The organism is Thermoanaerobaculia bacterium (assembly GCA_018057705.1).
Lineage (GTDB): Bacteria > Acidobacteriota > Thermoanaerobaculia > Multivoradales > JAGPDF01 > JAGPDF01.
The window spans coordinates 1-56,287 of the sequence record JAGPDF010000011.1; the positions used below are offsets into that span (position 1 = coordinate 1).

Sequence of the window (56,287 nt, forward strand, 5' to 3'; positions counted from 1 at the left end):
CGGGCAAGAACGTCGTGGCGCGCTACATCCACTCGGCCTCGCCGCGACGCTCGCGGCCGTTCATCGAGGTCTCCTGCGCGACGATTCCGGAGAACCTTCTCGAGAGCGAGCTCTTCGGTCACGAGAAAGGCGCGTTCACCGACGCCAAGAGCACCAAGCGCGGCGTCTTCGAGCTCGCCGAAGGCGGCACGGTGGTGCTGGACGAGATCGGCGAGCTCCGCCTCGACCTGCAGGCGAAGCTCCTGCATTTCCTCGAAGAGCGCCGCTTCCGGCGGGTGGGCGGGACGCGTGAGATCACCGCCGACGTGCGGGTCATCGCGCTCACCAACCGCGACCTGCAGGGGATGGTGCGCGACAAGAGCTTCCGCAACGACCTGTTCTACCGTCTGAACGTCTTCCCGATCTATGTCGTGGCGCTCGCCGAGCGCCCCGAGGACATCCTGCCGCTCGCCCGGCACTTCCTCGCCACCCTGCAACCCAAGCTCGGCCGGCGCTTCGACGGCTTCGACCGCGAGTCGGAGAACCTCCTGCTCGCCTACCGCTGGCCGGGCAACGTGCGCGAGCTCCGAAACGTCGTCGAGCGCGCCATGGTGCTCGAGCGCGGTGCGCAGATCTCCCGCCGCTCGCTGATCCTCGACTGGGGGCCGAACGGCGGCGCCGAGGCGGCTGCGGGCAGCGCAGCGACCCCTGCGCCGGGATCGGGCGCCCCGGGGATGCCCGAGGGGATCGTGCCGCTCGAGGAGATGGAGCGCGAGATGGTGGCGCGCGCCATGCGCGCCGCCGGCGACAACCAGACTCGCGCCGCGGAGCTCCTGGGCGTGACCCGCGACCAGCTGCGCCACCGCCTGAAGAAGTTCGGCGAGCCGGTCGGCGGGTAGTCCGCCCGGCGCTTCGCGACACCGGGCGGCCGGCCCGCGATCGTACGGTGCCAGCGTCGACGCCGCGATTTCGTGGAACAGCCCTTGCACAGTGTCTCTCCCCGAGGGGTGAACCTGTGCGTCTGTTGGTGCTCGATCAGAGTCTGATTCTGCAGTGGCTGGTCCGTCACGAGTTCCCCGACGGACTGGAGGTCTTGTCCGCCCAGGACCTGCACGAGGCCGAGCAGATTCTGGCCAGCGAACCGCTCGATGCCGCCGTCGTCAGTCTCCCTCCGGCGCAGCTGCCGTGGGGCGAGTTCCAGCATCGTTGCGCCACGCACGCGCCGCCGATTCCGGTGCTCTACGAGACCTGCCTCGATGTCGATGCTCGCGCCATCGGGCTCGATGCCGCCGATGGCTACGCGGCCTTCCTGCACAAGCCGGCGGCGAGGAGCGAGCTGCACGCGGCGCTCGAGGCGCTCCTGGCCGAGGCGTGCTGCCGGAAGAGTGGTATCGGGAGTGCGAAGAGCGAGGCGGCGCTCAGCTGCCCGCTGCGGGAGCCGCTGCAGCGCGAGTCGTGAAGGTCCAGCGCACCGGCGTCGCGATCTCGCCGAGGGTGTCCTTGAAGTACGAGTACTGCGGCGAGTTGATCCACACCACGTAGGTCTTTCCCGGCTCGAGGCGTACCGGCGCCGAGTTGGTGCGCACCTCGCCGTCCCAGGTCGATTCGCCGATGTCGGGCGCGGTCGCCTTGTCCTCGATCACCCAGGCCCAGCCCTCGCGGTCCATCACGCGATCGAAGGTCACCGAGAGCGTGGTGCGCGCCGGATCGACGTTGGTCGCGCCGAGCGGCGGATCGAACGCGATCACGTGCGGTGGACCGGTGTGGAGGCCCGGAGTATTCGCGGCCTGCGGTGTCGTCGTCACCGAGAGTTTCGGCGTCGACGACTCGCCGCCGCAACCGGCGGCAACGACCGAAAAAAGCGCCAGCAGAACGGCGCAGGAAGGTCGCCGGAAACGGGTCTTTGACGTGAGCACAGCGGGATTCTACTTCGGCTCCCCAGCGCCTCTCCTACACGATGGAGTGGGTGGGTGAATTTCCCCAGTGCTGGGGAATTTCCCACAGTCGGCCAGCGAGAGCGGCGACCCTCACGCGCGCCGCTTCGGACCCCGCGTCGCCACCCTCCCCACCCCGAATCCAGAAGCCCCACCGAGCCCTTCGACGGGCGCCGACTGCGCTCCTGTCGCCCTCGCCGGGGTCCGGTCTCGCGAACCGCAAGAGCCGCGAGCTCGCCGCGCGCGAACGCCGGGTAGGAGGCTCGCCATCCAATCGGGTGGGGCGCGCACCCCCACTCCGGATTGCCCGAATGCGCTCCGCGAATGCCCACTTCATGAGGCACGGCCCTTGCTCTTAGGGAAGTCGTGAAGCAACGCACGAGTACCCACGAACTCGCAGGAGGAGCGAACGACATGAACCAATTTGCGAAAAGGATTCTCGAGAACACCGCACTCTGTACGGTGCTCGCTCTCACAGCTCTCATGCTCCTGGGAACCGGCATGGCCGGCGCCCAGGTCCGTTACCTCGACGACGGTGCGATTCCGAACACTGAAGGCGGCTGGGACCTTCCGGCGCAGGGCAGCTGTTCCGTCGACGCTGTCAACCAGCCGACGCGGCCCGACTGCGTCGCGCTGCGCATCGTCGCCGCCAACTCCACCGCCTGCACGACGGCGCTCGGCTCCTGGACGACGGGCGGCGTTTGCAACGACCTGATCAACACCAATCAGGCCGCCTGCGAAGCCGCCATCGATCGCAAGTGGAACGCCGGCACGGGCGTTTGCTCGGTCGTCATGATGGACGACGACCGCAACAACGTCGTCTGCGCCATGCATCAGGGCACCTGGGTCACGACCGGCACCTGCATCGGCAACTGGATCATGCCGGCGCGCACCGTCTATACGCCGAACCTTCTCACCGGCAACAGCGCCGGTGACCAGTGCCTGCGCTGCCACAACGGCCGCACGCAGTACAACGGCCCGCGCGTCCGCGACACGCAGGAGACCCTCTACCAGGGCCACAAGAACATGTCGCGCAAGGTGACGCCGCCGATGCCCTGGGGCGGCCCGCCGTTCGCCTGCACCGGCTTCCCGACCCAGACCACCGAAGAGGGCTGCTTCCTCGCCGGCGGCGTCTGGGATCCGACGATCTATCCCGGCACCGACAGCGGTCAGGACTTCAACTGGGCCAACGGCACGGTCGACATCGGCACGGTGACGCCGAACCCGCGCGGCCTCTACTGGATCTACGCCGACTGGCTCTCTGCCTATCCGCGCGCCGTGTACCACGACGTCGCTGACACCACCGCGACCCCGGACAAGCCGAAGGTCTCCTACTCCTGCGCGCGCTGCCACACCACCGGCTGGACGGCCGACACGGTGCTGCAGACCGGCAAGGAGCCTGAGGCTTCGTTCCCCGGTATCACCTGGGACGGTGTGGCCGACGCGATCGACGGTCAGGTGAACCTGGCCCCCGGCGCCCCCTACAACACCAAGATGGCCTCCTGGGATCTCTTCGGCATCACCTGCACCCGCTGCCACAACTCGGCCGTCGATCTCGGCAACCCGGTCGTACCAGCGGAGGTTCCGCCGCGCTACAACGCGCCGGCCGGAATGGCGACGCACCACAACAACCTGACGGTTCCGGACATCAGCGGCACCTGCACCGACCCGCGCTTCACGCGCGAGTTCGAATGCACGGCGAACGCCGGTCTCTGGCTGACCGCCTGTAGCGTGAACCCGACGCCGGCCATCTGCACGGTCACCGCCGGCACGACCCAGACGCTCTGCGAAGCGACACCCGGCAACGTCTGGACCGCCGCCCCCTTCTGCAGCAACGCACGCTTCAACGCCGACCAGACGGCCTGCACGACGAACGGTTTCTCGTGGACTCAGGGCTGGTGCACGTCGGGAACGCCTCCCGCCGGCGCGCCTCCGACGCAGACCTGCGGCTCGGGTCAGTCGCTTCGCCTGAACGGCTCGCAGGGCTCCTGCCAGGTGGCCGGAGGCAGCTGGACGTTCTCGAAGTGCAGCATCGAAGGCGTCTGCAACGATCCGACGAACGTCCTCACGCGGGCCGAATGCAACACCCTCGGTGGGCAGTTCGCCTACGCGACCGACGTCATCCGCTGCGAAGATGCCGGCGGCCACTGGACCGGCAACAACAGCAACCGCGGTCAGATCATCACCAACCTGTGCATGAACTGCCATCGCCAGGAGACCGGCGGTCTGCCATACGACGCCACCAACCCGGCCACGGCCCTCAAGGTCGGTCCGTACCACGGCACGGTGCCGTTCCTCTCGCATCCGCATGCCAACCAGTTCCTGAACAGCCCGCACGCCAAGTTCACGGGCACCTTCGCCCAGATCCCCACCGGCAAGTTCAACTACGCGATGACCGGTGAGTACAAGAGCTTCTACATGACCGAGGGCGAGGCCGCGGGCACCGGCAACGGCTGCACCGGCTGCCATGAGGTCCACACCAGCATCGTGACGGGCGACAGCCCGTTCCGCGAAGAGTGCACCGAGTGCCATGCCAAGGATCTGGGCACCATCATGCACCCCCTCGGTGAGGGCACGCCGATGGAGGACATGGCCCACGATCCGATGGAAGCCTGCGTCAGCTGCCATATGCCGGAAGGTGAGCATCTCTTCCGGATCAACGTCGACCCGGCTTACAAGACCCGGCCGACGGCTTCGATGACCGGAACCGCCAACGCCAACACCGCTCCTGACGGCGACTACGCTGCCGCCGTCTGGGTCGATCTCGACGCCGCCTGCGGCAAGTGCCACGGTGGCGGTATCGCGAACGTCGTCACCACCGGCAGCATCACCGCCGGCTCGAAGCTCCTCACCGTTCCGAACGGCGCGCTCTTCACGGGCGAGCAGCGGATCGAGATCAAGGGCGCCGGCTCGCCGTACTACGACGACGCTCCGGGTCACGCCAAGCTCAACGACGACTTCTCGACCTACGTCGTCTCGGTCGCTGGCAACGTCGTCACCCTGGCGGGCACTGCGACCAAGACGGTCACCAACGCAGTGGTCGAGCAGAACCCCGTAAAGAATGGTGGCGGCTACATGACCAAGGCGGAGCTGGCCGTCCTGGCGAAGGGGATCCACAACGACAAGCCCTACGCCACCTTCGGCTACACCCTGACGCCGGCCAACACCCTCGAGGTGAACGTCAACGCTTCGTTCTCCACCTGCAGCGGCGACATCGCGAACTGCGATGCCTTCGAGTGGAGCTGGGGCGATGCCACGCCGGACGGCTCCGGAGTCACGGCCTCGCACACCTACGCTGCCGCCGGGACCTACAGCGTCACGCTGACGGTCCACGAGTACGGCGTCAATGAGGGCTCGGTCAGCAAGAAGGTCCGCACCTTCGCGGTGGACGCTCCGCCGGTTGCCGGCGGCACGGACTGCGCCAGCATCATCAACCCGAACACCTGGGTCGGCACGCTGGTCGACGGTTCGACGGACGACAACGGCGTGACGCAGGTGACGGTGAACTGGGGCGACGGCGGCGCGCTTTCGAGAGGCACCGCCGGAGCCACCCTCACCCGCAGCTATCTGAACGCCTCCGCGGGCGTCACCATCAAGCACACGGCGTACGACACCACGGGCCAAGCTAATTTCCGGACCTGCGGGCCGATACCCCTCACCTACTTCACGATCAGTGGCAACGTCCGCCGGCTCAACAACGCGCCGGTCGCGAGCGCCACCGTGACCATCAAGAAGGGGGCGACGACGGTCCGCACCGTGTTCACCAACTCGTTGGGCAACTACACGGTGACCAACCTGAAGCCCGGCACCTACAACGTGACGGTGGTGAAGACCGGCCTGACGTTCCCTGGTCAGTTCTACAACTGGACGGTCGGCCCGAGCGGTTCCGGACTGAACTTCCAGTCAGCCCAATAGACGAACCGAGGGCGGCAGGCGGCTCCGGCCGCCTGCCCTCCTCTTCCACGATCAGAAAAGCAACGTGAACACCATGCGAACCAACGAAGTCACTGGAGGCATCATGAGAAAGATCGCAACCGTATCGCTCGCTCTCGTCCTCGGGCTCTGTCTCGCCACTTCCGTGAGCGCTTATGTCGGCACTCCCCCGGCGCCCGGCTCCGGCATCAACGGCACCGTGCACGATCTCGGAACCGTACACAACGGGATGAACTACACCGCGAACCCGATCGACATGGGCAGCTCCGCGACCCCCCTTAACCGGATCTGCATCTTCTGCCACGCACCCCACAACACTTATCGCCTCAGCCCCGCGAACCTCGGCGCTCCGGGCGGCAGCGGTCCGGTGGCTCCGGACGCCTTCGACTACCTGCCGTTGTGGAACCATGAGCTCACCGGAAACTTCGTCTACAACATGTACTGGAACGGTCCCGGCGCCCCGTTGACCGGCCCGAAGGCCTCCCAGGCGATCATGAACGGCGGCATGGAGATGGGCAGCGTCTCGCTCCTCTGCATGAGCTGCCATGACGGCAGCGTGGCGGTGAACGCCTACGGCAACACCTCCCAGCCGGTAACCTCGCGCAGCACTGGCAACAAGTTCATCGGCGCGGGCTACACGATCGGTCTCGACAACAACATGCAGAACCACCACCCGATCGGCTTCGACTACGACGCCGTCTACGCCGTCGACACCGAGATCCGCAATCCCGACACCGCGATGTTCACCACGACCTCCTCCGTGCGTGACCATCTCTACAACTCGCAGCTCGAGTGCGCCTCCTGTCACTCGGTGCACAACACCGGCAACACCGGTGAGAGCCTCCTCTGGCGGAGCGACGTCAACTCCGAGCTCTGCCTGACCTGCCACGCGAAGGGCACCTACACCGCGCCGCTGCCGTAACCTGAAGGCGTCGGATGCACTACTCGGGGCCCGGGAGACCGGGCCCCTTTTGTTTTCTTCCGCCGGCCTCTCGCGGCGGGTCGCGAGCGTCTGGTGCACCTCACCCGAACGCGACCCGGACCCATACCGGCGGGTGGCACCACCGGCGATGGCACTGCCATAGGATCGCTTCGTGCCGGACCCCGGAACACTCGACCCCGGCAACTGGAACGGATCGATGACGACACGCTCGCTGCTTTCTGCAACGACACGCTGCGCCGAGACAATCAAGCGGACCTTGGTACCGCTTCTCACACTGGCGGTCCTGATTCTCTCGGGCTGCGCTACGCAGCCGGTCAAGCGCGAGCCGGCAATCTACTTCCCCCCGGCGCCCGCGCTTCCTCGCCTCCAGTTCCTCACCTCCTTCAACGGTCTGAAGGACATCGAGGAGCAGAGCGGCTTCGACCGCTTCGTGGTCGGCGAGAAGCTGAACCTCGAGCTCGACAAGCCCTACGGCGTCGCCATGTACGACGGCAAGATCTACGTCTGTGACACCAACACGACGGTAATCGTCCTCGACCTCGAGAAGAAGCAGTTCTCGTCCATGGCCGGAGCGGTCGGGCCGGGCAAGCTCTCCCAGCCGGTCAACATCAGCATCGAGGCCGACGGCACCAAGTACATCTCCGACCCGGTGCGCGGCCAGGTGGTGGTCTTCGACAAAGACGACGGCTACTTGCGGGCGATCGGCGAACCCGGGTCCTGGAAGCCGGTCGATGCCGTGCCGTTCGGCGACTGGCTCTACGTCGCCGACAACGCCAACGGCCTGGTCAAGGTCTTCGACAAGCTCTCTGGCGAGCTGCTGAAGTCGATCGGCGACAAGGGCGAGCCGTCCGAGCGGCTCGACCGCCCAACCAACGTCGCTTTCGACTCGAAGGGCAACCTCTACGTCACCGACATCGGACGCTTTCAGGTGGTGAAGTTCGACCGCGACGGGCACTTCCAGTCGACGATCGGTAAGGCCGGCGACAGCCCGGGGCATTTTGCCAGGCCGAAAGGCACCGCGATCGACCGTGAGGGGCGTCTGTACGCCGTGGACGCGGCCTTCAACAATGTCCAGATCTTCAGTCCCGAAGGGCGCGTGCTCATGTTTTTCGGCGACGCCGGACTGGGCCCCGGCGGGCTCATGCTGCCGGCCAAGGTCGCCATCGACGAGCGGAACGTCGGCCTGTTTCGTTCCTATGCCGCGCCCGAGTTCGAGGTCGAGTATCTGGTCCTGGTCACCAGTCAGTTCGGCGAGCGCAAGCTGAGCATCTACGGCTTCGGGAGCGCGAAGGGGAGGCACTACCCGACCGAGGAAGAGCTGCGGCAGCAGATCGACGAGAAGCGCCGGAGAGAGCTCGAGAAGATGGAGCGCGAGAAGCCGAAGGACGAGACTCCCTCGAGCGAGGCTCCGGGGACGGACACGCCGCCGAGGGATGCGCCAGTCAGCGAAGCGAAGCTCCCTGAGAAGAGGGAGACCCTCTGATTCTTCGCCGACGAGGGCGCTCGGAATGAGGCAGAACTCGCAGGCCCGCTTCAGGGGGGCGAAGCTCGCCGCCCTGCGGCCGGCTGCCGCGGCTTTGGCCGGGATCGCCGCACTGGCGATCGCGGCACTGCTCCTTGCCGGCTGCAGCAACAGGAAGCACCATCGGGTCCTGAGTTTCTTCTTCGACGGCGTCCCAGACCCCGCCGTCGTCGTCTCGGCCTCTCCCGAAATCGAAGTCAATATCGGTCGGCAGCTCGTTCGCCCGGGCGAGCACGGGCCCTACGCCGCCAAGCTCTGCGACAGCTGCCATGATTCCAAGGCGACGAACGCCCTGGTGGCGCCCATCGATCAGCTGTGCATCGGGTGCCACGAGCTCGGAGAGACTCAGGCCTATGTCCATGGCCCGCTCGCTTCGGGAGGCTGCACGGTCTGCCATGATCCACATCGCTCGCCGAACCGCTTCCTCCTCGTTTCCGCTTCCGACGGCTTCTGCCTCGATTGCCATGACCGCGCCAGCCTCTCCGCCCTGCCGCCGGCCGGCGGCACGAGCGGCGACAGCCACGCCGGCGACGCCGAGGACTGCACCGACTGCCACGATGCCCATATGTCCGACCGCAAGTTCCTGCTACGAGACACGAAGTGATTCCCCGGGGCCCTTCAAGGCGAACTCGGCGGGCCGCAGCTTTCGCGGCTGGCGTTGTTGCTTTCGTCCAGGGGGGTCTGCTTTTCGCCGACTGGACCGATTTTCTGCCGCGGACACTCGACAATGGCGCCTATCTCGAGGTCCAGGGCCTTTTCGAAGAGGACGCGAACCTGCGCGCCGACCGGGCTTATCGCTGGACCGACACCTTCTTCAAAGAGAAGTTGACCCTCTTCTCAAACGGCTACGTCTATCATCCGCGCTTCTTGCTCTTTCGCGCTGCGGTCACGGGCCTGGTGTCGCAGGAGCGCTACGACACCTCACTCGCACCCTCGGACGAGTGGCGGCCGGATGACGGGTTCGAGTACGACTTCAGCCTTCACCTGCTGCCGGAGCACTCGTACAATCTGGACCTTTTCGCACGACGCTACGAACCGCTTTTCACCGAGCGCTTTCCCGCCCGTGAGAACAGCATCGCTACCAGCCAGGGGGCCGACTTCCGCTACCGCCGAAAGCCCTACTTCTTGCACGCGCGCTACAGCGACGAAACGCTGACCACGGGCGAGCTCCGTTCCGGCGTACAGCGTCTGGGAGTCAACGGCGAATACTTCAGGCACTACGACGGGGGTGACCACCTCTCGGTGACAGCGGCCTTCAACCCCTCGCGCTTCGACCGCAGCACCGGGCTCGAAGGCAGCACAACGGAAGCCGCGCTGGGGAACTTCATCGCCCTGGGGCGCTACCGGCTGAGCTCGAGCCTGAGCCAGACAGACTTCGAGCAGGAGGACCGCGTTTCGGGGCGCTACCAGAGTGCTCAGTTCCTCTGGCAGGAACGCTTCAATATCGAGCTGCCGGCCAGCTTTCGAGGCGAGCTCACGTGGCGCTACCAAGACAGCGACAGCCGCTACCCCGGCGCCGGTCCACTCCAGAGGGGTGAGCGCTCCAACCTCTCGCGAGACCTTTCGGCGCTGCTTTCGCACCAGCTCTACGAGAGTCTCACCAGTAGCTACATCTTCACCCGCAGCGAACAGGAGTCGTTCGGCGGCACCAGTCGATCGACCGCACATCAACTCGCCTTCTCCTACGACAAGGCCGTACCACGGGGCCGGCTCCTCCTCGGCGCGAACGTGGGCCGAAGCGACACCGAGAGCTCTGGCCGCACCGACGTCGTAGGCGAACCTCACCCCGCCGTCGCCGTCCCAGGCTCGCTCGCGCTCTTGCAGGAGAACGTCGATCCAGCTTCGATCGTCCTCTTTGTCCGCTCCCCGGTCTCACCCTTCGAGAGCATTCAGCTTGCCGAGGGGCTGCACTATCTCGTCTCCACCCGGGTCAACGCACTCGAGATCGATATCCTGTCCCTGCCCTCGCAGTTCCCGCTCCCGGGAAGCTACGATTTCTCGGTTACTTACTCGCTCGAAGAAGGCGGCTTCGGCATCGGGTCGGAGTACCGCAGTGTGAGCGGCAGCCTGTCGCTGTTCGACGATCGGCTGACCCCCTACGCGAGCTATTCGACCGTAAGCTCCGAAGTACAATCCGGCACCTACCCCGGCGCCATCCCCGATTCCAGGACCACGACGGCTGGCCTTCAGTTCCAGTCCGGCGGCTTGCGGGCCCGCGGCGAGTACCGCGACGTCGAATGGGATACCAGTCCTTACACCTTGTGGCTGGGGGAGCTGCGCTACACGGGCGCGCTCTCCCGGTCGACTCGCCTCAATGCCAGCGTTTCGCATCGCCGCTGGGACTACCCGGAAGGACGCTCGAGCGCGCCAGAGCTGGTCGGCTTGGCCGCTGTTCAGACGACCGACCTCGCGGCGCTCGACATTCAGCAAAAGCTCTTCCGGCGAAAACTCCTGTTTACCGTCGGCGGCTCCTACTCCGAAACCCACAGCCTCTACGACTCGCGCTCCGAGTCCTTCCACGCCACCCTTTCCTGGAAGGTCGGGCGCACCGACTTCTCCGCCGGTGCCTCGATCTTCTCCTCCCAAGCGGAGGGCGGCGGCATCGCGATCAGCGACCGCACCCGCACGCTCTACTACCTGCGGTTGCGCCGCGACCTGTTCTAGGCTGGCCGCGATGAAACGCCTCCGCGCAGCTTTCTCCGTTGGCTCGAGAGTCTTTCTCGTACTCGCCCTGGCGGGCGCGGGCGCCCTGCTCGCGCTCCTCGCCGGCTGCGGCAGCACGAGCTTCGCGCCGCGCGTCGAGCCGTCGCAGGTGACGTTGCAGTGGCCGGTCCCCCCCAACCCGGCGAAGGTCACCTTCCTGCGCTCGCTCACCGGCTTCACTCCCCGGGGGAGCGCCGGCCGGTCGCTGCGCGCCCTGGTGGTCGGAAAAGAGAGTGCCGACCTCCACGCCTTCGTCCTGCCGGTCGCGGTCGCGGTGGCACCCGATGGCCGGATCGCGGTCGCCGATATGGGGCGGCGCTGTGTGCATCTCTACCTGCCGGAGGGGGGCAAGGCCAGGGGGACAGCCGGAGGTTCGACCGGCAAGCGCCCGGAAGAGTCCGGGCCGTCGTCTCGAAAGCGTCCGGAAGAATCCGGGATGTCGTCTCGAAAGCGTCCGGAAGAATCCGGACGCTATGTCCAGCTCACCGGGAGCGCCGCGGAGCCGATCGTCTCGCCGATCGGGCTGGCGTTCGACGACCGCTCGCAGCTCTTTCTCACCGACTCTTCGGGCAAGGTCTTCGGCTTCGACGCCGAGGGCGGGCTCCTCTGGGTCAGCCGGAGTTCCGGCGAGACTCCGTGGCAGCGACCCACCGGCCTCGCCTTCAGCCCGGAGAGGCGCCTGCTCTACGTCGTCGATACCCTCGCGCACCGCGTCGTCGGGCTGCGCACCGACGGTAGTTTCGAGCTCGCTTTCGGCGGACGCGGTGAGGGCGTCGAGAGCTTCAACTTTCCGACCCACATCTTTCGTGCGAGCTCCCCGGAGGGTGGCGTCCTCTACGTCACCGACACGCTCAACTTCCGGATCAGCGCCTTCGACGAAAGCGGCAAACCGCTCGGCGTCTTCGGCCGGCACGGCGATGGCTCGGGCGATCTCGCGATGCCCAAGGGTCTGGCCGCGGACCGCGACGGCGTGCTCTACGTCGCCGACGGCATCTTCGACAACGTGCAGCTGTTCGACCGGGCGGGGGAGTTCCTCCTCACGCTCGGCCGCCGCGGGACCGGGCCGGGCGAGTTCTGGCTCCCTTCGGGAGTCTTCGTGAGCCCGGAGGGCGAGCTCTACGTCGCCGACACCTACAATCGGAGGGTGCAGGTCTTCCGCCTCCAGGAGGGTTATGTCGCCAGCGGCTCCTGAACGGCGTCCGCGCCGCGTCGCGCTGCTTCTGCTGGCCTGCGGCTTCGCGGGGCTCGCGGGGATGCAAGGCACACCTCCCCTCCCCGCCCAGACCGTCGGCGGGATGCAGGACACCAAGCACAATCTTTCGGTGACCGGCCCGGGTCCGATCACCGCCCAGGGCGAGACCCGCATCTGCATCTTCTGTCACACGCCGCACAACGCTGCGCCCGACTCTCCGCTGTGGAACCGCGAGATCGAACCGCAGGCTTACACGGTCTACGCCAGCCCGACACTCGGGGCCGGCGTCCTCCCGCAGCCCTCCGGTCCGACCAAGCTCTGTCTGACCTGCCACGACGGCACCGTCGCCATGGGGGCCGTGCTCAATCCGCCCGGCGGCATCGCGATGAGCGGCAGCGACAACCTGCCGCCGGGGAGCCTCTCGGATTTCGGCCTCGATCTCTCGGGGCACCATCCGGTCTCGTTCTCCTACAGCGCGTCGCTGCCCAACCTCGAGCTTCAGCCGCTGCCGCCGGACGAGCTCACCTTCGGCAACGGCGACGAGCTCCACTGCTCGACCTGCCACGACCCGCACAACGACGAGTTCGGCCGTTTCCTGGTCAAGGACAACCGCGGATCGGCGCTCTGCATCACCTGCCACCAGATGACCGACTGGGCGAGCTCGGCGCACGCGACCTCTTCCGAATCGGTGGGCAGCATCCTGCCGCGGCCGCCACGGAGCTGGCCGGACTACGACGAGCTCCGCGACTGGGGCTGCGAGTCCTGTCACACGCCGCACTTCGCGGCCACCGCCGAGCAGCTGCTGATCTTCTCGGACGCTCCACCGGCCCCGTTCAGCTGCACCAGCTGCCACAGCGCGGATCCGACCGACCCGCCGCATCTCGCCGGCGCGCCCGCCGGAGTCGCCGGTGCTGGACGCAGGGCGGGCATGGGAGGGATGGCCGTCGGGGCCGGGGCCGGACGAGCGGACATCGCCGGCCAGGTCGGGAAGTTCTCGGCCCACCCGGAATCGGCGCGGCTGCCCTCGGGGCTGCCGCGCGGCCGCGGCGTCGGGGCGCGCACCGACTTGACGAGTGTCGGCTGCGCCGACTGCCACAATCCGCACATGGCGAACGATCAGCAGGCGGAGCTGCCGTACGTCTCGGGCGCGACGCGCGGGGTACCGGGCGTCGACCGCAATGGCGCCGAGGTCGCGACCGCGACCTACGAATACGAGATCTGCTTCCGCTGCCACGGCGACAACACGCCGGACGCGGAGTACATCCCGCGCGTCGTCGGGAGCACGAACACACGGCTCGACTTCGACGCCGGCAACCCGTCGTTTCATCCGGTGGTCGAGATGGGTCGCGGCACCGACGTGCCGAGCATTCCGTCGGCGCTCGAGCCACGCCTCACGCCCTCCGACCAGATCGGCTGCACCTCCTGCCATGCCGACGACGAGGGCGGCTCGCGCGGGCCACACGGGTCGGACTTCGCGCCGATCCTGAAGGAGCGTTACGAGACGATCGACGGCACCGGCGAAAGCTACGAGAGCTACGCCCTCTGCTATCGCTGCCACGAGCGCACCAGCATCCTCGCCGACGAGAGCTTTAGGACCCGCGCCTTCCGCACCACGCCTTCGGGCGGCGGTCACAGCGGGCATCTGGCCGCCGGCGCCCCCTGCTCGGCCTGCCACGATCCGCACGGCGTCGCCGTGGGCGGCAACGAGGCCTTCAACCCCTCCGGCGACCACACCCACCTGATCAACTTCGACACCCAGATCGTCGCGCCGGTCGAAGGCGCCAACTTCCCCGCCTTCAAGGACACCGGCTCGCGGTCGGGCACCTGCACCCTGACCTGCCACGGCGTCAACCACCTGCAGACCGCCTATCCCTGACCCGGACCCGCTCCTGGGGACACATTGCGGCCGCTCCGTGGTCGCGACGACCAGCGTCCGTCGCAGCCGCTATGTGTCCCCTGTCGCGCGGCGTCTTCGCAGGCTCGCCGGCAGACGTCGCTCGTTGGGCACTCTGGCACTCGGGATCCAAAGCGGGCTCCTATTTGAGGCGTGGTCGCCCACTTTGGATCCCGAGCGCCGGAGCGCCCCCTGTCACCCGCCGTGAAGTCTGCTAGATTTTTCGCCTTCGACCGGAGGCTGCGCCCGCATGCTCACGGAACCCAAGGCCGCCGCCGCCTTTCTCGCGGCGCTGCTCGCGAAGGACTTCGCCGGACTCGCGGCGGCTCTCGACCCGGCGGTCCGCTTTCGGGCGCTGGCGCCGGGAGAGGCCGTGGCGGTCGAATCGGCCGCGGAAGCGGCCGGGGCCTTCGCGCGCTGGTTCGGCGACAAGGAGGCACTCGAGCTCGTCGCCTGCGAGGCCGGCGCGATCGGCGACCGGACGCAAGTGCGCTATCGCCTGCGGCTGCAGCGCAAGGGCGAGCCGCTGGTCGTCGAGCAGGTCCTCTGCGGAGACCTCGACGGGGAGCGCTTCGCAACACTCGATCTGCTCTGCTCCGGCTTCCGTCCCGCCGGCGCCGCACCCGCAGAGGGTGAGGTCCATCGCTTCGACGCCGGCGACCTCGGCTGCGGCACCGGCCTGCCGCGCGAGTTCCGCGCGCGGCTGGAACAGATTCCCCTCGGGCATCGGCTCGAGGTCGCGACCCGCGACCCGGCCGCGCGCGAGGACCTGCCCGCGCTGGCACGGATGCTCGGGCAGAAGGTGCTCGTCATCGACTCCCATGCCGGGGGCGAAGTGATCATTGTCGTGGAGCGAACGAAATGAGCCAGCGCATGCTCTTCAACTGTACTCATGGCGCCGAGAATCCGGAGCGCGCCACCCTGCCCTTCGTCGCCGCCAACGTCGCGGCCACTGCCGGAATCGAGGCGATCGTGGTCTGCACGGTGGAAGCGGTCCGGCTCGGCACGAGCGGCGGCGCCGCTGGCGTGGCCTCACCCGGCCTGCCGCAGCTCGCCGACCTGCTGCGCGAATTCCTCGGCAACGGCGGCCAGGTCTGGCTCTGCGGTGCCTGCACCAAGCCGCGCGGCATCGGTGAGGAACACCTCGCCGAGGGCGTGAAGATCGTCGGCGCGGCGAAGATCGTCGAGACGATCGCCGCCGGCGCCACCCCGATCGCCTTCGCCTGATCGGGGCCCAGGTCCGCCCGGCAGGCTCGGGGCCTTCTCTCAGGCTCGCCCGCAAGCGCCGGTGGTCGTGGGCGCGCGTGAACTTGGCGAAGTTGGGGAGAGTCCAGTTGTCCCGGATCGCGGTTGACAGCGGCTGGAAGGACGGTTAGCTTGGCCTCCCGAAACTTCTGTGGACGGGCCTCCGGGAGAGCCAATGCGCAAGCGATGCGGGGTCGTACTTTGTCTGGGGATCGCCCTTCCTGCACCGGGGTCCGCCGCCGACCCGCTGCCGGTGGGCGGACAGTTCCAGGTCAATTCCTACACCTCCAACAATCAGCGCTTTCCTGCCGTCGCGGTCGGCGCCAATGGAGAGTTCGTCGTCGTCTGGCAGAGCGACGGCGCGAGCGGCGATGTCGCCTCCTACAGCATCCAGGGCCAACGCTACGCGGCGGGAGGCACGGCGCTGGGAGGCCAGTTCCAGATCAACAGCTACACCACCGGTGCGCAGCGCAATCCCTCCCTCGCGGTCGATGCGGCGGGTAACTTCGTCGTCGTCTGGCAGAGCATCGGTTCGAGCGGCAACGACACGCTGGATCCGAGTATCCAGGGTCAGCGCTACTCCGCAGCCGGAGCGGAGCAGGGCGGGCAGTTCCAGGTCAACAGCTACACCACCAGCTTTCAGACCTTTCCGGCCGTGGCTTTCGACAGCGACGGGAACTTCGGCGTCGCCTGGCAGAGCGTGGGCTCGTTCGGGAGCGATACGGCAGTCGAATCGGCGCAGGTTCGCCGCTACGACGCGACGGGCGCGGCGCTCGGGCCGGAGTTCCAGGTCAACTCCTACACCACCGGCTCACAACGCTACCCCTCCGTGGTCCGCAACAGCGCCGGGGAGTTCGTGGTCGTCTGGCAGGGCGTCGGCTCGACCGGCAGCGACACCTCGGCCGCCGCTATCCAGGGTCAACGCCATGCCGCGGACGGCACCCCGCTGGGCGGGGAGTTCCAGGTCAACACCTATACCACCAGCTTTCAGTACGCGCCGGCCATCGCCTCGGATCCTTCCGGGAACTTCGTCGTCGTCTGGCAAAGCGATGGCTCGGGTGGAAGCGACAGTCTGAACTACAGCGTCCAGGGCCAGCGCTATTCCGCGACAGGCACCGCCGTGGGTGGCGAGTTCCAGGTGAACGCCTACACCACCGGCCGGCAGAAGGCGCCGGCTGTCGCGGCGGATGCCGACGGCGACTTCGTGGTGGTCTGGGAGAGCAACGGTTCGGGTGGCAGCGACGTATCGAGCTACAGCATTCAGGGCCGTCGATATTCCGCCGGCGGCGTACCCCTGGGAAGCGAGTTCCAGGTCAACACCTACACTTCGAGCTTTCAGCAGTCGCCTTCCGTGGCGCTCGACGCGGAGGGAGACTTCGTCGTGGTCTGGAACAGCAACGGCTCGAGTGCGAGCGATACTTCGCAGTGGAGCGTCCAGGGGCAGCGCTATCGCGTGACGGGAGATCTGCAGGGGAGAGTCTTCCACGATCAGGATGCGGACGGAATCCAGGACGCCGGCGAACCCGGGATCGCGGCCGTCACGGTCGAGCTCATCGACGCGACGCAGGTGCTGCGGCGGACGGCGCTCACCGGCGGTGACGGCACGTTCCTTCTGCGGCCGAAAGAGGGCAGCTGGCACCTGCGCTTCGTCGCCCCTTCCGGCTACAGTTTCACGGCGCAGGACGTCGGCGGCGACGACAGCCTCGACAGCGATGCCGACCCGGTGACCGGCGAGACGGACCCTTTCCCGGTGGAGATCGATGTCCTCGAGGCGACGATCGATGCCGGTCTGACGCGTCTCGTGTTCGCTGACGGCTTCGAGAGCGCGACAACGAACGCCTGGAGCGCCAGCGTTCCCTGAACGACCGGGCTGCGTCCGCGGACGCGCTGGCGGTTCCCTCCTCAGGGCTTCTTGCCCGGCGCCTTGCGGTCGTAGGTCGCGGGCCGGTGGCAGCCGGGGGCGCAGGAGCCGCCGTTTTCGGAAGGCACGAACTTGAGCGGCAGCTTCCAGCTGCCGAACGTCACGCTCTCGGCGATCAGGGCGTCGTTCGTGCCGCCGTGGAGGTTGTGGCAGAGCACGCAGCTCCTGCCCTTCTGCGCGTTGTTGACGTGCAGGAAGTGGAGGTTCCGCTCGCCGTCGCGGAAACCGGTGGCGAACGAGGTGTCCGGGTACTTGAGCAGGTCGCGCTCGTGGCAGGTGAAGCAGAGCGCGTAGGCGGTATCGGTGTACGGCACGTAGGCGGTCGCGGGGAACGACTCGACGAGGAGCTTCGTCTCCTGGCCGCCGTGCGGCTCGTGGCAGCCGGTGCAGGAGCCGTCGCGGATCGGACCGTGAAGCACCGTCATCGCCGCGGTCACGACCTCTTTGTGGCAGCCGAGACAGCCGTCCTTCTCGGTCTCAAGAAGAAGGCCCTTTTCGTCGGCCGCGTGCGGCGAGTGGCAGGAGGCGCAGCCCTTCGCGGCGGCGAGGGCGGCGTGCACGACCGGCGACTTCTGGACCTTCTCGGCAATGTCGTCATGGCACTGGAAGCAGAGCGCCTGCCCGGCCTCGGCGAGGAGCTTCGGATGCTCGCCGCCGTGCGCCTGGTGACAGGAGGTGCAGCCGTCGTCGAGCGCCGCATGCTTGACCTTCTTCGCCGCCACGAGGTCGCTCACGTCGGAATGACAGTCGACGCAGAGCGCGTCGCCGGTCCGGGCGAGGAGCGCCTTGTTGTCGGAGGCGTGAGGAGCGTGGCAGGCGGTGCAGTCGCCGGCCTCGACCGGTCCGTGCGGAAACTTCGCCGCCCCCGGCTCCGAGTGGCAGTCGACGCAGAGCTCCTTCTGCGGCTTGAGGAGCAGGCCGGCGGTGTTCGAGGCGTGCGGCGAGTGGCAGGTCGTGCAGCTGCCGTCGGCGAACGGCGCGTGGACGTGGGCCTTCCCGGCGAGCGCATCGTGACAGCCGGTGCAGAGCGCCGGCTCGGCGTCGGTGAGCTTGAAGGTCGCCGTTCCCTTCTGTGGGTGCGGCGTCGCCGTCGCCTCGTGACAGGTGTCGCAGCTCTCGGCCGCCTCGTGCACGGCGCTCCCCTGGACGAGGGTCGCGTGGCACTGCGCGCTCTGGCAGCTCTCCTGCGCCGATCCATCGCTGGGAAGAAGAAAGGGAAGGCTGCACAAGAGCAGCGGGATGGCACTTGCGAGAAGGCCCTGCCGGCGTCCGGACATGCTGGCATCATGGTATCAACCGGCCCGACTTTCGCCACCCCGACGGGCTGTGCGTGCCGGTGTCGGCGCGCCCCGACCCTTTGGGTGGCCGAGGGCGGGACCCACTGTTGCTATCGTCGCCGCGGGAAGGAGTACCTCGACATGGAATTCAAGAACGGAACTCTCGGAATGACCGTGCTGACTGCAGCGCTCCTGGCGGCTGCGGCCACCGCGACGATGGCCTGCAGCAAGGAGCCACAGCTCAACGTGCAGAACGCCCCGCAGGAGACGCCCGCTAGCGCTCCGGCCGCGGAGGCCACGCAGACGACCCCGGGCGCCCCGGCCGGCGAGCTGCCGGCGGGACATCCGTCGGTGGCGCTGCCCCCCGGGCATCCGCCGGCCGGCGGCATGGCTGGCGGGATGCCTGGCGGCATGCCTGGCGCGATGCCCGGCGGGATGGGTGGGATGGACGCCTCCGGCATCGCGCTGCCGCCGGTCGATCCGCAGGGCGGCCTCGGCGCCGCCGGTCTGGTCTGGGACGTCCCGGCGAGCTGGGTCACCGAGCCGCCCGCGAACCCGATGCGCCGGGCGCAGTACAAGGTGCCGGGCGCTGCGGGCGACGGCGAGCTGGTGGTCTTCTACTTCGGACCGAACCAGGGCGGCCCGCCGCTCGACAACGCGCAGCGCTGGGCGCTGCAGTTCACGCAGCCGGGCGGCGGCGACCCGCTCGCGGCGTTGAAGACGCGCAACGGCGACATCAAGGGCATTCCGGCGCTGTTCGTCGAGACCACCGGCACCTACAACTCGGGCACGATGAGCGGCGGACCGGCGGTGGCGAAGGAGAACTGGGCCCTCCTCGGAGCGGTCGCCCAGGGCGGCGACGCCAACTGGTTCTTCAAGTTCACCGGTCCCCGGGCGACGGTCGAGGCCGAGCGCGCCAACTTCGAGGCGATGCTCGGCTCTCTCCGGCGCGGCAGCTGACCCCGGGGCAGCCGCGGGATTCGGGCTAGACTCCAGACCTCCTCACGGTCGAGGCAGGAGGGAGAGACGCTCATGTTTCTGCGGATCATCCGGCTGCGAGTACGGGAAGCAGAAGAGGCCGCGTTCACCCGCTTCTACGAGGAGCGGGTGATCCCGGCGCTCGACGCCACCCCGGGCTGCATCTACGCCGGGCTGCTCGCGCCCTGGCGCGGCGAGGCCCACCAGTCGCTGACCATCTGGGACTCGCCAGCGAGCGCCCGCGCCTACGAAGAGAAGGGCCTCTATCACCGCCTGCTGGCCGAGGCGGCGCCGTTTCTCTCCGAGCGCACCGAGTGGCGCGTCCGCCTGGCCACCGACCCGCTCGCCACTTCGGATCCGTCGTTGCGCGAGATCGCCTCCTCCGGCTACAACGTCGAGGCGGAGAGCGGCAGCGAGACGCTGGACGGCGAGCGCCGCTCGGCCTTCGTGCGCATCGTCTCGCTGCGCGTCGCCGCCGATCACCCGGGCGACTTCGCCGCGATCTATCGCGAGAAGGTCATGCCGGCGTTGCGCGCCGTTCCCGGGTGCCGCAGCGTCTTTCTCGCGGAAAGCGACCACGACCCGAACGCCATCCTCTCGATCACCGTCTGGAACCGCGAAGAGGACGCCGTGCGCTACGAGATGAGTGGCCTCTCCGGGCAGATCACGGCCCACCTGCGCGGCACGATCTCGCCGGTCTACGACTGGCGGCTGACCGTCGACGGCGCGGAGTCGGGCGGCGGCAGCGGTCTCGAGGTTTCGAGCTACCGCCTCGTGCGCGGCCGGCGGCTCGACCCGGATGGCCCCACTCCCGCGCTCGGCAAGAAGGGGGATTAGGAGCACGTCGATGTCCCAGATCGTCCTCGCAGTGCGCGATCCCGTCTCCGCGACCACACGCACCTTCGACCAGAACGAGATTCTGGTCGGGCGCGCCGAAGAGAGCGACGTCGTGCTCGCCGACCGCGCCGCCTCGCGCCGGCACGCCCGGCTGGTACGCGACGGCGGCGCCTGGTGGATCGAGGACCTGGGGTCGCGCGCCGGCACCCGCCACAACTCGACGACGGTGACCGTCCGTGAACCGCTCGCTCCCGGCGACCAGATCGGCGTCGGAACGAGCCTCCTCGTGGTCGAGCGCATCGCCGACCGCGACGCGCCACGCCCCAGGCCGGTCTCGACCAGCTCCGCGCCCGCACCCGGCACCTCCGTCTTCATGCGTGCCGCGGACCTGCTCTCGAGCTCGCGCGGCGGCGACCTCGACACCGACGCCCTGCGCCGGCGCGCGGATCGCCTGGAGCTGCTCAACGAAGTCCACCGCGCTCTCGGGCGGTCGATGGCGCTGCCCGAGCTGCTCGAGCTCATTCTCGACAACGCCTGGAAGGCGCTGGCGCCCGAGGAGGGGGTCATCGTGCTGCGCGACGGCCCCGGCCGCTACCGCCGGGCCACGGCGCGGCGCGCCCCGGGCTCGCGCGCCGAGGCGCTGCTGTCGCGCACCCTGCACGAAGAGGTGATCGAGAAGCGCCAGGCGGCGCTGGTCTGCGACATCGCCGCCGACGAGCGCTTCGGTCATGCCGCGAGCCTCATGATGTCCGGCATTCGCAGCCTGATCGCGGCGCCGCTCTTCGACGACCAGGGTCCCCTCGGCATGATCGCGCTCGATTCGCGGGCCCATGTACGCAGCTTCACCGCCGACGACCTGGAGCTCCTCACATCGCTCGCCTCGGTCGCCGCGCTGCGCATCCGCAACATCGCCCTGGTCGAGGAGTCGGCCGAGCGCCGCCGGCTCGAGGAGGAGATCAAGCTCGCGCGGGCGATCCAGGTAGGGCTCCTGCCGCGCGAGCTGCCCGCGCTCCCGGGCTGGTCGCTGCACGGCGGCAGTGTTCCGTCGCGCGGCGTTTCGGGCGACTACTACCTGGCGACGCTGCGCCGCGACGACACCGAGCTCTTCGGCATGATCGTCGACGTCTCCGGCAAGGGCATGGGCGCGGCGCTCCTGACGGCCTCGCTCGAGGCGCTCGCCGCCAGCCCCGTCCAGAACGGCATGGCGCCGGGCGAGATCGCGCCGCTGGTCTCGAACCTGCTTTATCGCCGCACCCCGCTCGCCAAGTACGCGACCGCCCTCCTGGTCTCGGTCGACATCGCGGGTACCTCGAACGGTCGCCTCGGCTTCACCAACGCCGGCCACAATCCGGCGCTCCTCGTGCGTGCCGACGGCGCCGTCGAGCGGCTGGGCGCCACCGGTCCGCCGATCGGCCTGCTGGCACAGGCGAGCTTCACCGAGCAGGAGCGCTACCTCGCCCCCGGGGATCTGCTGGTCCTCTATACCGACGGTATCGTCGAAGCCTGCGATCCCGACGACGAGGAGTTCGGCCTCGAGCGCCTGGAAGCTTTCGTCGCCGCCCGGCGGGCCACACCGCTCGAGGAGATCTCGGAGGGCCTCGATCAGGCGCTCGAGGAGTTCGTCCGCGGCGTGCCCTACGCCGACGACCGGACGCTCGTCATCCTGCGCCGAGACGCCATCCCGGCCTGACCGCATCTTCCAACTGGCCGCGCCCGGCGTGTTAGCGTCCTCTCCAGCCATGGCGCCGCCCTCCGTCTCCGTCATCGTCAGGACACGCGACCGGCCGGCATTGCTGCGGGAGGCGCTCGCGAGCCTCCGCGCCCAGACGCTCCGCGACTTCGAGACCCTGGTGGTCGCCGATGGCGGCGAGGCACCGCCGCCGGAGATTCTGGCGCCGCCCGGAGAGGGAGGCCTCTCGCTCCTTCACCGCGTGCCCCCGCACGGCAGGGCGCGGGCGCTGAACGCCGGGCTCGACGCCGCACGCGGGCGCTTCGTCGCCTATCTCGACGACGACGACCTCTTCCTCCCCGACCACCTCGAGACCCTGTCGCGCTTCCTCGCCGGCAGCGACTCCTACCGCGTCGCCTACACCGACGTCGAGCAGGTCTCGCAGCTGCTGGGCGAGGACGGCCGCTACCATGAGGGGCCACGGCTGGTGGTCTACGGCCAGGCTTTCGATGCCGCTCGACTGCTGTCCTCGAACTACATCTCGCTCATCGGGCTGATGCACACCGCGACCGACCTGCGCTACGACGAGAGCTTCGACATCCTCGAGGACTGGGACTTCATGATCCGCCTCGCCGAGCGCGGGCGCTTCCATCGCATCGCGAAGATCACCGCCACCTATCGCGTGCGTGACGATCAATCGAACGCCACCACCACCTCGCCCTGGCACGGTGCCGAGGCCGAAGCGGCGCGCCGGAGGCTGTTCGAGAAGCACTGGCACCGCCAGAGCGCGACCTCGCAGATGGCGCTCGTCGACAGCTTCCAGAACGAGGCCTGGCTGCTGCGCAGTGAACAGGCGGCAAGCGCAGAGCAGCTCGACGCCGAGCGCGCGCGCACCGCAGGCCTCGCGGCCGAGCTCGAAGAGCTTTCGCGGCGGCTGGCGCGGGTCGAAGCGGAGCTCACCGCCTTTCGCGGCGACGCCTCGCGCCAGCTTCAGGCCGCCGGCGAGCGCGAGAGCGCGCTGCTCTCGACCCTGCAGCAGATCTACGGTTCGAGCTCCTGGCGGCTGCTCTCGCGGTGGTGGCGGCTCAAGGCGCGCCTGCTCGGCCGATGACCGTCAAGCTCGACCTCGTCATTCCGGTCCACAACGCGCTGCGGGCGACGCGCGACTGCCTGCGCACCGCCCGCGCCCACGCGCCGGCCTGGGCGAGGATCCTCGTGGTCAACGACGCCAGCGACGCCCGGACGACCGAGTGGCTGCGCGCCCAGGAGGGCATCACCCTGCTCGAGAATCCGGTCAACCTCGGTTTCGTGAAGTCGGCGAACCGCGGGCTCCTGTTCTCCGACGCGCCCTACGTCTGCCTGTTGAACAGCGACACCCTGCTCACTCCCGGGGCGCTCGAGCGCATGGTCGAACGGCTCGATCGCGAGCCCGGCATCGGCATGTGCTGCCCGCTGTCGAACAGTGCGGTGAACCTGTCGGTCGCGATCCCGCCGGGCGAGGACGTCTTCTCGTTCGCGCGCCAGGTCGCCCGCCGCAGCCCGGGCCTCTATCCCGACGTCACCACGGTGGTCGGCTTCTGCCTCCTGGTCAAGCGCGAGCTCATCCAGACCCTTGGCGTCTTCGACGAGGCCTTCGACCGCGGCTACTGCGAAGAGACCGACTTCCACTTCCGCGCCCGCGCCGCCGGCTGGCGCTGCGTGGTCGCCGACGACACCTTCGTCTACCATCGCCAGGGCGCGAGCTTTTCCGACACCGACGCGCGCTTCGCCAAGAACCGCGAGCTCCTGATGGCGCGCTGGCGGCACCTCTACGAGACCGAGGTGGCGGAGTTCAACCGCCGGGACGAGCTCGGCGTTCTGCGCGATGCCGGGACCTGCGCGTGGCGCGGGGAGCTTTCGACCGAGCCGTTCGACGTGCTCTTCGTGCTGCCGATGATGGGGGTCTTCGGCGGTGTGGCGGACGTCCTCGAGCTCACCAACGCGCTCATCCTCGAAGGCTTGCACGCCGGCGTCGTGCTGCTCGAGGAGGTCGCGAGCGAGATCGGCCTCGAGCTCTTCTTCACCCCCCTCCGCCTGCCGGCCGCCCGTTTCCCCGAGGGCCTCCCGGAGACTCGCGTGCTCGTCGCCACCGCCTATCAGACGGCGCCGCCGGTCGCCCTGGCCGCGGCGCGCCGGCCGGGCATGAAGACCGCCTACTTCCTGCAGGACTACGAGGGTTGGTTCGGCGGCGACCCGGTCGAGGTCGTCGCGCAGACCTACGACCTCGTACCGCGGATGACCGCGATCTCGACCTGGCTCGCCGATCTCGTCGCCGAGCGCCATGGGCACCGCCCGGCCGTCGTGCCGATGAGCGGCGACCCGGAGGTCTTCTACCCGCGCGGCGACCGGGCCGGGAGCGGCCCGATCCGCGTCGTGGCGATGCTGCGCTACGAGGAGCGCCGCGGCTTCCGCTTTCTCCTGCCGGCGCTCTCCGCCGTCGCCGCTCATCCCGGCGTCGAGATCGTCCTCTTCGGCGCCCACCGCTTCGAGGAGGAGAACTTCCCGCACTCTCACGCCGGCGTCCTCTCCCGCGACAGCGTGGCCCGGCTCCTGTCGACGGCCCACATCGTCGTCGACCCCTCGCTCTTCCAGGGATTCGGTCTGGTCGGGCTGGAGGCGATGGCCTCCGGCGCCGCCTGCGTGCTGACCGACTCGGGCGGCGTGATGGAGTACGCCCGGCACGACGACAACGCCCTGGTCGTGCCGCCCGGCGACGAACAGGCACTGGCGGCGGCGATCCTCCGCCTGGTCGAAGACCGGCCGCTGAGGCAGCGGCTGGCGGAGTCCGGCGTCGCGACCGCCCGCCGCTTCACCTGGCACAGGAGCGCCGAGGCCTTCATCGCCTTTCTCCGCGCGCTGCCGGTGCCGGCGCCGGTTCCGGCCCCCGAGCGCGCCGCGCTCGAGCTCTATTGGCAGCTGCGCAACCGCGACAGCTCCGAGATCGACGCCCTCGCGCGCAAAGTGGCAGAACAGGCCGCCACCCTCGACGCGATTCGCGAGTCGACCTTCTGGCGGGCGGCGGAGCCGTACTGGCGCCTGAAGGCCCGGCTCACGGAGCTCGGCGGGCGACGACGCTGACGAAGAGGTGGAAGCGGTCGTCGTTGCGGATCGCCCCGAACATCGTCGAGTAGGGCTCGATGCCGAATTCGCTGAACAGGAAGGCGCCGACGACCTCGGCGGAGAGGTCGCCACCAACAGCGCTCCAGGTCGCCGGCAGCTCGCGCTCGACGGTCCGGCCGCGAATCGTCAGGCGCAACCGGACGTTCCATCCGGCTGCGGGCTCCGCCGCGCGGCGCACGAGCCCGGCGACCTCGGCCCGGATCTCCGGGAACTTCGCGGCGTCGAGCTGGCTCGCGCCGAGCATCGCCGTCCGCACCTTCCGGCGGTCCGAGTCCCCGACCGGCGGCAGTTCGCCGGAGTGCATGCCGAGCTCGCGGAATCGCCCCTTCCAGGCCGCCCTTGCCGCCGGTGCGTCGATCTCGAGCCCTTCGGCCGCGACCGTGAAGCGGAAGCTCGTCGCCTCCGGCTGCGCGGGATCGAACCGGAGCTCGACCGTCGGCCGGGGGGCCACCACGAGGTGATCGTGCGCCAGCCCCGAGCCGATCCCCGCTTTGTGGGTGAGGACCGCGAACAGTGAGCGTTCGGCGTCGATCGCGTAGGCCTCTGCCGGCAGTGCCGCTGCGGGCGCCGGCCCGTGCATGGCGAGCGCGACCGAGAGGAGCGTCACCGACCAGCCGGCCCGCCAGGCAGAAGTGCTCTGTCTCATCGTGATGCTCCCGGGACCGCAGGGGAGAGAAGCTGCGATCACTATCCAGGAGGATAGACAGCCCGGGCGGCGCGCGGAACTGACCAAAGTGAGACGCCGCGCCCGGCAGCGGTCGGGGACCGGAGCCGAGCGCGGCGCAGGGAACGGCGACTCTTGTGGCCGGGAGGCCGTCAGTTCGATTCGTCGGATCCGTCCTCGTCCTCGATCTCGAGAACGATCGTCCGGGCGCCCGGCTCGCCGGTCACGAAGGTGCCCGCCTTCGGGGCCGTCTCGCGCAACGCCTCGAGGACCCTGGCGCGGGTCGCCTCGTCGAGCTCCTGGAACTTCGCCGAGGCCTGGAGGCGCGCGATCGTCGCCTCGACCGGGAGCGGCAGGGCCGGCAGCTCGCCGCCCTCGGTGGTGAAGGCGAAGGCGTGGGCGTCGCCGCCGCCGGCCGGAGTCCGCCGCATCACGACCACCCTCCCGCCGTCGCCGTCGGCGCTTTCTGTGATCACCGCGCCGTTCTCGTCCACCGCCACCTTGTTGCGCAGGATCATGACGTTCGCCCCGCCCTCCCCGGCGTCGGCGCCATCGGCGCCATCGTGAACGATGATCCGCTTGTGGAACTGCGTCGTGCCGTCGGCGCTCGTCCACGAGCCGCCTTCGGGCTCGCCGGAGAAGTGGTCCATGAGGCGGATCTTCTTGCCGTCGAGGTCGATCTCGAAGCCCTGCTCGTCGCGGGTGACGACGACCGGCGTGCCGCTCTCGGTGGCGAGCGACCGGCTCTCGCCGACCGCCATCTCGTGAAGATTGGCGAGCTCGAGGCGCTCGGCGCTGCCGTCGTGGTCGAGGACCAGATTGATCTGGCTGCGACGGACCTCGGCGGTCTCGTCCGAGGCCTCCGCGAGATCGACGCCCGCGGCTTCGGCCTCGCTCGCGGCCGCATAGGCGAGGCCGGCGGCCGTCGCCAGGAGAAGGGCGGTGAGGGAAGGGACCATCCAGCGATTTCGGTTGGGCATCGGTTTCACTCCTCTGAAAGTTGTGCGGCTCCCTGCCGCAGTCACTCTTCTCAAAGGCAAGGACGGTGCCAGATGAAATCGCCGGCAATCTCGCAATACGCCTCCCCATTTGGGGAAGGTGCTGCTCTCTTCGGGAGCCGGCTCAGCTCTCCGCCGGCTCGGGCTCCGCCAGGCCGTGCTTCTCGAGCCGGTAGAGGAACGCCTTGTACGGCAGGTCGAGCAGACGCGCCGCGCGGGCGCGATTGCCGCCGGCGAGCTCGAGCGCCTGACGCAGCGCTTCGCGCTCGTGCGCCTCCCAGGAGAGTCCCTGCGCCGGCAGCCGGAAGCCGCCCTCGCCCTGCGGCCGGCCGGAGAGCTCGGGCGGCAGATCCTCGAGCTTCACCTCGCCGGCGTCGGCGAGGAGCGTCAGGCGTTCGACGACGTTGGCGAGCTCGCGGACGTTGCCCGGCCAGGCGTACTCGATCAGCGCCTTGCGCACCGCAGCGGGGAAGCGCGCCTGCGTGAGACCGTGGCGTCGCGCCGCGCGCGCCGCGAAATGCTCGGCGAGGAGGGGGATGTCCTCACGGCGGTCGCGCAGCGGCGGCAGCGCCAGCGGCACCACGTTCAGACGGTAGAAGAGGTCCTGCCGGAAGCGCCCGGCGGCGATCTCGACGAGGAGATCGCGATTCGTCGCCGCGACCACCCGCACGTCCACCGCGATCTCACTGTTGCCGCCGACGCGGGTGATCCGGCCCTCCTGCAGGGCGCGCAGGAGCTTCGGCTGCAGGGCGATCGGCAGCTCTCCGATCTCGTCGAGGAAGAGCGTCCCGGAGTCGGCGGCCTCGAATCTGCCGGCGCGCGTGCGGTCGGCGCCGGTGAAGGCGCCGCGCTCGACGCCGAAGAACTCGGACTCGACCAGCCCCTCCGGAATCGCGGCGCAGTTGACTGCGACGAACGGCCGCGCGCGGCGCGGCGAGAGCTGGTGCAGCGCGCGCGCCGCGAGCTCCTTGCCGGTGCCACTCTCGCCGGTGAGGAGGATCGTCGCCTGGGTGCCGGCGAGGCGCTCGACGCGCGCGAAGAGGGTGTGCATCGCCGCCGAGCGCCCGATGAGGTCGACCAGTTGGTCGCGGTCGCCGATCTCCGCCGAGAGGCGGCGGTTCTCGCGCTCGAGCCGCCGCCGCGCGAGGGTGCGGTCGATCGCCAGCTTGAGCGCCTGCGCCTCGAACGGCTTCGCAAGGTAGTCGTCGGCGCCGCTGCGGATCGCCTCCACGGCGCGCGCGATCGTGCCGTACGCCGTGACCATGACGAAGCCGGCGTCGGGATGGTGGGCGCGCACCCGGGCGAGGAGCTCGCCGCCGTCGCCGTCCGGAAGGCGCCAGTCGGAGATCACGAGATCGACCGGGGCGCGCCCGAGCTCGCGGGTCGCCTCGGCGAGCGAGGCCGCGCAGGCGACGCTGTAGCCCTCCGCGGAGAGGAGCCCCGCAAGGAGGGTCCTCTGATCGGCCTCGTCCTCGACGACCAGCAGGCGGAAGTCGTTCATCGTTCTGTCCGCGTCCATGGCGAGGTTCCATTCGAACGGTCGCCGACACGGTCTCCGAGCTCGAGCGCGGCCCGGGTGCCGCGGGCGGTCCCTGCGGCGCGCGACTCGAGCCGCAGCTCGCCGGCGTACCGCCCGCTCACCAGACGGTGGGCGAGAAACAGGCCCATCCCGGAGCCGTGCGGCTTGGTGGTGACGTGGGGCTCGAAGAGACGGGCGCGGACCTCGTCGGGAAGACCGCCGCCCTCGTCGTCGACCGTGATGCACACGCCGCCGGACTCGCCCGGCGCCACCTGGATCGTGACCTGCCCGCCCGGCGGGCTCGCCTCGACGGCATTCACCACGAGCGCCTGGAGCACCGCCTTGAGCTCCGCCGGCACACCCGCAACCACGGCCGGGACGGCCCGACGGCTGGCACCGGGCGCGGCACCTGGTGCGGCTTGGGCAGAAGCCTGCACGTCGATCCGTACCCGGCCGCCACCGTCCTGGAGCGCTTCGAGTGCCACCTCGCGGGCCAGCTGGGCGACGTCCACCGGCTCGGCCTGAGCCGAACCGGCCGAGGCCAGGGCGAGGAAGGAGCGCAGGGCGCCGTCCATGCGCCGGATCTGTCGCCGCGAGCCCTCGACGACCTCCGTTGGCGCGCCGACCTGCTCGATCGCGAGACCGAGGGCGTTCAGCGGGTTGCGCAGCGAGTGCGCGAGCCCGCGCGCCACCTCGCCCAGCTCGGAGAGCTGCTCGGCGGAGGCCAGCCGGCGGTTCTCGCGGTCGAGGTCGGCGAGACGCTGCGACATCCGGTTGAACGAGGCGATCGTGCGGCCGATCTCGTCGTTGCGCGGGCCCGGCTGGACCTCGACGGCAGCCCCGAGCTCGCCGCTTCCCAGGCGCTCGGCCGCCGCCGAAAGGCTCGCGAGGGGCCGGGTGAGCCGGTGGGCGACGACCGCCGCCGCGAGCAGCCCCACCGCCAGCAGCGCCAGGTTCCCCAGCAGGAGCTGCGTACCGAAGCGGTCGAGCGTCGAGGCGACCTCGGCGTGCGGAATCGGAATCCTCCGCTTCATCTCCGGGCCGCGCACGAAGAGCACGTCGCGCTCCGCGTCGGTCTCGAGCACCATCTTGCGCAGCTGCATGTCGGGCGGCAAGACAGCGTCGCCCGGCGCGGCGTCGGAGCCCTCTTCGGCAGCGTTGGCCCCCACCGCGCCGCCGGCCGCTGCCGGCGCCGGCCGCTGCAAGTGGATCTCGCGGCGCATCACGAAGTGCTGCGGCTCGCCGCCGGGCGCCGCCTCCGTCGTCCATTCGACGCCGGAAGGCTCGCCGGGCAGATCGCCTCCCGGTAGCGCGCCGACAGTGCCCGGCCCATTCGTCGTCACCACGACGACATGCGTCGCCGTCCCGGGCCCGGGCTCGGCGGCTGCGCCCGCCGCGGTTCCCGCAGGGGCGGCAGGGCTCCGGCTCTCCGTGCGGTAGGAGAAGCCCGAGAGGATCTCCTCCCCGACCCGGAAGGCGACCGTGCGCACATCGTCGGTGACCGCCCGGGAAAGCGCGCGGAAGAGCAGCCACTGCCCGACGAGCAGCAGGCAGATCAGGCCACCGAGAAGCAGAAAGAGGCGTCGTCTGAGCGACATGGTCGCGGAGAATCTAGCAAGGGTCGTGCCTCTTTCGCCGCGGCCGGCAGCGGGCCGGCTTTCCGCCTGCGGCCCGCACCGCCACTTTTCGCCCGCGGACCGGATGTCCGCTTTCAAGACGAAGCGGTAGACTTCGTCCATGTCCCTGCGCTTCGGAGTGAACGGCCTCGGGCGGATCGGCCGCGCGCTCATCCGGATCGCGGCGACGCGGCCCGAGCTCGGCTTGGAGCTCGCCGCGGCCAACGATTCGGCAGACCCGAAGCAGCTCGCGCGCCTCCTTCGCCACGACACCGTGCATGGGGCCTTTCCGGTCGAGGTGGCTTCACGAGAGAGCTGCCTGCTTCTCGCCGGCCGGCCGGTGCCGCTCGGCCGGGCGCTCTCGCCGCTGGAGATCGACTGGCAGGAGCACGGCGTCGAGGTGGTGCTCGAGGCGACGGGGAAGTTCCGGCAACGCGACCTCGCCGCCGGGCATCTGCGCGATCCGGGGGGCTCCGTCCGGCAGGTCGTCGTCTCGGCGACGATGCCCGATCCGGATGTCTCCGTCTGCCTCGGCATCAACGACCGCGATCTCGACCCGTCGTGGCAGCGCGTGATCTCGAACGCCTCGTGCACGACGAACTGTCTGGCGCCGCTCCTGCTCGTGCTCGACCGGAGCTTCGGCGTCGAGCACGCGCTGATGAACACCGTCCACTGCGTCACCAACAGCCAGAACCTGGTCGACAACGCGCACCCCGATCCGCGCCGCGCGCGCTCGGCGCTCGCCAACATCATCCCGACCACCTCGGACGCGATTCCCTCCATCGTCCAGGTCATGCCGGAGATGCGCGGCAAGGTCGAGGGGCTCGCGATGCGCGTGCCGGTGGTCGCGGGCTCGCTGGTCGATCTCACGGTGCGCCTCGCCCGCCCGGCCGCGCGCGACGCCGTCGCCGACGCCTTTCGCGCCGCCGAGCAGGGAGCGCTCGCCGGTATCCTCGGCACCACCGACGAAGAGCTCGTCTCCTCCGACGTCATCGGCGACCGGCGCTCGGCGGTCGTCGATCTGCCTCTCCTTTCTCTCGCCGGCGACCGCCTGCTGCGCGTCGTCGCCTGGTACGACAACGAATGGGGCTACACCAACCGCTTAGCCGAGCTTCTCGCCCGGCTCGCGGCGCCACCCGCCCGATAGAATCCGCTCGGACGTTCTTGCGAAGGAGAGCACCGATGACCCAGCTGCTGACACTCGAAGATCTCGACCTTGCGCGCCTCGCCGGCACGGTCGTGCTGGTGCGGGTCGACTTCAACGTGCCGATGAAGGACGGGAAGGTCACCGACGACACGCGCATCGAGGAGGCGCTGCCGACGATCCGCGAGCTCACCGCGGCGGGGGCGCGACTCCTTCTGTGCTCGCACTGCGGGCGGCCGAAGGGCGAGAGGAACTTGAAGTACTCGCTGCGGCCGGTGGCCGAGCGTCTGGCGGCACTTCTGGGGCGGCCGGTGCTTTTCTCTGAGGATGCGATCGGCGAGCCGGCGGCAGCGGTCGCCGCGAAGCTCGCCGACGGCGACGTCGCGCTGCTCGAGAACCTGCGCTTCCATGCCGGCGAGGAGAAGAACGACCCGGTCTTCGCTCAGGCGCTCGCCGCCAACGCGACCGCCTATGTCGACGACGCCTTCGGCAGCGCCCATCGCGCCCACGCCTCGGTCACCGGCGTGCTGCCGTTCCTCGCCCGGCGCGCCGCCGGCCGGCTGATGGTGCGCGAGGTCGAGGCGCTCTCGAAGCTCCTGGGCGAGCCGCCGCGACCGTTCGCGGCGATTCTCGGCGGTGCCAAGATCGAGGGCAAGATCGACACCCTCGAGAACCTCCTGCCGCGGCTCGACATCCTCATGGTCGGCGGCGGCATGGCCAACACCTTCCTCGCCGCGCAGGGACTCGACCTCAAGGCTTCGCTCGTCGAGCGCGACCGGCTCGACCTGGCGCGGACGATCCTCGAGCGCGCGGCGGCGCAGGGCACGGAGGTCCTCCTGCCGACCGACCTCGTCACCACGGACAGTTTCGAGAATCCGCAGGTCGTGCAGACGGTGGCGGCGGCGGAGATTCCGGGTGATTTTCTGGCGGTCGACATCGGTCCGCGGACCCGAAAGGCCTTTGCCGCTGCGGTGGCCCGCGCCCACACCCTGTTCTGGAACGGCCCGCTGGGCGTCTTCGAGAAGCCGCCGTTCGACGAAGGGACGCGCGCCGTGGCTCTCGCCCTGGCGGCCTGCCCCGGCTTCACCCTCATCGGCGGCGGCGAGACGGTCGCGGCAGTGCACCAGGCCGGGGTAACCGACAAGATCGGCCACGTCTCGACCGGCGGCGGAGCCTCGCTCGAGTTCCTGGCCGGCAAAGAGCTGCCCGGCGTCGCGGCGCTCGCCCGGCCGGCCGCTGGCTTCAATGGATCGGGCGCCGCCGGATGACTCACGACCCGCACTTCGTCCCGGCCGCGCGCCGGCCCTTCGTGGCCGGCAACTGGAAGATGAACCTGGTGCGCTGGGAGGCCGACGCGCTCTGCAGGAAGCTCCTTGCGGCGCTCCCCCTCGCCTGCGAGGTCGCCGTCCTCCCCTCCTTCCCCCTCCTGCCCGGGGTGGTCGAAGCGCTCGCCGGAAGCGGCATCGGCGTCGGCGGCCAGGACCTCCACCCCGAGGGGAAGGGCGCCCACACCGGCGACGTCTCCGGGCTCCAGCTGGCCGACGTCGGCTGCTCCTGGGCGCTTTGCGGCCACAGCGAGCGCCGCCACGACCACGGGGAGGGCGACGAGCTCGCGGTGCAAAAAGCCCTCGCCGCGGTACGCTCGGGTTTGAAGCCTCTGCTCTGCGTCGGCGAGACCCGCGACGAACGCCTTCGGGGTGAGACCTTCGCCGTGCTCGACCGCCAGCTCGCCCCGCTCGCCGGCCTCTCCCACGCCGACCTGCCGGGGCTGGTCCTCGCCTACGAGCCGGTCTGGGCGATCGGCACCGGCGAAACCGCCACTCCTGAAATCGCCCAGGAGGCGCATTTCCACCTGCGCGGCCGTTTGGAAGGCCTCTGGGGGGGTGCCGGCTCGGCCGTCAGAATACTCTACGGCGGGTCCGTAACTCCTGATAATTCAACGGGTTTGGCCGCAATGCCGGACATCGATGGGGGTCTCGTCGGAGGGGCGAGCTTTGACGCCGGCAAATTCCTCGCTATCATCTCTTCTTTCGCCGCCTGAAGCGGTCCGAGGTTCTCCGTGATCTATCTGCTTTATACGCTGCACATCATCATCTGCATCTTCCTCATCCTGGTGGTCCTGCTCCAGCAGGGCAAGGGTGCGGATCTTTCGGTCTTCGGCGGCGGCACCACCATGGCCGCCTTCGGCGCCCGCAGCGCGACCAACCTCCTGCACCGGATGACGGTCGGCGGTTTCGTCGCTTTCATGCTGACGACGCTGGGCATCGCCTACATCAAGGGCAACGTCGAAGGTTCGTCGGTCATGAAGAGCGCCGCGCCGGCTCCGGTCTCCGCTCCGGCGACGCCGGCTCCAGCGCCCCCCGTTCCGGCTGCGGCCCCGACCGAAACGCCCACGGCATCTCCAGAGGCTGCGCCTGCGACGCCGCCCGACGCGCCTGCACCGCAGACGCCGAACCAGTAGAATCGATTCGCAGACAGGAAACTCCGGAAAAACTGATGTCTTTCGAGCAAGCCGAGCTGGCGGAATTGGTAGACGCGCACGTTTGAGGGGCGTGTGGGGTAACCCGTGCCGGTTCGAGTCCGGCGCTCGGCACCACTCTTTGCAGGATCTGCAGAACCCGCGGTAGGTAGAAGGTAGTAGCAGGGGCCGCACGGCAAGCGGCAGACAAGCGAAAGGCGGCGTGCGGAGAGATCCGCGAACGCCGCCTTTTCCCTTTCCGGCCCGCTTGGGCCGGTCCCGCGCCAGTGCCCCTTACGGCAGGAGCGTCGCCTTCTTGATCTCGACCGTCGTATTGGGCACATCGCCGTACGGTCCGCGATTGCCGCGCGGCACGTTGACGATCTTGTCGGCCACATCCATCCCCTCGACGACCTTCGCGAACACCGCATAGCCCCAGCCGCCCGCGGTCTTGCCGGTGTGATCGAGCGAGCGGTTGTCGTTCACGTTGATGAAGAACTGCGAGGTGGCGCTGCCCGGGTCGCTGGTGCGCGCCATCGAGAGCGTGCCGCGCTTGTTCTTGAGACCGTTGTCGGCCTCGTTGGGAATCGGCGGCTGCGTCGCCTTCTGCTTCATATCGGGGGTGAAGCCGCCACCCTGGATCATGAAGCCGGGGATGACGCGATGGAAGATGGTGCCATCGTAGTGGCCCGACTTCACGTAGGCGAGGAAGTTCGCGACCGTCTTCGGCGCCTTCTCCGGATCGAGCTCGAGGACGATCTTGCCGAGCGTGGTGTCGAGCTCGACGCGCGGGTTCGCGGCCTTGGCCGGAGCCGGGGTCGCGGGGGCCGCGGCGGGCTGCGGCGAGTCGGATCCCAGCAGGGCAGCGGCAAACAGCAAAATGGCGGGACTCATGGTTTCTCCTTGTCGTGGTTGGGTTTGCGCAAACCCGAATCGTAGCATCGCAGGCTTTTCGGGCCTCCCCGGCGGCCGTGCGGGCGGCGGTCTGGCCTTGAGTCGGAGCGGCCGGGTGCCTGGTATCGAGTTTGCTACCCTAGTCGGGCAGGCTCCGGAAGCACACACTCAACCCCGGAGGAACCTGGGAGGCTTTTCGATGCGCCGCATCTCTTCGTGGAAGTTCATCGCGCTGTTCACTCTGCTTCTCGCCCCGGCGGCCTTCGCCCAGGACGCCGACTACACCAACAGTCCGCACGTCCGCGGGCGTTTCGAGCTCACGCCGACCGTGTCGTACAACTTCGGCGGCACGCTCTCCGGAGAGGAGAGCGACTTCTTCGACTTCGAGCTCGAGGCCGACGACAGTGAGGCGTTCGGCGTCACCTTCGGCATCCCGCTCTCGCCCTGGGCGCAGATCGAGCTCCTCGCCAGCCGCCAGCAGACCGAGCTGGCGTATGACGACGGCCTGTTCGGCGGCAATATCGGGGTGGCCGATTTCGACGTCAGCTACTACCACGTCGGCGGCCTCTTCCAGTGGGGCAACGGCCAGGTGCATCCGTTCTTCGTCGCGAGCCTGGGCGTCGCGAATCTGAATCCGGACGTGCCCGGAGCGAGCGCCGAGAACAAGTTCTCCGGCTCGATCGGCGGCGGCGTCAAGATCTTCCTCACCGACAACATCGGGCTGCGCTTCGAAGGCCGCGGCTTCTGGACTCTGCTCGACGACGGTGAGGACTACTACTACGACGACTGTTACCACTGCGGCGACTACTACGACTACGGCTACTCCAACACCTTCGACCAGGCGCAGTTCTCCACCGGCCTGATCATCGCCTGGTAGCTCAACTCGATCCGAAGTCGGGCTCGGCCGCTTCCACCCGGTTGCGGCCGTTTCTTTTTGCCGTGTAGAGGGCCGCGTCGGCCGCCGAAAGCAGCGGACGGGCGCGGGTCTTGCCGTCGGCCCGCACTTCGGCGCGTCCGGCGACCCCCATCGACAGCGTCACCTTGAGCGGCTCGCCGGTTTCGATCGGAATCTCGAGCGCCTCGATGCGCTCGCGGATCTTCTCGGCGAGGCGGAGGGCGCCGTCGAGCTGCGTCTCGGGCAGCACGATGAGAAACTCCTCGCCGCCGAAGCGACCGATGAAGTCGGTCTCCCGGAGCTGCGCCCGGAGCTCCGCCGCGACGCGCTGCAGCACCAGGTCGCCGGCCAGGTGGCCGTGGCGATCGTTGATCCACTTGAAGCGATCGAGGTCGGCAAGGGCGATCGAGAGCGGACGATCGTAGCGGATGGAGCGGCTCCACTCGCGATCGAGAATCTCCAGCACGGCCTCCCTGCGGTAAAGGCCGGTCAGGCCCTCGAAGGTCGCGGACTCGAACAGCCGGGCGTTCTCGAAAACCGTCGCCGCCTGCCCGGCGAGGACCTTCAAGAGCTCAAGCTCTTCGGCGACGAAACGCTCGCCGCCTTTCTTCGCGCCCAGCAGTAGCAGGCCCACCAGCCTGCCGTGCGAGAGCATCGGCACGGTGAGCTCGGCACCGGCGCCGCGCAGGCGCGTGGCGAGCGAGCCGCCGGCACGCTCGAGCTGCGAGGCCGGCATCGGGCGCGCCCCGCGGGTGAGCGCGCGCAGCCCCACGTCGTCGGGCGCGAGCAGCACCGTCTGCTCGGAGTCTTCGAGTGCGATCCCGGAGGCCGCGAGGCTCATGAGCTGCCCCATCGGCGGCGCCGCGATCCAAAGCGTCGCCGAATGCAGCCCGAACGTCCGGCAGAGCTCGTCGCAGAGATACTCGCCCATGCGTGGGAGCTTGCCCCGCGCGGGCAGTTCGGCGACCATGCCGAGGGCGCGCTGGCGGAAGGCTTCGCTCTCCGGAAACAGGCGTCGGTCGATCAGCCGCTGCAGACGCTTGCGCATCGGATTGAAGATCAGACCCAGTCCGAGCGTCGCCGCCGACACCACCCAGACCGACTCCCGTCCGCCCTCGAGCGAGCGCGCAAAGAGCGCCCCGCCGGCGCCCAGCGCGGCATAGAAGAGGAGCACCAGCGAGGTGGTCAGCGCGCCGTAGAGCAGGCTCTTGCGGATGACCAGCTCGATGTCGAAGAGTTGGTAGCGGAAGATCGCGACGAAGACGGCGACCGGAAAAGCGAGCAGCACCAACGTCCAGACCGCCTGCGGCACCGCCACCGTCGGCAGACCGAGGAGCTGCCGGCCAGCGAGGAAGAAAACGACGCACATCCAGGGCAGGAGCCCGAGCAGCACCAGCCCCGCCTGCTGCCGCCCCTCGCGCCGCGGATGATGCAGGAAGCGCTCCCCCAGCAGCAGGGCGAGCGTCGTCGCCCAGAACGGCAGCCCGAGGTCGAGAAGCAGGAACTCGGCCTGGCTCGACGTCCACGGCAGGCTCCCGCCTTTGGTCTCGACGAGGATCGCGATCGCCGTGCTCGCGGCGACGACGCCGCCGATGCCGTAGAAGAGCGGCACCAGCCAGGGCCGCTTCCTGAGCCACATCGGACGCTCCGGAACGAGTGCCGACAGGTGGATTTCGGCGCCCATCTGGAAGCCCGAGATCAGGTAGAAGCCGACCGTCGACCAGAGACCGATCGCGAGCAGATTGACCGGCTCGGAGGGCAACGAGAGCTCCGCAGCCACGGCCAGCGAGTAGAGATAGAGCAGCCGGGCCCGGACGTCCTGCCCGGCCTGCCCCACCGCGACGAGACCGAGCGCGACGTAGGCGATCGCCACCAGGAGGTCGAGCAGGAGCGAGCCCCAGGAGACTGCAACCCCCGGCGCCAGGGTCAGCGTGACCCGCTGGCCGGCGCGGTCGACGATGACCGGCACCGGTTCGCCGCGTCGGAAGTCGATTGCGACCAGATCGTAGTCGGACTCGATCCGGATCGGCCGTCCGGCGATCTCGAGGATCCGGTCGCCGCCCCGCAGGCCCGCTCTCTCGGCCGGATAGCCCGGCACGAGCTCGCGGATGCTCACCCCGGTGGCGCCGTCGTTGAGCGTGAAGCCGACGCGGCGGCCGCTCGCGGCGTCGGCGTGCGTCGCCTTGAGGTAGAACAGCCCGGCCAGCAACAGCACCGGCAGAAAATAGATCAGCCCTCGGCGCAGAATCGGAGAGGTGATGGGCAAGAGGGTCTCGTCGTGCTCCCGGCTCGGATGCCGGCTAGTCTACGGCGGATCCGCAGTTCCCGCTGCCGTCCAGGGGCCGCAGCGCACCAGACGCCCGAGCGCGCGGAAGTTCCCGGTGACGAAGCCGTCGCGAGCGACGACTGCCGCGGCATACTGGCTGCACGAGGGAGTGAAGCGACAGCGCACGCCGCCTCTGTGGAGCCAGGGCGAGAGCCAAGCCTGGTAACGGCGGATCGCGCCGAGCTCGAGACGTGCCGTGACCTGCTTTGCCGGCGGAAGGCTCCAGTCGAAAGCGCAGAGAGCCACGGCGAAGAGCCCGGCCAGGAGCCAGCGGCGACGCAGCGTCCGCGACCTGCCTGGCGGAGGCTTCGATGCGGCTCGACTCACGCCGGTAGCGTTCCGGCGGCGAGGCGCACGATCCAGACCAGGAGCAGCAGAAGTCCGGTCGCGATCGCAGCTTTGGGCGCGATCCGCCGCAGCACGAGGAGGTCCGGGGGCTCGGGCACTTCCTGGGTGCTCGACAGCGCAGTGGCGGTTCTCGCCCGGCGGAGCGCCACTCCCCAGGCGAGCCAGAAGATCGCCGCCTCGACGGCGAGAAGCGCGAACAGCGGATGCCAACGCCAGGACTCCGCGAACTTCCCCTGCGCGAGCGCCGCCGCGGCGCGCGTCAGGCCGCAGGCCGCGCAGGCAACGCCGGTGGCACGGTGGAAAAGACAGAGGTCTGGGCCGCCGGCAACGGCCGGGTCCCAGAGGGCGAGGGCAAGGAAAAGGGCGACGAGCCCGAGGCCCGTCGCCCACCAGTACCGCACCGCCGACATCTCCAGGTTCCTGCCTAGTTGCCTGCCGCGTCCGCCATCGCCCCCATGATCGCCAGGCCACCCATGAAGAAGATCCAGATCACGCCGAGGACAAGAAAGATCGTACCGATGATGCCGAGGATCATTCCCGCCATGGCGGTGCCCTGACCGGCGGCCGGACTGCTGCCCTCCTTGATCGCCTTGACTTCGTTCTTGCCGATGTACCAGGCGAACGGTGCGCAGAGTTGGCAGCAGAGGAAACCCAAGATTCCGAGAACGAGCGCCGTTGTCGCCTTGCTCGAGCCTGCCGAGGCCGGCGGGGCCGGCGGGGCCGGCGGCGGAGGAATGTACTGGTCGTTCATCTCAGAACTTGTCCGCGAAGTCGGAGAGGCCGGGGATGAGGAAGCGCTGGCCGTTGACCGCCTTCATGATCGACAGGATCGTCACGATCAGATACGGGATCCAGAGGAAGAGCGAGATGATGCTGGTCACGCAGCCGACGCCAGGGATGAACGACAGGATCGAGAACAGCACGAAGACGATGATCCAGGCGAAGAACTGGACGAGCCCGTGCTTGGCGTGCCACTGCACCTCTTTATCGTCCTTCTCGGTCAGCAGCGGCACCAGCGCCAGCAGGCCGAGGTAGGCGAGCACCAGCATCAGGGTCTTGTTGTTGTTCGCAGCAGCAGGCGGGGGTGGCGGAACGGACGGTTCGCTCATCGTCAGCGTCTCCTCACGAGAAGTTGGTGGTTCTGCATGTGTTGAGTGCGTTCAACAGTTTATACCCCGCCTCCGGGGTGGACAAGCGACAAGAGGCACCCGGGGCGTGTCGCCGCGCGGGGTTCTTCAAACCGGCGCCTTGGCCGCCGATTTCCCCGCCGCGCTCGCCGACGCCTTCGCCGAAGTGCCGCGCGAGAGCAGTGCGCCGGCTTCGAGCAGGAACTTCGAGGCGGCGAAGAGGGTGAAGAGGAGGAGCGGCTTGCCGGAGAGGATCATGACCCAGGTGCCGACGAAGCCGGTCAGCCAGAAGAGCACGAAGCGGCGCGTCCCAGCGTCGACCCGGCGCGCGAGCTCCGCGGCGCTCGCCGACCGCAGCCGGGCGAGGTCGATCGCGAGCTCGACGCCGACGAGCAGGGCGATCCAGGGGAGGCCGGCCGAGGCGGCGAGGATCCCCTCCGTCGTCAGGAACCCCTTGTCGGTGAAGATGAAGAGGATCGCGGCGAGGAAGAGCCCGAAGATGCCGAACGCGCCCCCGTGCACGAGCAGCACGTCGCGGGTGCGAATCCCGGCGCGCGCGATCTCCCCCGGGTCGGCGCCGCGGCGCGCCCAGAGCGCCAGCAGGATCGCCGTGGCGCCCAGCAGCAGGACGCTCTCCACCCAGTAGAGGATCAGGCCGCCGGCGGGGCTCCAGCTGGCCGCGGCGACGCCGGCGATCGGCACGCCCTGCGCGCCACCGCGCAGAACCCACTGGAAGAGGCGGCGAATCATCGGCGGTCGAGTCTCCCCTGCCCGGTTGCAGACGAACCGGACTGCAGGAAGGAACGGAATCGGCCGGGCAGAGAGGACAACGTCGCGGCTAGCCCACGAACGGCTCGGCCGCGATCCCGAGCTCGTCGAGCGTCGCGAGGAACGACGGCAGCTCGCTCTCGACGACCGCCAGCACGATTTCGGCGTCGGCGGTGTAGCTCTCGCTCGTGAGCTCCACGACGGGTGCCCGGACCAGGCGTTTGACGACGCCGATGCGCTCGTACGGCACGCGCAGCCGGAAGCTCCGGCGCGGCAGCTCGCGACGGGTCTGAAGGGCCTCGAGCGCGAGCTGGGTGGCGGCGGTGTAGGCGCGCGCCAGGCCGCCCTTGCCGAGCTTGGTGCCGCCGAACCAGCGCACGACGACGGCGACGACGTCGGTGATTCCGGCCCCGGCGAGCGCCCGCAGGATCGGTTGCCCGGCGGTGCCGGACGGCTCGCCGGCATCGGCGGCGCGCTCCGCCGCCGGCCAGCCGATCCGCCAGGCGAAGCAGTGATGGGTGGCGTCCGGGTAGCGCTTGCGCAACCCTTCGAGAAACTCCTTTGCCGCTTCCGGGGTCGGCGCCGGTGCGAGGTAGGCGAGAAATCGCGAGCCGAGCTCGCGGACCTCGGCTTCGGCCGGGCCGACCGCCACCCGGTAGCCCTCCGTCAGGTCGCGGCCCTCGCGGCGGCAACTGGAGCGGGCGGAGCGGCCGGCGCGAGCGGTGCCGTCATTCCCTGCAGAACCTTCTCGTAGAGCGCGCGATACTGGCCGACGATGCGCTCCTGAGCGAAGCGCGCCACCGCGCCCTCGCGGGCTGCCGCACAGAAACGGGCATGGCGCGCGGGGTCGGTGAGCAGCCCGATCGCCCCGGCGCCCATCGCCACCACGTCCCCGACCGGAAACAGCAGGCCGTCGACGCCGTCGCGAACCACCTCCGGGATGCCGCCGGCGGTGCTCGCCACCACCGGCACCGCGCAGGACAGCGCCTCGAGCGCCGCCAAACCGAACGACTCGCTTTCCGACGGCAGGAGGAAGAGGTCGGCGCCCGTCAGCACCTCCTCGACCGCGGCGATGTTGCCGAGGAAGGTCACCGAGCCGCAGGTGCCGGCGCGCCGGCAGCGCTCCTCGGCCTTGGCCCGGTCCGGGCCGTCGCCGACCAGCAGGAGCCGGGCCGGCATGGCCCTGCGCACCTCGAAGAAGACGTCGAGCACGTCCATGATCCGCTTGACCGGCCGGAAGTTCGAGATGTGGAGCAGGATCTTCTCGCCCGGCTTCGCCCAGCGCCGCGCCCCCGCCGACCCCCTGACCTCCTCGTAGCGCTGCGGGTCGATGAAGTTGGGTATCACCTCGATACGGCTCGCCTCGAGACCCAACTGCTCGACCGTGGCTTCGCGGAGTGAGCTCGAGACGGCGGTCACGGCGTCGCTCATGCGGAGGCCGAAGCGCGTCGTTTCGAGGTAGCTCGGATCGTTGCCGACCAGCGTGATGTCGGTGCCGTGCAGGGTCGTGACCACGGCGAGCGGCTGGGGCGCCAGAATCTGCTTGGCGAGCACCGCCGAGATCGCGTTCGGCACGGCATAGTGCACGTGCATCAGATCGAGCCTCTGGTGACGCGCCACCTCGGCCATCTTGGAGGCCAGCGCCAGCGAATAGGGCGGGTACTCGAACAGCGGGTAGTGCGGCACGACGACTTCGTGGAAGAAGAGGCTGGGCGCGAGCAGCGACAGGCGCGACGGCAGCGCGTAGCTGATGACATGCACCTCGTCGCCGCCGTCGGCCAACGCCATGGCGAGCTCCGTCGCGACGACTCCCGAGCCGCCGAAGGTCGGGTAACAGCTGATTCCGATCCGCATGACTCTCTAACGCAGGCCGCGAGGGAGAAGTTGCCAGGGATCGGACACCGCGAGCGTCCGGCGCGAGAGGTACGGCTCGCCGAACTCGGCGCCGACCTGGTCGCCGTAGTGCCGCGCCCGGCCTTCGATCGCGAGGCGTGTCTCGCGCGACGAGATCTTGGTCACCGGTCCGTCCGCCGGGTTGCTTCCGCCCTGGCGCGGATGGAGCTGCGTGCCGTAGGCGTCGAGCGCCCGCATCTTGATCTCCCAGGTGGCGGTGACGTCGACCACGAAGGAGGGCTCGAACGAATCGTTCTGCATGTAGGTGAAATGAGCCGCCGGCCGGTGGGGGATGCCGGTCCCGCGGCGCGCCAGGCCGGCATAGAAGCAGGCCGCCGCGACCACCGCATGGGCACGCTCGTGGTCGGGATGTCGGTCGAGGGTCGCCGGCCCGAGGACGAGCTCGGGACGCAACCGGCGCAGGATCTCGATCACCTGGTCCTCTTCCGCCGGTCCGGTGCGCAGGGCGCCGTCGCCCAGGGCGAGGAACTCGAGCTCCTGGGCACCGAGGATCTCCGCCGCCTGCGCCGCTTCTCGCTGCCGCTCGGCGGTCGTGCCGCGCGTTCCCGCCTCGCCCGAGGTCAGGTGCAGGATCCCGACCCGGCGGCCAGCTCGTGCCATCTGCGCGAGCGTTCCACCACAGCAGATCTCGACATCATCGGGGTGGGCTCCGATCGCCAGCACGTCGACGCTCATGCCTGCACTCCTTCCCCGCCGGCGCCCAGCACCGGCATCGGTTCTTGCGCGCGCGCCATACGAGCGAAGCTCGAACCCCGGCGCACGACCGGCACCAGCGCCGCCAACGCGAGGAGCGCCGCGCCGCCCGCAGCCACGAGGCGCCACCCCGCCGGAGCGAGCAGCGCCGCCGCCGCAATCGTGGCGCTCCAGCGCGCGATCTCACTCGCCGGCAGCCAGGCGCGGCGGTCGAAGAGGCCGCCGACGTTGGTGAGCCCCCAGACCGCGAAGAGCGCCAGGGCGAGCTTGACGTCGTTGCCCAGGCGCCCGCCGCCGAAGAGCAGCGCGATCACGGCCCCCATCGCGAGCAGAAACTGCGAGACCGCCGCGGCGGAGAGGCCGGCGGGGGGACGCGAGTCGTACTTGCGGCCTTCGAGCGGCGTGTACGGCGGCTTGTCGAACGGCACGTCCGCCGGCCGCCAGCCTGGGCCTTTGAGGAAGATGAGGAGCTTGTCGCGCCAGCGGCGCGTGCGGCGCGCCACGGCGACCAGCTCGCCGAAATATTGCACGTTCGCCCACAGCGGATTCCAGTTGGCGAGCGGGCGGGTGACGCCGTAGGCCGGCTCCTCCTCCTCGCGCTGGAAAGTTCCGAAGAGCCGGTCCCAGACGATCAGCACGCCGCCGTGATTGCGGTCGATGTACTTGGCGTTCGAGCCGTGGTGGACGCGATGGTTCGAGGGTGTGTTGAGGACCGCGTCGAGGAAACCCAGCCGCCCGATCGTCCGGGTGTGGATCCAGAACTGGTAGAGGGTGTCGAACGCGTCGAGTGCCAGGAACATCATCGGCGGCACACCGAGAAGAGCGAGCGGCCAGTAGAAAGGAGCCCCCAGGAACTGCTGCACGGCGCTCTGGCGCAGAGCCACCGAGAGGTTGTACTCCTCGCTCTGGTGGTGGACGATATGCGCCGCCCAGAGAAAGTTCACCTCGTGGCTGGCGCGGTGGAACCAGTAGTAGAAGAAGTCGATGCCGAGAAAGGCGACGGCCCAGTGCATCCAATTGCCCGGGTCGAGCGTCGCGAGCCGGAAGCTCTCGAAGATCAGGATGTAGCCGGCGAAGATCACGGTCTTGCCGAAGACGCCCACGAGCTGCTGGATCGTGCCGCAGGCGAGATCGTTGATGGTGTCGTTCAGCCGGTAGAGCGTGCGGCCGGAATCCAGCCGGCGTTCGCGACGCTCGACCCAGAGCTCCACGCCGATCAGCAGGAAGAAGACCGGGATGGCGAGCGCGATGGCGTTGAATCCCTGCTGGCTCATGGTCGACTCATGGCAGGGTTGCGATGTTAGCCCGATCCTGTCCGGGAGAGGCGGTCCCCGCCGAGCGATCGGCATTGGGATCGACGAGCACCAGCCGCCGCGGATCGAGCACGAGCTGGTCGAGAAGCGCCTGGCCGAAGATGGCACCGTAGCGGCCGGCGAACCAGGCGGTCGAGAGAACCCGCTCCTGCAGCCCGCCCCCGGGGCGGGTCGCCTGGCGCAGACTCTCGAAGCGCTGCTGGGCGACACCGCCGCGGCGCGCCGCCGCCGCCTCGGCCTTGGCAGCGAAGGCGTCGAGTGCGGAGAGAGCCGTCTCGCGAGTCTTCGTCCACGGCTTCTCGAGCGTCGGATCGAGCGCCACCGCCGGCGCTCGGAGGCTGTCGAGAAGCCGCTCCGCGTCCTGTCGCGCGGCGGCGACGAATCCACCTCCGGCAAGCGCGGCGAGCCGATGGGCGATCGCCTCCGGCACGAACAGGAGCTCCTCGAGCGTCGCGCCGAGCTCCGCCAGGTGGTCGCGCTGACGGGCGTCGAAGACCAGGACCTGCGGACGCAACGCGGTCCAGGGCGCCTCAACCCCGAGAACGGGATAGACCGCCGCCGCTTGAGCCAGGTAGGCGGTTTCGCCGGGCCCCATGATCTGCAACGTCGTTCCGAGGACAGCGTCCTGGATGGCCGGGCGAGCCAGAACTCCGGGGGAGACCAGGCTCGAATCGCTCTCGAGCAGCGCCAGGAGGTCGCCGACCGGCTCCGCCGGTTCTCTTCCCGGCGCGCCGCGCAGACGGAAACCGGTATCGCCACTCCATTCGATGCGCCGGCGGGCGCCGTCGCGCAGCAGGAAGAGCGGGCTCGCGCCGCGCTGCGGCGCCACCTGGAGGTCGAAGCCCCGGGCGACGATGCGCTCTTCTGCGGTCCGATAGGCCGTCTCCACTTCGGCACGGGCTTCGATCAACCGGGCGAGGTGCGGCCGCTCGGCGACCTTCAGCTCCGGCAGCATCGAATCGAGCATCAGCGGCGACCTCGCGCCCAGGAGGTCCACCGTCTGCTGCGCGAAAGCGTCGCCGAAGCGCGCGCCCGGGGCCCACCATCCGGCCAACCGCCGACGCCACTCCGCGAAGCGTTCGTTCGGGAAGCCCACGCCCATGGCCGCGAAGAGGCTCTCGATCTCCGGCCCGATCCGACGGCAACCCACCGGGGCGAGCGGCGAGGGATCCTCGGCGAGCGCCAGCTTCTCGAGGCCCGCCAGGCCGAGGAAGGTGGCGGAGGCGACCTCCGCCCAGTCGTGGTCCTCGGTCGCCATCCAGAAGATCGCGACCGCCGGGCGCCCAGCGGCCTCGAGGGCCTCCGCATGGCGCACCGCTACCGCGGCCTTGACCAGCGCGAGGAGCGCGCCACCGAAGAGACCGGTCTGCTGGCCGCCCACGACCACCGCGGTCGCCGGATCGGCGAGCTTCGCCGCGAGCTCGGCGGCGCGTGGGTGGCCGTAGGCGCCGTTGGCGCGTGCTAGACCGGCGGCAATCCCCCGGCGGTCGACCGGCGGCGGCGGCATCTCGGGCAGCGTCCCGGGGACGAGCAACCGCAGCGGGGCGAGAAGATCCGTCTCCTTGCCGGCCAGCCAGGCGGCCGGCATCCCCTTCACCAGTCCGTGGGCGACGAGATCGATCGGTTCAGGGGGAGCGGCCATCCGCCGCATCCTAGCGGACGCAGGCGGGGCCTGGGGCGGGCGCAGGACGGTAGCCGGCCGGGGCTCGACGAAATTCCCTGCGCGCAGTGGCGGGGGGCCCCATCCTCAAGAGAAGAAATCCAGATGAGACCTGGGGTCCCGACCGAGCACAGGGGATTTCGTCGAGTCCCGGTCGGCGGCGAACTTGCGGAGAAATTTCTTCGAGCCCCGGCCGGCTTGTCCCTGTCGAAGCCGGGTCCGAAGACCTGTCGCGGTAGAATGAGCGATTCGATGTTGCGCATTGGAAACGTCCCGCTCGATTCGCCCCTGGTCCTCGCGCCGATGGCAGGGGTGACCGACCGCGACTTCCGGCTGATCGTGCGGCGGATCGGCGGCGTCGGTCTGGTGACCATGGAGTTCATCGCCTCGCGGGCGCTGGTGCGCGGTGTCGCGCGGACGCTCGACCTGATGCACTTCCTCCCCGAGGAGCGCCCGATCTCGATCCAGATCTACGGCTCCGACCCCGACACGATGGCGGAGGCGGCGCGGCGGGTCGAGGCGATGGGCGCCGACATCTGCGACATCAACATGGGCTGCCCGGCGAACAAGATCCTCAAGGGCTGCTCGGGTTGCGCGCTGATGGGCGACCTCGAGCTCGCGGAGGCGATCGTAAAGACGGCGCGCAAGGCGATCTCGATTCCGCTCACCGTCAAGTTCCGCCTCGGTCTCGACCACGAGCGCAAAAACTTCCTCGAGCTCGGCCGGATCTGCGAAGCGAACGGCGCCGACGGCGTAGCGCTCCACGCCCGCACCGCGCGCCAGATGTTCTCCGGCGACGCGACCGTGCAGTGGGACGAGATCGCCCGCCTCAAGGAGGCGGTCGGCATTCCGGTGTTCGGCAACGGCGACATCAAGGAGCCCGGGGACGTGCTGCGGATGATTGCAGCCACCGGCTGCGACGGCGTCATGATCGGGCGCGCCGCCACCAAGAACCCCTGGATCTTTCAGCAGGCGGCCGAGCTCCTTGCGGGTCGCGAGCCGCAGGAGGCCTCGCTCCTCGCCCGCCGCGACCTGATCCTCGAGCATTTCCGGCTGGTCGCCTTGCGCGAGCCTTCGAAGTACGCCATGCACAAGCTCAGGAAGTTCACCGGCTGGTATACCCACGGCGTGCCGCACGGCCGCGAGCTCCGGCAGCGCATCAACGAGCTCCAGGACGTGCCGTCGTTCCTCGCCGCAGTCGAGGAGTTCTTCGACGAGATGACGGCGGCGGCGGCTTGAACCGCCACGAGGTCCGCGTTCCCCTGACCCTCGCCGACCTGCCGGAGGCGCTCGCCGGGGCCGCTCTCGCCTGGGGGGCCGAGTGGACCGCCGACGCTGCGGGCGGCGGGCGGCTCGTCCTGCCGGTGGTCTTCGGGTTGCGCCGCGGCGTGCTCGTCGGCCGGGTCGACTTCGAGCCCTCGGGCGACGGTGCGCGCGTCGTCTGGCAGCTCGAGGAGAGCCATCTCGAGCTGCAGCGCGCCTCGGTCGCGGTGCTCGCCATGGCGGTATTGGCGCTCGTGCCGGCGCTCGCCTGGCCGTTCAACCCGAAGCTCCTCTCCCTGCTGCCGTTCGCCGTGGTGATGGGCCTCCTCGCCTGGTGGCTGGTGCTCTCGCGCCTCGAGAACAGCGGCCCGGAGGAGTTCTTCGCCACGCTCCTCCCCAAGCCCTAGCCCGCCGCACCCCCTCTCCGCCCCGACGCAGAGGGGGGTCGATCGCGAGCCTACGGAGCGACCGCGCTCCTGTCGCCGGTACCGCCGCCCGGGAGGCCACCGCAGATGATCGGTTACATCGGGGCGACGTCGGGTTGTGCTCTAGGGCTCGACCTCGAATCCGAGGCGAGTTGCGACCTCGCGCTGCCTGGCGTCGAGGGAGAGGAAGGTGATCTCGGCCTTGGGACTGAGCAGCAGCGCGCAGGCAAGATGCCAGGCGTCCGCGCCGCGCACCTGCCCGTAGGCGAAGACCCGCCCGAGCTCCGGGCCGAGCGCGCGATCCGGCAGGATCCACCGCAGGTGGTGAAAGAGCTCTTCGCGCTCGACCACGATTCCCTCGCGCTGAACCACAGCCAGGAGCTCTGCTTCGAGGAGGTTGGACGACCAGATCGAATCGAAGCGCTCGAGCGCGAGAGCTCGCGCACCCGGCTCGGCGAGCAGGATTGCCGCGAGGCACGAGGTGTCGACGTAGGCGATGCTCAATCGCGATCGTCGAGGAAGCGCTGCAGGGCTCCTGGGCGATGCGCAATCGCTTTCCAGGTTCCCTTCTTGGCGGGCGCCGGGCTCAAGACACCTTCCGCCGTGAGCCGTTCGATGCGCTCCTCGAGCGTTTCCATTCGCTTTTCGATCGGCCGGATCTCGGCTACCGGCTGGCCATGAAAGGTAATCACCACCCGCCCCCCCTGCCGCACCTTGCGCAGCAGTTCGCTGAACTTCGCCTTCGCTTCATAGGTTGAATAGACGGATTCCATGGCCGATACCTCGCGCCTCGGCTGTCAATCTATTCTGGTCAGACCAGACCAGTCAACGCGGGACCGATCGCGGCAGGGCCATACTCTCCGAGATCGGGAGCGTTCTCGGTCGGCCTGTGGATACCGCCGGGGGAATATCCGACCGCTTCTGCTATGTTCCCTTCCCTGCAGGACGGTTCTTTCATAATTTGGGGGCGCACCGGGTTCGACGGGGAACAGTGCGGTTCGAGGGTTGCGCATCGGGTTTGCACCCGTAAAACGGCAAGTTATACCTGCCAACGACAACTACGCTCTCGCGGCTTAATTGACCGTGACGTTCCAGCCATGGGCCATTGTCCACGGCACGGGCTGGGGCGACGCTAAAGTGGACTGAACGCTGAGGTTGGTTCCGCTCCTCAGCGGGATCGTCAAATCGGAACTGGCGCTTGCGTAGGAGGCCTTCTGCATTGCGCAAGGGCGATGACCCTAAGTGAAGGCTATGTGCGTAGATACTTTCGGGACGCGTTTCTCGGACGTGGGTTCAATTCCCACCGCCTCCACCATTCTCTTCATTTGCTGAAAAGGACACGATTGCTATCGTGTCCTTTGTCGTATCTGCAGGTCATGCCGGATTTTCCGAGGAGCCTTTCGTGAAGACGACCCCCTTCGCCGCAGAGCGTCGGCAGAGCTCACTCCTTGCCGTCTGCCGCCTGCGGATCCCCTTCATCCAGTTGTTCGTCGCGGCGGCATTCGCCGGCCTGCTCGCCGGCTGCACCGGCAACCCGCCAGCCGCCACGACTTCGACGGCCGCAGCGACCGCAGCGGCGCCGGCCGCGACCGGCTTCACGATCCTCCAGATCAACGACACCTACAAGATCGAGGGGCTGCGGGCCGGCGCCGAGGGCGGCATGAGCCGGGTGCGCACCCTGCGCCGGGAGCTCGAGGGCGAAGGCCGGCCGGTGCTCGTCCTGCACGCCGGCGACTTCCTCTTCCCCTCGGTGATGAGCAAGTACCTCCAGGGCGTGCCGATGATCGAGGCGCTCAACCTGCTCGACGGCTCCGCAGCGTTCGACGAGCTTCTCTTCGTCACCCCCGGCAACCACGAGTTCGATCATCCGGAGCCGCGGGTGCTCTTCGACCGCATTGCGCAGTCGCAATTCGCCTGGATCTCGTCGAACATCGCGGTCGCCGAGAGCGCCGGCACTGCGCTCAGCCCGATGAACAGCCTCTTCCCCAACGTGAAGGACCATGTCGTTCTCGAGCTCGGCGGCATCCGGGTGGGGATCTTCGGTCTGACGTTGAACGACCAGCGCCGCCCCTGGGTCGACTACGGCTACGAGCTCGAGGCGCGCCGGGCCACCGTCGCGCGGGTGCTCGACGACCTCGAGCGAGAAGGCGCCGAGTTCGTCGTCGGTCTCACCCACCAGGAGATCGGCGAAGACGAACGGCTGGCGAAGGAGTTCGGCGACCGCATCGACTGGATCGTCGGCGGCCATGAACACGTCGCGCAGTTTCTCCGCGTCGGCGCGACGACGATCACGAAGGCCGACGCCGACGCCAAGACCGCCTATCGCATCGACGTCCGGCGGGCCGGCGGCGCGATTCGCGGCGCGAGCGCGCTGCTCGAGCTCGACACCGCGGTGGCGGTCGATCCCGACATGGTGCGCGAGGTCGCCACCTCCCTCGCGACCCTGGCACGCACCGTCGAGGAGAAGACCGGCCGCAAGCTCCTCGACGTCGTCGCGACGACCGAACACCTCCTCGAGGGAACCGAGCCGGCGATCCGCGGCCGCGAGACGGCGCTGGGCGACCTCCTCTGCGACGTTCTGCGCGAGCGCCTCGGTACCGACCTCGCGTTCGTCAACGGCGGCGCGATCCGCGTCAACGACGACGTACCCGCGGGCGGGAATCTCCGCGTCTACGAGCTCGAGGGGATCTTCTACTACGACGACAAGCCGGTCATCTTCGAGCTCACCGGGCGCGAGCTTCTGGCGCTGCTCGAGAAGTCGGTCTCCCAGGCCACCCTGGGACACGGTCGCTTCCTGCAGATCTCCGGCCTGCGCTTTCGCTATCACGTCGCCGCCGACGGCACGACGCGGGTCGACGCCGCCGACGTCGCGGTGCGCCCCAACGGCGAAGCCGGCTTCGCGCCGCTCGACCTCGAGCGCCGCTACCGCACGGCGACGCTCGACTACACCTGGCGCAACGGCTATCGCGACGGCTATCCGCTGTTCTCCGCCGGTGACGGCAAGTCGAGTCCGGCGCTCCTCGAAGAGCCGCAGATATCCTGGCGCCAGCTCACCGAAGAGGCGCTCGCCGCGCTTCCCGGGCTGCGCATCACCACCGACGTCGACGGCCGGATCGTGCGCATCGAAGAGCCCTAGCGCGCAGTTAAGGTGAAGCGCCGCGCCTCCCTTTCTGGATCTCAGCGTCGGTGCCGGCCGAAGCCTCGCTCTCGCGCGCCGTTCCTTTGCTGGTGACTACCTAGTGCCGAGAGTCCCGCGATAGAACCGGATCATTCCCAGGAGGGACGGTGTCGGAGTCGCGAAACTGACCGTCTCTGCCCTGAATCCTGACCTCGCCTCCGCCGAGATTGCCGACAATTTCCTTGGCTCGCACTTCCGCCTTGCGCTGCGTGTCGAAGACTGCGCTGGCTCTGTCGGCGTGGGGCTTCTTTACAGCCCACCCGTCACTGTGTGTTACTACAAACCGGTTGTTCGTCCCGTTCTTCTTAGCCATCGTTTCCTCCCTTTTCTACTGAACTGCGTTACTTTGCACCCAAGGCTGCTTGGGCATCAGTTAAGAGGGCATCGCAACACGCGGTGACCTCGATGCTGAGGTTGTCGAGCGAGGCCCCTTGCTCTAGTCGGATGGACGGCTTCTTCCCGTGCGTCGCGCAGGTCATGCCATCCAACTGTTGCTTGAGCTTCGCTTCGGTTTCCCGAATCAACGCCTTCTCCAACTCGACGCCATCTGGCTGAGAGCCACCTTCTTGCCGTTGACTTCAACACTGATCATGTTGTCCGCCTTTCTGGCCTAAAAGGTCTCAAGCTGCCCTTCGGACGTTGACGTTGATCCAATCCCAAGCTTCCTGGGACATCCAGCCGGCGCTTCGATTGACCACTTCGATGATCAGGACGGTGTCGCTCTTGTCGATGTGGGGTGAAATCCGATCCCAGAGCTGCTCGGGGGTCTCGAAGGTCGCGATCAGCCAGGACGACTTGAGGAAGTGCCACCAGTTCGGCGAGTTCTCCAATTCGCTGATCAGCCCTGCATAGTTCTGTCCGGGACGGTTGAGGTCATAGTTGACGGAATAGACGCGCATTTCTTCTCCTTGATTCCTTCAGTCGAGTCGGCCTCATTGCCGCTGCGACCTTTTCCGCCATTATAGCACAGATGTCAACAGGGCTGTCGTGCGCTGGCCGTCAGTAATACTGACTGTCAGGCATCTGGTGGTGAGGGGGTTGTTTATTGGGCTGACAGTGGGCAATACTGTTTCGGATGGATTTCTACGAGCGCCTCGGGGCTCTGCTAAGTGCCTCCCGGGATGAGCGAGGGATCACGCAAGCCAAGCTCAGCTCGGAGATTGGCCTCAGCCGGTCCTCTATTGCGAACATAGAAGCGGGCGCACAGGGAGTTTCTGTGGAGCTTCTGGTTCGCATCGCTAAGGCCTTGAACGTCGCGCCAGCGACGCTCATACCCCCACCGGAAGCCGTCGACACGGTCGCACAACTCCGCGAGTCGATTCGCGCTGCTTCGGTTGAGGTCTCCGAAGGTCTTATGGACCAGATCGAAAGGCACCTAAAGCCACGGGGAGAGTCGAGTGCTAAGAAGACCAGAACGAGAAGCAGCAGCGCTCCTAGTTCAGTTGGGGATTGAGGGTCCGGCCGTTGACGTTGAGGGTGTCGCGAAGTCGTTGCGAATCAAGGTCGTTCGTGACGTGCTCGAAGATGGCACCTCGGCAATGCTCATTCGACAAGGCGCCGATGCGCTAATCATGGTCGATTCCGCCCAGACGAAGGCGCGGCAGCGCTTTAGCATCGCTCACGAGATCGGGCATTTTCAGCTGCATCGAGAGCTCGTTTTCGTCGACAAGCAGCCGGCGCGAGTCAACTTCCGCAATGCTGATTCCTCACTTGCTCAGGATCCCCGAGAGATCGAGGCGAATGGCTTCGCTGCAGCACTTCTAATGCCGGCCGCCTGGGTCTACGCCGCAGTTGAGAAGCTACGCACTTCCAAGCGCCGACCAAGTGAAGAGCAGCTCGTAATTTCTCTCGCCACTACCTTCGCTGTCAGCGAACCTGCGATCCGATACCGCCTCCTTAACCTCGGCCTGATCTCCTCTTTTTGAGTTCTTCTCGAAAGGGGTCGCTCGACCCGACCTGGCCTAGGAACGCTTGCATTCCCTGAAGGCGCTACTTCGAGAGGCTTCCAGGGGTCGGAGGGTTGCCAACGAGTAAGGCGAGCTCCGCTAGAAAAGCGCCGCGATCGCGGTATCGAAGGGGCGGTGCAGCACGCCCTCCTCGGTCACGATCGCCGTGATGAGGTCCGCCGGGGTGACGTCGAAGGCGAGATTGAAACCCGACGTTCCGACGGGCGCAATACGCCGACCGGCGAGATCGGTGACCTCGAGGCCGGCGCGTTCCTCGATCGGGATCTCGGCACCGGAGGGGATCCGGGGATCGAAGGTCGAGAGCGGCGCCGCGACATAGAACGGCACCTTGTGGCGGTGCGCGAGGACGGCGACGGTGTAGGTGCCGATCTTGTTCGCCGCATCGCCGTTGGCGGCGATCCGGTCGGCGCCGACGATGACCCGCTCGACGAGGCCGCGGCTCATCAGCGCCCCGACCATCGAGTCGGTGACCAGGCGATGCGGAATCCCCAGCCGCAGCAGCTCCCATGCGGTGAGGCGAGCCCCCTGGAGCAGCGGCCGCGTCTCGTCCACCCAGACCGCGGCGAGACGTCCGGCGCGGTGCGCCGCGGCGATGACGCCGACCGCGGTGCCGATGCCGCCGGTCGCCAGAGCTCCGGCGTTGCAGTGCGTCAGCACCCGGTCGCCGGGGGCGAAGAGCGCGGCGCCGTGCTCCGCCATGCGCCGGTTGCGGTCGATGTCGTCGTCGTGCAGGGCCCGCGCCCAGTCGAGGAGCCGCGCCGCCAGCTCGACCGGCGGGCGCTCCCCTCCGGCTCGCAGGAGCTCGAAAGTCTCTTCGCCCTGCTCCAGCGCCCAGCGCAGGTTGACGGCCGTCGGTCGCGTCTCGCCCAGGATACGGACGGCATTCGCGACCCGGCGACTCGGCTCGGGCTCGGGATCGTCGGGGTCGAGGAGGGCCACCACGAGACCGTAGGCCGCCGCGATGCCGATCGCCGGTGCGCCGCGGACCACGAGCCGCCGGATGGCGTCGGCGACGCTAAAGACGCTGGAGCAACGGATCCACTCCTCGTCGTGCGGCAGGCGCGTCTGATCGAGCAGTTCGAGGGCGCCTCCGGAAAAGCGCACCGGTCGAAATTCGGCGGCTGGTTGCAGGTCATCCGTCATACGTCGATCTTAGCCCGGACAGTTCCCTCTCCCCGCCTGGCGCGGCGGTCGGCGGCTCTCTCCGTCCGTCGCAAGATGACCGCTCGCCGGCGGGGTGGCCAGGTCGGCTTGATAGGATTGTCGCCGCAGAGCTCACCTCGAGCCTTCGCAGGACCGTTCGTACCGGCCCCGGGCCGGGCGCGGCGCAAGAAAGGGGCCTCACCCGTGAAAGGCGATCCCAAGAAGCTCGGTTTTTCGACCCGAGCCATCCACGCCGGGCAGCATCCGGATCCGGCGACCGGCGCGGTCACCGTGCCGATCTACGCCACCTCGACGTACCTTCACGACGAGCTCGGCAAGCACAAGGGCTTCGAGTACGCCCGGGTCCAGAACCCCACCCGCTTCGCCCTCGAGGAGAACGTTGCGGCGCTCGAGGGCGGCCTCTCGGGCCACGCCTTCGCCTCGGGAATGTCGGCGATCGCCACCCTGATGACCCTGGTGAAGAGCGGCGAGCACGTCGTCTTCTCGCGCAACGTCTATGGCGGCACCTACCGCTTCATGACCCAGGTGCTGTCGCGCTACGGGGTGGAGTCGAGCTGGGTCGATTCGACCGACCTCACCGAGATCCGCCAGGCGATCCGCCCGACTACCCGGATGATCTACGTCGAGACCCCGACCAACCCGATGATGGAGGTGACCGACATCGCCGGCGCGGCGGCGATCGCCCGCGAGCACGGCCTCGTCTTCGCGGTCGACAACACCTTCATGTCGCCCTATTTCCAGCGTCCGCTCGAGTTGGGCGCCGACGTCGTCGTCCACTCGACGACCAAGTTCCTGAACGGCCACAGCGACTCGATCGGCGGCACCCTGGTCGCGAAGAGCCCCGAGCACGGCGAGTGGTTCAACTTCGTGATCAAGTCGGAGGGGGCGATCCTGTCGCCGTTCGATTCGTTCCTCGTCCTGCGCGGCATCAAGACGCTCGCGGTGCGCATGGAGCGCCACGAGCAGAACGGAAGAGCCCTCGCGGCTTACCTCGACAGCCATCCCAAGGTGCAGCACGTCTTCTATCCCGGTCTCGCGAGCCACCCCGGCCACGCCCTGCAGCAGCGCCAGGCGACCGGCTTCGGCGCGCTCATCACCTTCGAGCTCGGGAGCTACGCCGCGGCGAAGAAGTTCCTGGATGCGGTCGAAGTCATGTCGCTCGCCGAGAGCCTGGGAGGCGTCGAGACCCTGACTTCGCACCCGGCCTCCATGACCCACGCCTCGGTTCCGGAAGACAAACGCGCCGAGCTCGGCATCACCGACGGCCTGGTGCGCATCTCCGCCGGCATCGAAGACCTGGCCGACCTCCTGGCCGACACGGAACAGGCGCTGGCTGCGGTCTGAGGCCCTCGCTGCTGCCTAAATTACGCTCTGGAGCTGCGCTGCGGCCCGAGGCGCTTCCCTGGACTTGCGGTGCCTCGGCGTCTCGGCAAGTTCCTTGACGAAGTTGACGAAGTGCCTGTGCTTGAGTCTCCTTAGCTCGCCAAGAAAGACGAGCTGTGGCTTTCCGAGGTACTTCGGCTGATTAGCCGTCCACCTTAGGCTGCAATAGCCCGCTCTTAGTCGATGGCCAATCCAGCGGCAGTCGACAATTTGACGACCACCATCCTTATTAGCGAGCAGCAGAGAGCCAATGAGACTGGACCACCTGGCCTGAGGCACAAGTGCCGCACCATACAGGTGCCAAGACTGGCCGGAAAAAAAGAGCGCTCCGCTAGAACATTGGAAATCAGCGAGTATCTCGACAATAGTGGACCAGCCATCCTCAATTGTCGGAGTCTTGAAATCGACCATGGGAATGTGAAAGATCTCGACCCTCTCCCCGTGACGAATCAGGACCTGGGAGTGCATTGCGAGGTCGCGCCCCCTCGAAAGACTCGCTCGTAGCTTGCAGTACTCGTCAGCAAGGTGTTCTCGCCTTAGCACGAAGATCTCCCTCGAGTCCGCCAGAACTCCTGGCTGGTACTCATAGCTGCTGAAGTTAACTTCAGCGCGCTCAGGTATCAATTCCTCGAGCATCTTCGGGATCACGTCCTCGGGCGTGGCGGCAAGTTTCATGTAGTCACCTTACCGAGGGAAATCCTCGAACGACATGGTAGGTCTTGACCGCGTGGCTGTCAGTCATGCCAGAGACATAGTCCAGAAGCAACTGGAGTCTGAATATCGGCTCGAGGTCCGGTTCAGCATCGACGCAATCGAGAAATGCTAAGGCGTGCTTTCGCGAAAGTAGCTCGACCAATCTCGATTCGAGTGCAAACTCGGAGGGCTTCTTTCCGGATCTCTTCCTTTCCAGCAAGGCCCGAAAATCCATTGAGGCCAGGCTCAGCAACGGACTTAGTGCGTCGAGTAGCCCCGTTACAATCTGGAATCCGCTGAGTTCAACTCCTACAGCTTCTGCAGACACAAAGATGTTCTTCCGCGCAAATTGCTTGAGGCCGTCCAGCGCTGCGCTAGATTCCTTGTCCAGATCTAAGAGCGGGTGTTGAAGCTCTCCATCTAGAATGGCGTCGTGCTGTTCACAGAAGATCTCGGCGGCTCGATTGACGAGGTGTCGCGTCAAATTCGTCCGAAAAACTACGAATTCTGCGTACTTGCAATGGCGCTTCTTGCTATCAAGCTTCTTCCAGTGCTTTCGCCTAGTGGTTCGATCCAGCGCCTTCTTGAAGGCTTCTTCGCTGACGATCCTCTTCTCGAGTGCGTCCTCGATGTCCGAGAGGCAGTAGGCGATGTCGTCCGCGGCCTCCATTAGGAAGACGAGTGGATGCCG

At 68.4% G+C, this 56,287-nt stretch carries 52 protein-coding genes, 1 tRNA gene, 1 other RNA gene and 1 pseudogene (1 of these 55 cut by a window edge); 30 read left to right on the forward strand and 25 right to left on the reverse strand.

The window, feature by feature from the left end; translation table 11 throughout:
- Both KBI44_05140 and KBI44_05145 read left to right on the forward strand, forming a co-directional pair.
- Positions 1-878 (forward strand): sigma-54-dependent Fis family transcriptional regulator (locus tag KBI44_05140; GenBank protein ID MBP9143852.1); only part of this gene is annotated, 878 nt, incomplete at its 5' end.
- A gap of 116 nt (positions 879-994) precedes the next feature.
- Positions 995-1,438: a hypothetical protein gene (locus KBI44_05145; GenBank protein ID MBP9143853.1), complete on the forward strand. Its 444-nt coding sequence runs from the start codon at positions 995-997 to the stop codon at positions 1,436-1,438.
- Here KBI44_05145 and KBI44_05150 read toward each other — a convergent pair.
- Complete coding sequence (locus KBI44_05150; protein ID MBP9143854.1) at positions 1,398-1,895, reverse strand: Ig-like domain-containing protein; 498 nt, start codon at positions 1,893-1,895, stop codon at positions 1,398-1,400. The genes KBI44_05145 and KBI44_05150 overlap by 41 nt on opposite strands.
- A 432-nt stretch (positions 1,896-2,327) precedes the next feature.
- On the opposite strand from KBI44_05150, the gene KBI44_05155 reads away from it, so the two are divergent.
- From KBI44_05155 to KBI44_05200, 10 genes are all read left to right on the forward strand, one after another.
- Positions 2,328-5,828, forward strand: coding sequence for a carboxypeptidase regulatory-like domain-containing protein (locus tag KBI44_05155; protein MBP9143855.1), 3,501 nt, complete (start codon positions 2,328-2,330; stop codon positions 5,826-5,828).
- Between the two features lie 103 nt (positions 5,829-5,931).
- On the forward strand, positions 5,932-6,768 hold the full coding sequence (locus KBI44_05160) for a hypothetical protein (protein ID MBP9143856.1): 837 nt from the start codon (positions 5,932-5,934) through the stop codon (positions 6,766-6,768).
- Positions 6,769-6,940: 172 nt separating this feature from the next.
- Complete coding sequence (locus KBI44_05165) at positions 6,941-8,272, forward strand: hypothetical protein (protein ID MBP9143857.1); 1,332 nt, start codon at positions 6,941-6,943, stop codon at positions 8,270-8,272.
- Between the two features lie 25 nt (positions 8,273-8,297).
- The gene (locus tag KBI44_05170) at positions 8,298-8,915 is read left to right on the forward strand and encodes a hypothetical protein (protein ID MBP9143858.1); all 618 of its coding nucleotides are present in this window, start codon (positions 8,298-8,300) and stop codon (positions 8,913-8,915) included.
- The gene (locus KBI44_05175) at positions 8,912-10,975 is read left to right on the forward strand and encodes a hypothetical protein (protein ID MBP9143859.1); all 2,064 of its coding nucleotides are present in this window, start codon (positions 8,912-8,914) and stop codon (positions 10,973-10,975) included. The genes KBI44_05170 and KBI44_05175 overlap by 4 nt, the downstream gene beginning before the upstream one ends.
- A gap of 10 nt (positions 10,976-10,985) precedes the next feature.
- The gene (locus tag KBI44_05180; GenBank protein MBP9143860.1) at positions 10,986-12,206 is read left to right on the forward strand and encodes a hypothetical protein; all 1,221 of its coding nucleotides are present in this window, start codon (positions 10,986-10,988) and stop codon (positions 12,204-12,206) included.
- Complete coding sequence (locus KBI44_05185; protein MBP9143861.1) at positions 12,187-14,082, forward strand: hypothetical protein; 1,896 nt, start codon at positions 12,187-12,189, stop codon at positions 14,080-14,082. Before KBI44_05180 ends, KBI44_05185 begins: the two co-directional genes overlap by 20 nt.
- 268 nt (positions 14,083-14,350) lie before the next feature.
- Positions 14,351-14,965 carry a sulfurtransferase TusA family protein gene (locus KBI44_05190; protein MBP9143862.1) on the forward strand — a complete coding sequence of 205 codons (615 nt, stop codon included), beginning with the start codon at positions 14,351-14,353 and terminating at the stop codon, positions 14,963-14,965.
- Entirely contained in the window at positions 14,962-15,327 is a 366-nt protein-coding gene (locus KBI44_05195) for a DsrE family protein (protein ID MBP9143863.1), read from the forward strand. The genes KBI44_05190 and KBI44_05195 overlap by 4 nt, the downstream gene beginning before the upstream one ends.
- Positions 15,328-15,520: 193 nt before the next feature.
- Complete coding sequence (locus KBI44_05200; protein MBP9143864.1) at positions 15,521-17,206, forward strand: hypothetical protein; 1,686 nt, start codon at positions 15,521-15,523, stop codon at positions 17,204-17,206.
- A gap of 41 nt (positions 17,207-17,247) precedes the next feature.
- On the opposite strand, the gene KBI44_05205 is transcribed toward KBI44_05200, so the two are convergent.
- A complete protein-coding gene (locus tag KBI44_05205) occupies positions 17,248-18,543 on the reverse strand; it encodes a cytochrome C (protein MBP9143865.1) in 1,296 nt (431 codons plus the stop codon).
- A gap of 141 nt (positions 18,544-18,684) precedes the next feature.
- Here KBI44_05205 and KBI44_05210 point away from each other — a divergent pair, with 141 nt between their 5' ends.
- The 5 genes from KBI44_05210 to KBI44_05230 all read left to right on the forward strand — a co-directional run bounded on the left by KBI44_05210 (position 18,685) and on the right by KBI44_05230 (position 25,144).
- Complete coding sequence (locus KBI44_05210) at positions 18,685-19,503, forward strand: hypothetical protein (GenBank protein ID MBP9143866.1); 819 nt, start codon at positions 18,685-18,687, stop codon at positions 19,501-19,503.
- Between the two features lie 72 nt (positions 19,504-19,575).
- Complete coding sequence (locus KBI44_05215; GenBank protein MBP9143867.1) at positions 19,576-20,358, forward strand: antibiotic biosynthesis monooxygenase; 783 nt, start codon at positions 19,576-19,578, stop codon at positions 20,356-20,358.
- A 10-nt stretch (positions 20,359-20,368) separates the two neighbouring features.
- Complete coding sequence (locus KBI44_05220; protein ID MBP9143868.1) at positions 20,369-22,048, forward strand: SpoIIE family protein phosphatase; 1,680 nt, start codon at positions 20,369-20,371, stop codon at positions 22,046-22,048.
- 49 nt (positions 22,049-22,097) lie between these two features.
- A complete protein-coding gene (locus KBI44_05225; protein MBP9143869.1) occupies positions 22,098-23,138 on the forward strand; it encodes a glycosyltransferase in 1,041 nt (346 codons plus the stop codon).
- Complete coding sequence (locus KBI44_05230; GenBank protein ID MBP9143870.1) at positions 23,135-25,144, forward strand: glycosyltransferase; 2,010 nt, start codon at positions 23,135-23,137, stop codon at positions 25,142-25,144. Before KBI44_05225 ends, KBI44_05230 begins: the two co-directional genes overlap by 4 nt.
- Here KBI44_05230 and KBI44_05235 read toward each other — a convergent pair.
- The 4 genes from KBI44_05235 to KBI44_05250 form a co-directional block, all read right to left on the reverse strand.
- Positions 25,116-25,832: a YceI family protein gene (locus KBI44_05235; GenBank protein ID MBP9143871.1), complete on the reverse strand. Its 717-nt coding sequence runs from the start codon at positions 25,830-25,832 to the stop codon at positions 25,116-25,118. The two genes, KBI44_05230 and KBI44_05235, sit on opposite strands and share 29 nt — an antisense overlap.
- A gap of 170 nt (positions 25,833-26,002) precedes the next feature.
- Positions 26,003-26,830 (reverse strand): hypothetical protein, encoded by an 828-nt coding sequence (locus tag KBI44_05240; GenBank protein ID MBP9143872.1) that lies wholly within the window; start codon positions 26,828-26,830, stop codon positions 26,003-26,005.
- Positions 26,831-26,972: 142 nt separating this feature from the next.
- The gene (locus KBI44_05245) at positions 26,973-28,349 is read right to left on the reverse strand and encodes a sigma-54-dependent Fis family transcriptional regulator (protein MBP9143873.1); all 1,377 of its coding nucleotides are present in this window, start codon (positions 28,347-28,349) and stop codon (positions 26,973-26,975) included.
- On the reverse strand, positions 28,346-29,965 hold the full coding sequence (locus KBI44_05250) for a HAMP domain-containing histidine kinase (protein MBP9143874.1): 1,620 nt from the start codon (positions 29,963-29,965) through the stop codon (positions 28,346-28,348). Before KBI44_05250 ends, KBI44_05245 begins: the two co-directional genes overlap by 4 nt.
- 139 nt (positions 29,966-30,104) lie before the next feature.
- Between KBI44_05250 and KBI44_05255 the strand changes: the two genes are divergently transcribed.
- From KBI44_05255 to KBI44_05275, 5 genes are all read left to right on the forward strand, one after another.
- Positions 30,105-31,130 (forward strand): type I glyceraldehyde-3-phosphate dehydrogenase, encoded by a 1,026-nt coding sequence (locus KBI44_05255; GenBank protein MBP9143875.1) that lies wholly within the window; start codon positions 30,105-30,107, stop codon positions 31,128-31,130.
- Positions 31,131-31,165: 35 nt separating this feature from the next.
- Positions 31,166-32,395: a phosphoglycerate kinase gene (locus KBI44_05260; protein ID MBP9143876.1), complete on the forward strand. Its 1,230-nt coding sequence runs from the start codon at positions 31,166-31,168 to the stop codon at positions 32,393-32,395.
- Positions 32,392-33,168: a triose-phosphate isomerase gene (locus KBI44_05265; protein ID MBP9143877.1), complete on the forward strand. Its 777-nt coding sequence runs from the start codon at positions 32,392-32,394 to the stop codon at positions 33,166-33,168. The genes KBI44_05260 and KBI44_05265 overlap by 4 nt, the downstream gene beginning before the upstream one ends.
- A gap of 18 nt (positions 33,169-33,186) precedes the next feature.
- On the forward strand, positions 33,187-33,588 hold the full coding sequence (secG, locus tag KBI44_05270; protein ID MBP9143878.1) for a preprotein translocase subunit SecG: 402 nt from the start codon (positions 33,187-33,189) through the stop codon (positions 33,586-33,588).
- A 50-nt stretch (positions 33,589-33,638) separates the two neighbouring features.
- Positions 33,639-33,723 (forward strand) — tRNA-Leu (locus KBI44_05275).
- 156 nt (positions 33,724-33,879) lie between these two features.
- On the opposite strand, the gene KBI44_05280 is transcribed toward KBI44_05275, so the two are convergent.
- Positions 33,880-34,479, reverse strand: a complete 600-nt coding sequence (locus KBI44_05280) for a peptidyl-prolyl cis-trans isomerase (GenBank protein ID MBP9143879.1) — start codon at positions 34,477-34,479, stop codon at positions 33,880-33,882.
- A gap of 199 nt (positions 34,480-34,678) precedes the next feature.
- Here KBI44_05280 and KBI44_05285 point away from each other — a divergent pair, with 199 nt between their 5' ends.
- Positions 34,679-35,356 carry an outer membrane beta-barrel protein gene (locus tag KBI44_05285; GenBank protein ID MBP9143880.1) on the forward strand — a complete coding sequence of 226 codons (678 nt, stop codon included), beginning with the start codon at positions 34,679-34,681 and terminating at the stop codon, positions 35,354-35,356.
- Position 35,357: 1 nt separating this feature from the next.
- Here the strand turns inward: KBI44_05285 and KBI44_05290 are convergent, their stop codons facing one another.
- The 11 genes and pseudogenes from KBI44_05290 to bshC all read right to left on the reverse strand — a co-directional run bounded on the left by KBI44_05290 (position 35,358) and on the right by bshC (position 45,505).
- Positions 35,358-37,640, reverse strand: coding sequence for a diguanylate cyclase (locus KBI44_05290; GenBank protein MBP9143881.1), 2,283 nt, complete (start codon positions 37,638-37,640; stop codon positions 35,358-35,360).
- 39 nt (positions 37,641-37,679) lie between these two features.
- Positions 37,680-37,946, reverse strand: coding sequence for a membrane protein insertion efficiency factor YidD (locus KBI44_05295; GenBank protein ID MBP9143882.1), 267 nt, complete (start codon positions 37,944-37,946; stop codon positions 37,680-37,682).
- Positions 37,947-38,023: 77 nt separating this feature from the next.
- Positions 38,024-38,458 (reverse strand): DUF2752 domain-containing protein, encoded by a 435-nt coding sequence (locus tag KBI44_05300; protein ID MBP9143883.1) that lies wholly within the window; start codon positions 38,456-38,458, stop codon positions 38,024-38,026.
- Positions 38,459-38,472: 14 nt separating this feature from the next.
- On the reverse strand, positions 38,473-38,799 hold the full coding sequence (locus KBI44_05305; GenBank protein ID MBP9143884.1) for a DUF4190 domain-containing protein: 327 nt from the start codon (positions 38,797-38,799) through the stop codon (positions 38,473-38,475).
- Between the two features lies 1 nt (position 38,800).
- On the reverse strand, positions 38,801-39,157 hold the full coding sequence (locus KBI44_05310; protein ID MBP9143885.1) for a DUF4870 domain-containing protein: 357 nt from the start codon (positions 39,155-39,157) through the stop codon (positions 38,801-38,803).
- 126 nt (positions 39,158-39,283) lie between these two features.
- Positions 39,284-39,925 carry a hypothetical protein gene (locus KBI44_05315; protein ID MBP9143886.1) on the reverse strand — a complete coding sequence of 214 codons (642 nt, stop codon included), beginning with the start codon at positions 39,923-39,925 and terminating at the stop codon, positions 39,284-39,286.
- A 343-nt stretch (positions 39,926-40,268) separates the two neighbouring features.
- Positions 40,269-40,613: pseudogene (locus KBI44_05320) on the reverse strand (YigZ family protein).
- Positions 40,610-41,797, reverse strand: a complete 1,188-nt coding sequence (bshA, locus tag KBI44_05325) for an N-acetyl-alpha-D-glucosaminyl L-malate synthase BshA (protein ID MBP9143887.1) — start codon at positions 41,795-41,797, stop codon at positions 40,610-40,612. The pseudogene KBI44_05320 and the gene bshA overlap by 4 nt, the downstream one beginning before the upstream one ends.
- Before the next feature lie 6 nt (positions 41,798-41,803).
- Positions 41,804-42,532: a bacillithiol biosynthesis deacetylase BshB1 gene (bshB1, locus tag KBI44_05330; GenBank protein MBP9143888.1), complete on the reverse strand. Its 729-nt coding sequence runs from the start codon at positions 42,530-42,532 to the stop codon at positions 41,804-41,806.
- Positions 42,529-43,824, reverse strand: coding sequence for a sterol desaturase family protein (locus KBI44_05335; protein ID MBP9143889.1), 1,296 nt, complete (start codon positions 43,822-43,824; stop codon positions 42,529-42,531). Before KBI44_05335 ends, bshB1 begins: the two co-directional genes overlap by 4 nt.
- Positions 43,825-43,831: 7 nt before the next feature.
- Positions 43,832-45,505, reverse strand: a complete 1,674-nt coding sequence (gene bshC / locus KBI44_05340; GenBank protein ID MBP9143890.1) for a bacillithiol biosynthesis BshC — start codon at positions 45,503-45,505, stop codon at positions 43,832-43,834.
- A 258-nt stretch (positions 45,506-45,763) separates the two neighbouring features.
- Here bshC and dusB point away from each other — a divergent pair, with 258 nt between their 5' ends.
- Positions 45,764-46,762: a tRNA dihydrouridine synthase DusB gene (gene dusB, locus KBI44_05345; protein ID MBP9143891.1), complete on the forward strand. Its 999-nt coding sequence runs from the start codon at positions 45,764-45,766 to the stop codon at positions 46,760-46,762.
- Entirely contained in the window at positions 46,759-47,193 is a 435-nt protein-coding gene (locus KBI44_05350) for a hypothetical protein (protein MBP9143892.1), read from the forward strand. Before dusB ends, KBI44_05350 begins: the two co-directional genes overlap by 4 nt.
- A gap of 141 nt (positions 47,194-47,334) precedes the next feature.
- Here KBI44_05350 and KBI44_05355 read toward each other — a convergent pair whose 3' ends face one another.
- Positions 47,335-47,715, reverse strand: a complete 381-nt coding sequence (locus KBI44_05355) for a PIN domain-containing protein (protein ID MBP9143893.1) — start codon at positions 47,713-47,715, stop codon at positions 47,335-47,337.
- On the reverse strand, positions 47,712-47,984 hold the full coding sequence (locus KBI44_05360; protein ID MBP9143894.1) for a type II toxin-antitoxin system prevent-host-death family antitoxin: 273 nt from the start codon (positions 47,982-47,984) through the stop codon (positions 47,712-47,714). Before KBI44_05360 ends, KBI44_05355 begins: the two co-directional genes overlap by 4 nt.
- 190 nt (positions 47,985-48,174) lie before the next feature.
- Here KBI44_05360 and ssrA point away from each other — a divergent pair.
- Positions 48,175-48,526: a transfer-messenger RNA gene (gene ssrA, locus KBI44_05365) on the forward strand.
- Between the two features lie 87 nt (positions 48,527-48,613).
- Positions 48,614-50,347: a bifunctional metallophosphatase/5'-nucleotidase gene (locus tag KBI44_05370; protein ID MBP9143895.1), complete on the forward strand. Its 1,734-nt coding sequence runs from the start codon at positions 48,614-48,616 to the stop codon at positions 50,345-50,347.
- Between the two features lie 100 nt (positions 50,348-50,447).
- On the opposite strand, the gene KBI44_05375 is transcribed toward KBI44_05370, so the two are convergent.
- The gene (locus KBI44_05375) at positions 50,448-50,702 is read right to left on the reverse strand and encodes a DUF2188 domain-containing protein (protein ID MBP9143896.1); all 255 of its coding nucleotides are present in this window, start codon (positions 50,700-50,702) and stop codon (positions 50,448-50,450) included.
- Between the two features lie 307 nt (positions 50,703-51,009).
- Positions 51,010-51,288: a hypothetical protein gene (locus KBI44_05380; protein ID MBP9143897.1), complete on the reverse strand. Its 279-nt coding sequence runs from the start codon at positions 51,286-51,288 to the stop codon at positions 51,010-51,012.
- Positions 51,289-51,464: 176 nt separating this feature from the next.
- On the opposite strand from KBI44_05380, the gene KBI44_05385 reads away from it, so the two are divergent.
- Complete coding sequence (locus tag KBI44_05385; protein MBP9143898.1) at positions 51,465-51,842, forward strand: helix-turn-helix transcriptional regulator; 378 nt, start codon at positions 51,465-51,467, stop codon at positions 51,840-51,842.
- A gap of 37 nt (positions 51,843-51,879) precedes the next feature.
- On the forward strand, positions 51,880-52,314 hold the full coding sequence (locus tag KBI44_05390; protein ID MBP9143899.1) for an ImmA/IrrE family metallo-endopeptidase: 435 nt from the start codon (positions 51,880-51,882) through the stop codon (positions 52,312-52,314).
- 120 nt (positions 52,315-52,434) lie between these two features.
- On the opposite strand, the gene mtnA is transcribed toward KBI44_05390, so the two are convergent.
- Positions 52,435-53,499: an S-methyl-5-thioribose-1-phosphate isomerase gene (gene mtnA, locus KBI44_05395; protein MBP9143900.1), complete on the reverse strand. Its 1,065-nt coding sequence runs from the start codon at positions 53,497-53,499 to the stop codon at positions 52,435-52,437.
- A gap of 75 nt (positions 53,500-53,574) precedes the next feature.
- Here mtnA and KBI44_05400 point away from each other — a divergent pair, with 75 nt between their 5' ends.
- Positions 53,575-54,864: a PLP-dependent transferase gene (locus KBI44_05400; GenBank protein ID MBP9143901.1), complete on the forward strand. Its 1,290-nt coding sequence runs from the start codon at positions 53,575-53,577 to the stop codon at positions 54,862-54,864.
- A gap of 15 nt (positions 54,865-54,879) precedes the next feature.
- On the opposite strand, the gene KBI44_05405 is transcribed toward KBI44_05400, so the two are convergent.
- Together KBI44_05405 and dgt are read right to left on the reverse strand one after the other, a co-directional pair.
- A complete protein-coding gene (locus tag KBI44_05405; protein ID MBP9143902.1) occupies positions 54,880-55,578 on the reverse strand; it encodes a hypothetical protein in 699 nt (232 codons plus the stop codon).
- Between the two features lie 4 nt (positions 55,579-55,582).
- Positions 55,583-56,287, reverse strand: the end of a protein-coding gene (gene dgt / locus KBI44_05410; protein MBP9143903.1) for a dNTP triphosphohydrolase. Its footprint extends 735 nt past the window's final position; 705 of the gene's 1,440 nt are visible here — the last part of the coding sequence; the start codon falls outside the window, past its right edge; the stop codon is at positions 55,583-55,585.

Excerpts from the sequence above, each read along its gene's own strand:
- KBI44_05305 (MBP9143884.1), bottom strand. The coding sequence starts at position 38,799 with ATGAACGACCAGTACATTCCTCCGCCGCCGGCCCCGCCGGCCCCGCCG.
- KBI44_05375 (MBP9143896.1), bottom strand. The coding sequence starts at position 50,702 with ATGGCTAAGAAGAACGGGACGAACAACCGGTTTGTAGTAACACACAGT.
- KBI44_05195 (MBP9143863.1), top strand. The coding sequence starts at position 14,962 with ATGAGCCAGCGCATGCTCTTCAACTGTACTCATGGCGCCGAGAATCCG.
- KBI44_05170 (MBP9143858.1), top strand. The coding sequence starts at position 8,298 with ATGAGGCAGAACTCGCAGGCCCGCTTCAGGGGGGCGAAGCTCGCCGCC.
- KBI44_05255 (MBP9143875.1), top strand. The coding sequence starts at position 30,105 with ATGTCCCTGCGCTTCGGAGTGAACGGCCTCGGGCGGATCGGCCGCGCG.
- KBI44_05240 (MBP9143872.1), bottom strand. The coding sequence starts at position 26,830 with ATGCCCAACCGAAATCGCTGGATGGTCCCTTCCCTCACCGCCCTTCTC.
- KBI44_05380 (MBP9143897.1), bottom strand. The coding sequence starts at position 51,288 with ATGCGCGTCTATTCCGTCAACTATGACCTCAACCGTCCCGGACAGAAC.
- KBI44_05220 (MBP9143868.1), top strand. The coding sequence starts at position 20,369 with ATGTCCCAGATCGTCCTCGCAGTGCGCGATCCCGTCTCCGCGACCACA.
- KBI44_05215 (MBP9143867.1), top strand. The coding sequence starts at position 19,576 with ATGTTTCTGCGGATCATCCGGCTGCGAGTACGGGAAGCAGAAGAGGCC.
- KBI44_05385 (MBP9143898.1), top strand. The coding sequence starts at position 51,465 with ATGGATTTCTACGAGCGCCTCGGGGCTCTGCTAAGTGCCTCCCGGGAT.
- bshB1 (MBP9143888.1), bottom strand. The coding sequence starts at position 42,532 with ATGAGCGTCGACGTGCTGGCGATCGGAGCCCACCCCGATGATGTCGAG.
- KBI44_05155 (MBP9143855.1), top strand. The coding sequence starts at position 2,328 with ATGAACCAATTTGCGAAAAGGATTCTCGAGAACACCGCACTCTGTACG.
- KBI44_05230 (MBP9143870.1), top strand. The coding sequence starts at position 23,135 with ATGACCGTCAAGCTCGACCTCGTCATTCCGGTCCACAACGCGCTGCGG.
- KBI44_05310 (MBP9143885.1), bottom strand. The coding sequence starts at position 39,157 with ATGAGCGAACCGTCCGTTCCGCCACCCCCGCCTGCTGCTGCGAACAAC.
- KBI44_05180 (MBP9143860.1), top strand. The coding sequence starts at position 10,986 with ATGAAACGCCTCCGCGCAGCTTTCTCCGTTGGCTCGAGAGTCTTTCTC.
- bshA (MBP9143887.1), bottom strand. The coding sequence starts at position 41,797 with ATGCGGATCGGAATCAGCTGTTACCCGACCTTCGGCGGCTCGGGAGTC.
- KBI44_05250 (MBP9143874.1), bottom strand. The coding sequence starts at position 29,965 with ATGTCGCTCAGACGACGCCTCTTTCTGCTTCTCGGTGGCCTGATCTGC.
- KBI44_05260 (MBP9143876.1), top strand. The coding sequence starts at position 31,166 with ATGACCCAGCTGCTGACACTCGAAGATCTCGACCTTGCGCGCCTCGCC.
- KBI44_05200 (MBP9143864.1), top strand. The coding sequence starts at position 15,521 with ATGCGCAAGCGATGCGGGGTCGTACTTTGTCTGGGGATCGCCCTTCCT.
- dusB (MBP9143891.1), top strand. The coding sequence starts at position 45,764 with ATGAGCGATTCGATGTTGCGCATTGGAAACGTCCCGCTCGATTCGCCC.
- KBI44_05360 (MBP9143894.1), bottom strand. The coding sequence starts at position 47,984 with ATGGAATCCGTCTATTCAACCTATGAAGCGAAGGCGAAGTTCAGCGAA.
- KBI44_05335 (MBP9143889.1), bottom strand. The coding sequence starts at position 43,824 with ATGAGCCAGCAGGGATTCAACGCCATCGCGCTCGCCATCCCGGTCTTC.
- KBI44_05210 (MBP9143866.1), top strand. The coding sequence starts at position 18,685 with ATGGAATTCAAGAACGGAACTCTCGGAATGACCGTGCTGACTGCAGCG.
- KBI44_05400 (MBP9143901.1), top strand. The coding sequence starts at position 53,575 with ATGACCGCTCGCCGGCGGGGTGGCCAGGTCGGCTTGATAGGATTGTCG.
- bshC (MBP9143890.1), bottom strand. The coding sequence starts at position 45,505 with ATGGCCGCTCCCCCTGAACCGATCGATCTCGTCGCCCACGGACTGGTG.
- KBI44_05405 (MBP9143902.1), bottom strand. The coding sequence starts at position 55,578 with ATGAAACTTGCCGCCACGCCCGAGGACGTGATCCCGAAGATGCTCGAG.
- KBI44_05225 (MBP9143869.1), top strand. The coding sequence starts at position 22,098 with ATGGCGCCGCCCTCCGTCTCCGTCATCGTCAGGACACGCGACCGGCCG.
- KBI44_05280 (MBP9143879.1), bottom strand. The coding sequence starts at position 34,479 with ATGAGTCCCGCCATTTTGCTGTTTGCCGCTGCCCTGCTGGGATCCGAC.
- KBI44_05235 (MBP9143871.1), bottom strand. The coding sequence starts at position 25,832 with ATGAGACAGAGCACTTCTGCCTGGCGGGCCGGCTGGTCGGTGACGCTC.
- KBI44_05245 (MBP9143873.1), bottom strand. The coding sequence starts at position 28,349 with ATGAACGACTTCCGCCTGCTGGTCGTCGAGGACGAGGCCGATCAGAGG.
- KBI44_05205 (MBP9143865.1), bottom strand. The coding sequence starts at position 18,543 with ATGTCCGGACGCCGGCAGGGCCTTCTCGCAAGTGCCATCCCGCTGCTC.
- KBI44_05160 (MBP9143856.1), top strand. The coding sequence starts at position 5,932 with ATGAGAAAGATCGCAACCGTATCGCTCGCTCTCGTCCTCGGGCTCTGT.
- KBI44_05185 (MBP9143861.1), top strand. The coding sequence starts at position 12,187 with ATGTCGCCAGCGGCTCCTGAACGGCGTCCGCGCCGCGTCGCGCTGCTT.
- KBI44_05190 (MBP9143862.1), top strand. The coding sequence starts at position 14,351 with ATGCTCACGGAACCCAAGGCCGCCGCCGCCTTTCTCGCGGCGCTGCTC.
- KBI44_05265 (MBP9143877.1), top strand. The coding sequence starts at position 32,392 with ATGACTCACGACCCGCACTTCGTCCCGGCCGCGCGCCGGCCCTTCGTG.
- KBI44_05300 (MBP9143883.1), bottom strand. The coding sequence starts at position 38,458 with ATGTCGGCGGTGCGGTACTGGTGGGCGACGGGCCTCGGGCTCGTCGCC.
- mtnA (MBP9143900.1), bottom strand. The coding sequence starts at position 53,499 with ATGACGGATGACCTGCAACCAGCCGCCGAATTTCGACCGGTGCGCTTT.
- KBI44_05315 (MBP9143886.1), bottom strand. The coding sequence starts at position 39,925 with ATGATTCGCCGCCTCTTCCAGTGGGTTCTGCGCGGTGGCGCGCAGGGC.
- KBI44_05285 (MBP9143880.1), top strand. The coding sequence starts at position 34,679 with ATGCGCCGCATCTCTTCGTGGAAGTTCATCGCGCTGTTCACTCTGCTT.